A 57,127-nucleotide genomic window follows, 5' to 3' on the forward strand; every position below is an offset into this window, starting at 1 on the left:
AAAGGCTGAACATGATCCCTCCTTACCTTCCGCTCCCGCCGTCCGACCGCGTGCTCTCCCCGCGCACCGGCTGGACCCGCGCCCACTGGGAGGCCCTGGCCGACCACCTGCTGGAGGCCGTCACGCCGTACGCCTCGCCGGGGCAGGCGCAGTTCCGGCTGCCCGGCAGGGCGAGCTGGTCGGGTGTGGTGCTGGACGGTCTGGAGGGGTTCGCGCGCACGTTCCTGGCGGCGGCGTTCCGGATCGCGGGCGCGGGCGGGGACGTGCCGCACCTGGTCGAGCGGTACGCCAGAGGGCTCGCCGCCGGCACCGACCCGTCGAGCGGCGAGTCCTGGCCGGTGCTGACCGACTGCTCGCAGCAGATGGTAGAGGCCGCCTCGATCGCGATCGGCCTCCACGAGACCCGGCCGTGGTTGTGGGACCGGCTCGACGACGGCGTGCGGGAGCGGGTGGTCGAGTGGCTCGGCGGCTTCGTCGGCAAGCGGACCTGGGACAACAACTGGATGTTGTTCCAGACCGTGACGGAGGAGTTCCTGAAGTCCGTCGGCGGGCCGTACGAGCAGGGGGAGATCGAGCGGGGGCTGGAGCGGATCGAGGACTGGTACGTCGGCGACGGCTGGTACACCGACGGCGGGTCCAGGAACTTCGACTACTACTGCGGGTGGGCGCTGCACCTGTACCCGCTGCTGTGGACCCGCATGTCGGGGCACGCCGAGCGGGCCGCGCTGTACGCGGGGCGGCTGCGCGAGTTCCTGGGGACGTACCAGCACTTCTTCGGCTCCGACGGCGCGCCGGTCCACCAGGGCCGCTCGCTCACCTACCGCTTCGCCGCCGTCGCGCCCGTCTGGCTGGGCGCGCTCGCCGGCGCCACCCCGCTCACCCCCGGCCAGACCCGCAAGCTGGCCTCCTCCGTCGTGCGTCACTTCGCCGAGCGCGGCGTGCCCTCGCCCGACGGGCTGCTCTCCCTCGGCTGGTACGAGCCGTTCCTGCCCACGACGCAGGCCTACTCGGGGCCCGCGTCGCCGTACTGGGCCTCGAAGGCCTTCATCGGGCTGCTGCTGCCGCCCGATCACCCGGTGTGGACCGAGCGCGAGCAGTCGCTGCCCATCGACGAGCACGACGTGACCGCCGCCGTCCCGGCCACCGGGCTGCTCCTGCACGGCACCCGCCACGACGGGATCGTCCGGCTGCTCAACCACGGCAGCGACCACGGCGCCCCGCCCGACGACCCGCACTACGCCAAGCTCGCCTACTCCACGCGCACCGGGCCCGAGGCCGCCGAGCACGCCTGGTCCCGCGACCTCGACAACCACCTCGCCCTGATCGCGCCGGACGGGGTCCCGTCGCGCCGGGCCGCCATCCGGCCGCTGTCCTGCCACGACGCCACCGCCTCCTCCTCGTACGAGACCGGGACGGGGGCCGTGATCACGACCACCTCCGCCGTGTGCGGCCCCTGGGAGGTGCGCGTTCACGAGATCGCGGGCGGGGCGGGCAGCGCGGTGCGCGAAGGCGGGTACGCCCTCTCCGACGCCGGCCCGCCCGCCTCGGTCACCGGCGACGGCTGGGCGCTGGCCCGCCGCGCCGACGGCCTGACCTCCGCGGTGATCGGGCTGTACGGGTGGGCGCGGGCGAGCGTGTCGCGGGAGGTCGAGTCGAACGCCTTCGGCCCGCACTCGGCCGTCCCCTGCCTGCACTCCGACGCGCCCGGCCTGCACGTCTCCCTGGTGGTGCTGTCGGGCGACGAGGTGCACCCCGGCGCGCTGCGCGACGCCGTCACGGTGGACGTCTCCGGCGAGGCGGTCGTCGTCACCTTCCCCAACGGCACGTCCACGACGGTGGCTCGCGCCTGAACCCGTAGCCCGTCCTCGCCCGCCGGCCTGGCCTACCGTCCTGGCCTACCGTTCTCGCCCGCTGTCCTCGCCCGCCGCCCTCGCCCGCCGCCGCGCACGGCGAACGGTCACGCGCCCCCGGGCGCCGCACGCGCGCCCGGCCTCAGACGCTGCGCAGGACCGAGACCACGATGCCCAGCACCGCGGCCTCGTCGCCGTCGATGACGTCGTAGGCGGGGTTGCGCGGTTCGAGGAAGACGTGCCCGCCGCGCTGGCGGTACACCTTCACGGTGGCCTCGCCGTCGATCATCGCGGCGACGATCTGGCCGGAGTGCGCCTCGGGCTGTTGCCGGACCACGACGATGTCGCCGTCGCAGATCGCGGCGTCGATCATCGAGTCGCCCCGCACCCGGAGGGCGAACACGGTGCCTCGCCCGGTCAGGTCGCGGGGCAGGGTCAGCGCCTCGTCCAGGTGCTCGTCCGCGAGGATCGGGGTGCCCGCGGCGATGTCGCCGACCACGGGCACGCTCACCAGGTCACCGGCCGGCTCCGGCGCCGCGGCCCGCAGGAACGGGCGCACGTCGATCGACCTGGTCACGGCCGTGCTCCGGCGCAGGAGGCCCCTCTCCTCCAGGCTCTTCAGGTGCTTCGACACCGACGAGGCCGACCTCAGCCCGACGGCGCGGCCGAGCTCGCGGGTGCTCGGCGGGTACCCGTACCGGGCCACCCAGTCCCGGATCATGGCCAGGATCCGCTGCTGGCGCTGCGGCAGGGCCGAGAAGTCCACGTACTCGAACGCGTCATGATCGTCGTAGCTGGTCACCAGCGAAATGGTAGGCCCATCGCGGCACGCCGGGGTGACGGGCGGTTCTCGCCGCCCTCCCCAGCGGCGGCACCCGCGCACGCGCTCTTGGCCGCCGGGCGCGGTCATGTCAGCGTTACGGTCACGGACCGCGCCGACAGGAGAGACCGCCATGGCCGAAGCCTCCATCGCCCCCGTGACCGCATCCGGCCCCGCGCCCGAGACCGGCGCGTCCTTCGACGCCGTCGTGATCGGCGCCGGGTTCTCCGGCATGTACATGCTGCACCGGCTGCGCGGCCTGGGCCTGACCGCCCGGGTGTACGAGGCCGGCGACGGCGTCGGCGGCACCTGGTACTGGAACCGGTATCCGGGCGCCCGCTGCGACGTGGAGAGCGTGGAGTACTGCTACTCCTTCTCCGAGGAGCTGCGGCAGGAGTGGGACTGGACCGAGCGGTACCCGTCCCAGCCCGAGATCCTGCGCTACGCCGAGCACGTCGCCGACCGGTTCGACCTGCGCCGCGACATGCGGTTCCGGACGCGGGTCACCCGCGCCGCCTACGACGAGGCCGCGTCGCGCTGGCGGGTGGAGACCGACCGCGGTGACCGGGTGACGGGCCGCTTCCTCATCACGGCCGTGGGCTGCCTCTCGGACGCCCGCGTCCCCGACATCCCCGGCGCCGGCTCCTTCCGCGGCGACAGTCACCACACCGGGCGCTGGCCGCACGAGGAGGTGGACCTCGCGGGCAAGCGGGTCGCGGTCATCGGCACGGGTTCGTCCGGCATCCAGATCATCCCGGTCCTCGCCGAGCGGGCCGCGCAGGTGACGGTCTTCCAGCGGACGCCCAACTTCGCCATCCCGGCGTGGAACCGGCCGCTCGATCCCGGGTACGCCCGCTGGGTGAAGGACAACTACGCCGAGATCCGCCGCTCGATGCGCGACTCCCTGTTCGGCATCGCGGCGTCGTTCAACACCGGCTCGGCGCTGGCGGCGTCGGAGCAGGAGCGGCTGGCGGAGCTGGAGGCGCGCTGGGCTCACGGCGGGCCGGGCTTCCTCGGCGCCTTCGGTGACACGGCGGTGGACCCGCGGGCGAACGAGCTCGTGGCCGAGTTCGTCCGGGAGAAGATCCGCCAGACCGTCGAGGACCCGCGGGTGGCCGAGCTGCTGTCGCCCCGCGACCACCCGATCGGCACCAAGCGCCCGTGCTTCGACTCCGACTACTACGCCACCTTCAACCGGCCGAACGTGCGGCTCGTGGACGTCCGGACGACCCCGATCGAGGAGATCACGCAGACCGGGCTGCGCACCGCCGAGGCGACGTACGAGGTGGACACCATCGTCTACGCCACCGGCTACGACGCGCTGACCGGCCCGCTGCTCGCCATCGACATCACGGGGACGGGCGGCACGGCGCTGCGCGAGAAGTGGGCGGCCGGGCCCCGCACGTATCTGGGCCTGATGACCGCCGGGTTCCCCAACCTGTTCACCATCACGGGGCCGGGCAGCCCGTCGGTGCTCAGCAACATGTTCGTCTCCATCGAGCAGCACGTGGACTGGATCGCCGGCTGCCTGCAGCACCTGGCCGGGACGGGCGCGACCGTCATCGAGGCCGATCCCGGCGCCGAGGAAGCCTGGACGCGGCACGTCGGCGAGGTGGCGGCGCAGACGCTCTTCCCGCGGGCCGACTCCTGGTACTTGGGCGCGAACATCCCCGGCAAGCCCCGGGTCTTCCTGCCCTATCCCGGCGGCGTCGGCACCTACCGCGTCATCTGCGAGGAGGTCGCGGCCAAGGGGTACGAGGGCTTCGTGCTGTCACCCTGACAACCCTGGGGGGAGGCTCGCGTCGGCTTCGCATCGTGCGAAGCCGACACATCCGCGCCCCTGAATGGACACGAAGTGTCAATGTTCAAGATTTCACGGCACGTCCACGCCTAATACAGGGTTTTTCACCGTATGTCGGTTTACGCTCCCCGGCATGCGTGTTAAGTCCCGGGTCCCGGCGATCCTCGTCGCGGCCGGCGTCGCCGCCGGCTCGATCGCCGCCCTGTCCTCACCCTCCGTGGCCGCCGCGGCGCCAGGCACCGTGGTCATCAGCCAGGTCTACGGCGGGGGCGGCAACTCCGGCGCCCCCTTCTCCAACGACTTCGTCGAGCTGTTCAACCGCGGCGCCACCCCCGTGTCGCTGGACGGCTGGTCCGTGCAGTACACCAGCGCCGGCGGCACCGGGAACTTCGCCGCCAACAGGGCCGCCCTGTCCGGCACCCTGGCGCCCGGCCAGTACCACCTCGTCCAGCTCGCCGCGGGCACCACGCCCAGCGGCGCGCTGCCCCGGCCCGACAGCGCCGGCTCGATCAACATGAGCGGCACCGCGGGCAAGGTGGCGCTGGTCCGCTCGGCCGAGGGCCTGGCCTGCAACGGTTCCTCCACCCCCTGCTCCGAGGACCAGCTCGGGCAGCTCGCCGACCTCGTCGGGTACGGCACCGCGAACTTCTCCGAGGGCACCGCCGCCCCCGCGCTCACCAACGCCACCGGCGGGTTCCGCAAGAGCGGCGGCTGCGCCGACACCGACGACAACGGCGCCGACTTCGAGACCGCGGCCCCGGCGCCGCGCAACAGCGCCACCACCCCGGCCCCCTGCGGCGACGGCGAGCCGACCCCGACGCCCACGCCGACCCCGACACCGACCGAGAGCTGCGACACCCCGGCCACACACCAGATCTCCCAGGTGCAGGGCAGCGGCGACGCCAGCCCGGTCGCCGGCCAGAACGTCCGGGTCGAGGGCGTCGTGACCGGCTCCTTCCAGGGCGCCGGCGGCCTCGGCGGCTTCTACCTCCAGTCCGCCCGGCCGGACGCCGACCCGGCGACCTCCGAGGGCCTGTTCGTGTACTCCTCCTCGCCGGTCAAGGCCGGTGACAGGGTGCTCGTCTCCGGCAAGGCGATCGAGTACAACGGCCTGACCGAGATCTCGCCGGCCACCGCGGTGAACGTCTGCGGCACCGGCACGGTCAGGCGCACCGAGCTCGACCTGCCGCTCAGGAAGGACCTCACCTTCGAGCGTTACGAGGGCATGCTCGTCACCTTCGACGACGACCTCGCGATCTCCGAGACCTACAACCTGGCCCGGTTCGGCGAGCTCCTCCTCGCCGAGGACGAGCGGCTGTACCAGCCGACCGACCGCGACGGCGTGGACCCCGGCAGGGACGCGCGGCGCAGGATCCTGCTCGACGACGGCTCGAACGCGCAGAACCCGGCCACGCTGCCGTACCACACCCAGGGCTCGAACACCGTCCGCCTCGGTGACGAGGTGCGGGACCTGACCGGCATCCTCACCTACGGCTTCGACGTCTACCGCGTCCAGCCGACCGAGCCCGTGGTCTTCCGCGCGAAGAACCCGCGCCCCGCCCGCCCCGAGCGGGTCGGCGGCGACGTCCGGGTGGCCAGCCTCAACACGCTCAACTGGTTCACCACGCTCGGCTCGCGCGGCGCCACCACCGCCGAGGAGCGGGACCGCCAGCTCGCCAAGCTGGTCGCCAACATCACCACGCTCGACCCCGCCGTGGCCGGGCTGATGGAGGTCGAGCGCAACGGCGACGTGGCGCTCAACGCCCTGGTGGACGCGCTCAACGCCAAGGCCGGCGCGGGCACGTACCAGGCGATCTCGCACCCCAATCCGGGCACCGACCTCATCCAGACCGCGCTGATCTACCAGCCGGCCAAGGTCACCCCGATCGGCCCGGCGCGCTCCTCCGCCGACCCGATCTTCAACCGGCCGCCGCTGGTGCAGACGTTCGGCAAGGCCAGGGGGCACGGCAGGACGTTCACCGTGCTGGTGAACCACTTCAAGTCCAAGGGCTGCACCGACGCGGACGGCCCGGCCACCGGCGCGGACGCCGACCAGGGTGACGGGCAGAGCTGCTACAACGCCAAGCGCGTCAAGCAGGCCCAGGCCGTGCTGTCCCTGATCGGCGAGCTGAAGCTGAAGAACGCGCTCGTCCTCGGCGACATCAACGCCTACGGCGAGGAGGACCCGATCCACACCTTCGAGAACGCCGGGCTGACCAGCCTGAGCAAGAAGTACGTGGAGGAGGACGAGCGTTACAGCTACGTCTTCGAGGGCCTGTCCGGCGAGCTCGACCACGTGCTGGCCGACAAGGGCGCCCGCAAGCTGGTGACGGGCGCGACCATCTGGCACGTCAACTCCGACGAGGGCCGGTTCATGGACTACAACACCGAGTACAACCCGCCCTACCTGTACGCGCCCGACCCCTTCCGCTCCTCCGACCACGACCCGCTGCTGGTGGGTCTGCGGCTCTGAGAACACGCACACCGGCCGCGGCGGAGCTTCACTCCGCCGCGGCCGGCGCGTGTCAGACGGCCTTCGCGTTGATGGTGACCGGGATGTTGCCGCGGGTCGCCTTGGAGTACGGGCAGAGCTGGTGGGCCGCCGCGCCCAGCTCCTCGGCCGTCTGCTGGTCCACGCCGCCGAGCTCCAGGTTGAGCACGGCGCTCAGGCCGAACTCGCCGTCGTCGCCGTGGTTCAGGGTCGCCTCGACCGTGATGGCGGTGCTCTTCAGCGTGACCTTGCGCTGGGCCGCCGCCCTCCTGACCGCGCCGAGGAAGCAGGCGCCCCAGCCCGCGGCGAAGAGCTGCTCGGGGTTGGTGGCCCCGCCCGCGCCCCCGAACTCCTTCGGGATGGCGAGCGTGGTGTCGAGCATGCCGTCATCGGCCTGGACGCGCCCGCCGTTCCTGCCCTCTCCCGTGACGGTGACGACCCCGGTGTAGCTGACAGCCATGGCTGTATCCCTTCTGAGCGGGTACGCCGGGAAGCACCTTTCGCGTCACCGGCTTAACTGGTGACGATATTGGCAACCCAAGACGTCACCTGTCAAGCCGGTGACGGACCGGTCTCCAGCAGACGGCCGTCTGACAGCTCCAGCCACCGCTCGACCCCGATCTCCGCCAGGAACCGTTCGTCGTGGCTGACCACCACGAACGCCCCCTCGTACGCCGCCAGCGCGCTCTCCAGCTGGGCCACGCTGACCAGGTCGAGGTTGTTGGTCGGCTCGTCCAGCAGCAGCAACTGGGGCGCGGGCTCGGCGCACAACACGCACGCCAGCGTCGCCCGCAGGCGCTCCCCGCCGGACAGCACGCCCACGGGCAGGTGCGCCCGCGGTCCCCGGAACAGGAAGCGGGCCAGCAGGTTCATCCGCTCGGCCGAGGCCATGCCGGGAGCCGCCTGCGCCAGGTTCTCGGCCACGGTGCGGTCCAGGTCGAGCAGGTCCAGCCGCTGCGACAGGTAGGCCACCCGGCCGTCGGCCCGGCGGGTGGTGCCGCCGTCCGGCTCCAGGTCGCCGCTGATCAGCCGCAGCAGGGTGGACTTGCCGGCGCCGTTGGGGCCGGTCAGCGCGATGCGCTCGGGCCCGCGCACGGTCAGGTCCACGCCCGGCCCGGCGAACAGGCCGCGCGCCTGCAGGCGCTCACCGTGGAAGACCGTGCGCCCGGCCGGCACGTGCGTGCCGGGCAGCTCCAGCGCGATCTTCTGATCGTCGCGCAGCGCCCGCCCGGCCTCGTCGAGCCGCGCTTTGGCGTCGCTGACCCGGGAGGCGTGCAGCTGCCCGGCCCGGCCGGCCGACTCCTGCGCGCCGCGCTTCATGTTGCCGGCGAAGATGCGCGGCAGGCCGGCGTTCTTCAGGTTGCGGGCCGCGTTGCTCGCCCGGCGATCGGCCCGCTCGCGGGCCTGCTGCATCTCCCGCTTCTCGCGCTTGAGCTCCTGCTCGGCGCTGCGCACGTCACGTTCCGCGGCCTCCTGCTCGACGCGCACGGCCTCCTCGTAGGCGGTGTAGCCGCCGCCGTAGAAGCGCAGCTCGCCGCGGTCGAGCTCGGCGATGCGGTCCATCCGGTCGAGCAGGGCGCGGTCGTGGCTGACCACCAGCAGGCAACCGTTCCAGTCGCCGAGCAGGTCGTGCAGGCGGCGCCGGGCCGCCAGGTCGAGGTTGTTGGTCGGCTCGTCCAGCACCAGCACGTCGGGCCGCTTGAGCAGCTGCGCGGCCAGGCCGAGCGAGACGACCTGGCCGCCGCTCAGCGTGCCGAGCGTGCGGTCGAAGGCGAGCCCTGCCAGGCCGAGCCGGTCGAGCTGGGCGCGGGTGCGCTCCTCGATGTCCCAGTCGGTGCCGATGGTGGTGAAGTGCTCCTCGGCGGCGTCGCCGGACTCGATGGCGTCGAGCGCGGCGATCACCGGGGCGATGCCCAGCACCTCGGCCACGGTCAGGTCCTGGGTGAGGGGCAGGCTCTGCGGCAGGTAGCCGAGCACGCCCTTGACCGACACGTCGCCGCTCGACGGCCGCAGCTCGCCGGCGATCAGCTTGAGCAGCGTGCTCTTGCCGGCGCCGTTCGGCGCGACCAGACCGGTACGGCCGCCGCCCACGCTGAAGGACAGGCCGGTGAAGACGGGAGTGTCGTCGGGCCAGGAGAAGGACAGCCCGGAGCAGATGACGAATGCGTCAGACATGTGACATACCTCTGAAAGGTGACCCGGGCATGCGAGAAGAAGGCCCGGCGGGGAAACAGGAACGAGGGAACGACGACCTGGGCCACACCGGCGACGGTCTTCGCGCGTCGGCCGGGGCCGGGGTCAACCTCCGGTATCACCCGGAGATGTCGTCGTCGCCTGCCATGTCTGGTCTCCTAGCTGTCACGAATGTGCGCACTTCACCCTAGCACCCGCCGGAAACTGGTCATTCCACGTCACTCGTTTGACAGGTGACGCACCTTCTCGTCACCATCTGAACAGGTGACGAATGGAAGGCGGGCGGCTGTGGAGTACGACTACGTGGTGGTGGGCGCGGGCGCCGCGGCCGGCGTGCTGGCGGCCCGGCTCTCCCAGGACCCGGACGTGAGCGTGCTGCTCCTGGCCGCGGGCGACACCGGCGCGCCCGCGCCCCGCCCCTTCACCCGCGGGCACCGCTCCGGCTACGACGCCTGGGCGGCGCGGGGATGGAGCTTCGACGACCTCCTGCCCTACCTCAAGCGCAGCGAGCGCGCACCGGGACGCGACCCCAGATGGCGCGGCCGGAGCGGCCCGCTGAGCGTCGCCCTCGCCGCCGAGCCGAGCCCCGTGATCGCGGCCTGCGTGGCGGCCGCCGAGGAGGCCGGGCACCCCAGGGCCGCCGACGTCTCCTCCGGCCTGGAGGAGGGCTTCGGCCGGCCGGACCTGCGCCTCACCGACGGCGCCGCCGCCTACCTGGCTCCGGCCGCCGGCCGCGCCAACCTCCGCGTGGTGCCGGGCGCGCTCGTCCACCGCCTCCTGATCGAGCGCGGCCGGTGCGCGGGCGTCGTCTGGGCCGTGGACGGCGAGCAGGTCACGGCGCGGGCCGCCAGGGAGGTGGTGCTCGCGGCCGGCGCCATCGGGACGCCGCACCTGCTGATGCTGTCCGGCATCGGGCCGTCCAGGCACCTGCGCGAGACGGGCGTCGCCGTCGCGCACGACCTGCCCGGGGTCGGCTCGGACCTGCAGGACCACGTCACAGCCGGGCTGGTCTACACCCCCGCCCGCTCCCTGCTCGCCCCCAGGAACGGCCACGGGCAGGCGCTCGGCCTGCTGCGCGGCCCGCACGCGCCGGACGGGCCCGACCTGCAGATCACCTTCCTGGACGTGCCGCGCCACTCCCCCGCGCTCGGCGGCCCGCGCCAGGGTTACACGATCCGCGTGTCCCTGGTGCGCCCGCGCAGCCGCGGCACCGTACGCCTGGCCTCCTGCTCGCCCACCAGCCCGCCCGCCGTCGACCCCCGCCCCTACTCCGACCCGCGCGACCTGGCCACGATGGTCGCCGGCCTGCGGGCCGCCAGGGAGATCGGCGGGGCACGCGCCCTGGACGGCTGGCGCGGCGGCGAGGTGCTGCCCGGCCCCGACGTGCGCGACACCAGGGCCCTGCGGGCGTACCTGCGCGCGGGCCCCGACGCCTCCGGTCACCACGCCGGCACCTGCGCGATCGGCACCGTGGTGGACGAGGAGCTGCGCGTCCTCGGCCTCGACGGCCTGCGCGTGGCCGACGCCTCGGTCATGCCGTCGATCGTGTCCGGCGACCCCGCCGCCGCCGTGTACGGCATCGCGGAGCGCGCCGCCGAGCTCATCGCCTGACACGCGCCGCCTCCTCCTCGGCCCACTGGGGATGGTGCTTCCTGGCCCATCCCCACGTCACCGACCCCGAGCGCATCCCGCGCCGCGCCTCCGGGTCCCGGTAGGCCAGCCGCATGTGGCCGAGCACGACGACGGCGATCGCCAGCGCCGTCACGTCGTGCACGAAGATCGCGCTCGTCCGGGAGATCCACGGCAGCGCCCCGGTGAACCACATCAGCAGCCCCGTGAACGCCATCACCGGCACGGCCCCGGCGATCCAGCCCGCCCAGATCTTCTGCCCCGCGTTGAACTTGCCGGCCGGGCGCGGACCCGGCGTGCCCCTACGGGCCGCGCGCAGCCACTGCCGGTCGTACGGGGCCAGCCGGTTGAGCCGGCGCAGGTCCGCGCGGAACGACCGGGCGGCCAGCCCGAGCAGGAACGGCGCGGGCAGCAGCAGCCCCGACCACTCGTGCACGACGACCAGCAGATGGCGGCGGCCGACGAGCTGGGCCAGCGGCGCGAAGTAGAGGAACGCCGCCGACCCCGCGCACAGCAGCATGAGCGCGGCCGTGGCGCGGTGGACCAGGCGCTCGGCGCGGGTGAAGCGCCGCAGCCGCCCGGACGCTCCGGCCGAGCCGGAACGCCCCACCCGCCCGGACGCTTCGGCCGAGCCGGAACGCCGCGGCCCGTCAGGCGCTCCGGTCGAGCCAGCCGTCGACGTCATAGCCGTACTCCTCCCAATATCCCGGGACGACCTTCTCGGTGACGGAGATGCCGGACAGCCACTTGGCGGACTTGTAGAAGTACATCGGGGCGACGTACAGCCGCACCGGGCCACCGCGCTCGTGGGTGAGCGGCTTGTCCTGCATGTCCAGGGCCACCACCACGTCGGAGCGGCGCGCCTGGTCGAGCGTGAGGCTCTCGGTGTAGACGCCGTCGAAGCAGGTGAAGCGGAGCGCCGTGCCTTCCGGGCGCACGCCCGCCAGGTCGAGCAGGTGCGCGAGCGACACGCCGGTGAACGGGGTGCGCGGCACCCGCCAGCCGTCCGTGCACTCGACGTCGCCGACGACCCGGGTCTGCGGCATGGCGCGCAGCTCGTCCAGCGTGTACGTGATGGGCCGCTCGACGAGGCCGCCGATCCGCAGCCGGTAGTCGGCCGCGGTCTTCTCCGGCACCGAGCCCGCCACGCTGAAGTAGCGGAACCCGCCCGGGCCGGGCAGCAGCCCGGTCGGGTCGGTCGCGGCGAGCCGTTCCCAGCCGTTCTGCACGAGAGGGGCGGCGGCGAGGGCGGCGGCGCCCGCGCCGAGCATCGAGAGCATCGTCCGGCGCGCGATCGGCGGGCCGCTCTCCTTCGGGTGTCGTTGATCGGTCACGCCTGCGATTCGAGCAGCCGCGGCATGCTCCCGCGAGGAAGGACCGGTTCCGGTAATACTTCCGTCAGCCTTGCTCCGCACGGGACACCTCCTGGCGCAGGAACAGGCCTCGCTCCGCCCACAGCTCCTCGTCCAGATGGTGGTCACGCCACACCTCCGGCGGGTCGGCCAGCCAGTCGTGGCCGAAGATCGCGTACGGGTGGCCCGCGCCCGCGTGCGTCAGCTCGTACTGGCCCAGGTACTCCATCAACGGCCGCCACAGCGGCCCGTTCGCGACGATCAGGTACGAGGCCGCCAGCCCCGGCTCGTGCAGCCAGCGGCGCAGCATCCACGCCTGGAACACGTCCGTGATGGGGGACGGCTTGGCCTCGTAGGCGGGGCAGATCAGATGCCGGGCGATCCCGACGTGCCCGTCCGGGGGCAGCGCCGTGCGCCGGCTCACGTCGTGCCAGATCTCCCCGACGACGGGGTCGGCGTCCAGCTCCTCCTGCTCGGGGCGGCGCAGCGTCAGCCAGCTCATGAAGGCCCGCAGCCGGCCGCTCCCGCGGGAGCGGAGCAGGGTGAACGCCTCCGGCCTGCGGTCCAGCCAGAACCGGACGGACGCGGCCGTGACCTCGCCCTGCGACTCGCGCGCCATGGCGACGACCTCGTCGTGGTCGTCCGGGGTCACCGCGCACGCGCGCACGTCCTCCTCGCCCACCTGCGACACGTACCGGCCCAGGACTCCGCCGCGCCGGCGCAGCCGGCTGATGGTGCGCATCACCGCCACGCTCGCGTGCGGGTCGCGGGCGCCGCGCAGCAGCTCGTCCATGACGTGGTGGCGGATCGCGCGGTGCATCCGCTCGTAGCCGGCGGGGTCGCGCCAGCGCAGGTGGTGGTCGAGGGCCTCGCGCAGCACGCCGCCCACCTCCAGGCCGCGGGCGGCGGTCTCGACGTACGGCTGCGCCCTGAGCCAGTCGAACAGCTCCGCCGCCCGGCCGCCCGGCAGCACCACGGCGAGCAGGTCCTCCGTGGTGTGGCGGGCGTGCGCGCACACGTGCAGCGCCCACCGGTGCAGGTCCGATGGCACGTCGCCGGCCAGCAGCGCGAGCACGCCGTCGACCACGTGCCGGGCCGCCTCGCGGCGCGACGGCTGTCCCGTGGCCGACATGCTCCTGCCGACCTCGGCGGCCAGCGACAGGGCGAAGGGGTGGCCGGCGGCGAAGTCCGCGATGGACCCGCGCAGGCCGGGCTCGACGCCGCGGGCTTCGAGCAGCGCGGCCGACTCCGCGGCGGTGAGGGCTTCGAGATGCCTGATCACGATCGCTCCCGACCAGGCCGGATCCGTGAGCCAGGCGGCGCTCGGCCCGCTCCTGCCCGCCACCACGACGGCCGTGTCCGCGGGCAGGCGCCTGAGGTAGTCGTCGCGCAGCCACGCCTCGAGCCCGGCCAGCTCCTCGAAGGCGTCGATGAGCAGGACCGGGCCCGCGGCCCCGGCGAGCTCCTCCGCGAACCGTTCGAGGCGCTCGCGGGGTCCGGCGGACGGGCCCGAGGGACGTATCGGCCGGCCCTCGGCGGAGGCGTTCAGGCTTACCGGCCGGCCCTCGGCCGTGGCGTTCAGGCTTACCGGCCGGCCCTCGGCGCTCGGGTGCAGGTGCCGTACCTGGCGGCCCTCGGCGGTGGCGTCCTCGGCCAGCTGGTGCAGCAGCGCCGACTTGCCGATGCCGGCCGGCCCGCGGACGAAGAGCACCCCGGGGCGGCCCTGCGCCAGCAGGTCCAGGAAGGCGGCGCGTTCGGTGGCACGGCCGACGAACCGCGCCGCGGCGGGCCCCGCGGACGGCCCCCGCGGACCGGGCCGCGCCACCCACAGCACGGGTGGCGCGGGTGACACGGACGACGCCGGGGAGGGGAACGGCGCGGGCGCGGGCTCGTCGCCCGGGTCCGCCTCGGCGCGCAGGATCCTGTCGTGGACGGCACGCAGCCGGGGCCCCGGGCTGACGCCCAGCTCCTTGCCCAGCAGGTCGTAGACCATCCGGTAGACCTCGAGCGCCTCCGCCCGGCGACCGCCGCGGTACAGGGCGAGCAGGTAGATCTCGTACAGCGGCTCTTCGAGCCGGTTCCGCTCGATGAGCAGCGGCACCTCGGCCGCCACCTCGGCGTGCTCGCCGCGCTCCAGCCGCAACCGCAGCAGCTCCTGGACGGCGACCAGCCGCAGCCGCTCCAGCCGGAACCGCTCGCGTTCGGCCGCGTCGCCGGGAACCCCGGCCAGCGCCGTGCCCGTCCAGAGGGCCAGCGCCTGCTCCAGCAGCTTCACGGCCGCCGGGACCTGCCCGCCCTCGCGCTCCAGCCTGGCCGCTTCGAGCAGGTCGGCGAACTCGATGGCGTCCACCGCGAATAGCTCGGGGTCGAGCATGTAACCGCCGGACCTGGAGCTGATCACCGCGTCCAGCCCGTGCGCGGACAGCAGCCGCCTGATGCGGGAGATATACGTCCTGACGACGGCCTCGCCGGTGGCCGGCGCGTGCTCGCCCCACAGGCCGTCGATCACCTCGCCGATCCGTACGAAGCTGCCGCTGTTGGCCAGCAGCAGCATCAGGACGGCCTGCTGCTGGGGCGTGCCGAGGTCCAGGCGGGTGTCACCGCAGGCGAGGCCGGGAGGTCCGAGGATGGTGAACCTGCAGGGAGGCGGAAGCATGTCCCCGAAGGTAGGTTCGGCAGGATCCGCGCCGCGAGCGTCAGATGACTCCGTCTGTGTACGTCACGTGTACGTCCCGCAGGACCCGGCCCGCGACCGAGACCTTACAGACTGCGGACAAGCCCGGCAATATGCCAAAACCACGACGCGGCGTCAGTAGGGTCTGTCAGAGATGCCCTCCGGGGCATCGGCGACGATGCACGCGAGGCAAGAGGTGGGGGAACCTCGATGGGCGGAGTGAGTTTCGGGCTGCTGGGCCCGATCAGCGTCTGGAGCGGCGGGGAGGAGCTGGACGCGGGGTCCCCGCAACAGCGCGGGGTGCTCGCCCTGCTGCTGCTCGGCGAGGGCCGCCAGGTCTCGATCGACGAGATCGTCAGCGCGTTGTGGGCCGGCCGGGCGCCGCGCAGCGCCGTCGTGAGCACCCGCACGTACGTCTCGCGCCTGCGCCGGGTGCTGGCCGACGGCGGGGGCGCCGGGCTGGGCACCGAGGCGGAGATCAGGTCGGCGGGCGGCGGCTACCAGCTCGTCGTGGACCCCTGCGCGGTGGACGTGACGGTGTTCCGCCAGACCACCGCCGCCGCGCGCCGGGCCCGGGAGCGGGGCAACGTCGCGGAGGCCTCCCGGCTGCTGCGCGGCGCGCTGGCGCTGTGGCGCGGGCCGGCGTTCGACGGGCTGGGCGGGGCCTTCTTCGAGGGCCGGCGTACCTGGCTGGAGCAGTTGCGCGCCTCCGCCATGGAGGAGCGCTGGGCGCTCGACATCGAGCGGGGCGACGGCGGCGCGGCGATCGCCGAGCTGACGCTCGCCACGGCGGCGGAGCCCTACCGCGAGCGGTTGTGGGAGCTGCTGATGTGGGCGCTCGACCGCGACGGCCGCCCGGCGGACGCGCTGGCGGCCTACCGCCGCATCGCCCGGTTGCTGGCCGACGACCTCGGCCTTGACCCGGGCCCCGGACTGCGCAGGATGTCCGCCCGCATCAGCATGTCGGCCGGCGCCTCACTGGTCTGACCGGCGAACCCCCGCCCCACTGCTTCTTACTGCGCTTCATTCGTCCGGACGGTAGGTCCTGAGCATCCGCGCGAGATCGGCCCGGGAGCTCACCCCGAGCTTGGGGAAGATCCGGTGCAGGTGGGTGCCGACAGTGCGGTGGGACAGGTAGAGCCGCTGCCCGATCTCCCGGTTCGTCAGCCCCTCGGCGGCCAGCTGGGCGATGCTCAGCTCGTGCGGGGTGAGCCGGTCCCACGCGTCCGGGTCCCGGGTCGGGCTCGACTCGCCCGCGCCGCGCAGCTCCCGCCGTGCCCGCTCGCCCCAGGCGGCCATGCCGAGCGCGTCGAAGGCCTCCCTGGCCGTACGCAGGTGCATGCGGGACTCCACGGCCCGGCGCCGGCGGCGCAGCCACTCGCCGAACGCCAGGTGCAGCCGCGCCCGCTCGGCGGGCCACCCGGACAGGTCCGCCCGCAACGCGGCCGCGTACAGCTCCTCGGCCTCCTCGTTCGGGGCGAGCACGGCGCGCGCGTACCGCAACCCGATGTGCAGCGCGGGTGATGGAGCCGACGCGGCCAGCGGCTCCAGGCCGCGCAGCACGTCCCGCATGGCGGCGGCCCGCCCGGCCCGCAGCGCGGCTTCGGTGAGCTCGGCCAGGAAGTAGGCGCGCAGGGCGAACTGGTAGGCGGGGTCGGTGGGGTCGAGGATCCGGCTCAGGTCGGCGAACGCGTCGTCGAAGCGCCCCTCGCTCATGGCCGCGAGGCCGCGGGCGAGCTGCACGGTGGCCAGCACCGGCCGGGCGCCGGCGGGCAGCGCGACCCGCTCGGCCTCGTCGGCCAGGGCACGGGCCTGCTCGTTCTCGCCCCGCAGCGCGGCGATCTCGGCTTGGACGGCCGTCGCCAGCCCGTACATGAACGGCTGGCCGGTCTCCTCGGCGAGCCTGGCGGCCTCCTCGGCGGCGGGGACGGCCGTGGCCAGGTCGCCGAGCCTGGTCAGGCTCCACGCCTGGACGGCCAGCGCCCTGGGGAGCAGCCCCAGCCTGCCCTGGGCGCGCAGTCCTGGCGCGGCCACCGAGGAAAGGCGGCCTGCCAGGTCGAACGCCCCGATCTGGAGGGCCGCGCTGCCGAGGTAACGGTCCACCTCGGGATCGGCGCCGGCGGCTCCGGCCAGCTCGCGCAGCCCGCCGAGCACGGTGGCGCCCCGCTCGAACGGCGCCGCGTACGCGGCGATCGCGACCATGCGCGGATCGCCGGCGGGCAGCGGCAGCCCGTCGGCCACGCGCAGCACCAGGCGGCGGGCGTCCTGGCCCGGCTCGGACCAGAAGCAGCGCATGGCTGCGCCCCACAGGATCCGGGCGGCCGGCTCGACGTGCCCTTCCGCGGCAATCGACGCGGCCAGCCCGGCCAGCTCGGGCACCCGGGAGACGTCCTCGCGCACCCCGTCCTCGAAGCCGCTGAGCAGCCAGGCGGCGGTGGCGCGCCGGCGCGGGGACAGGTCCAGCTCTCGCGCGTCGCGCACCAGGCGCTCGGCCGTGGCGCGGCTGCCGGACTCGACCGCGAGCTCGGCCGCGCGCAGCAGCCTGAGCGCCTTGCCCTCGCGCTCCTCGCTCAGCCGGGCCGCCTGCTCCAGCGCCGCCACCGCGGCGGCCACCGCGCCCCGGCGCAGCGCCTGGGCGGCGGCCCGATCCAGCTCGGCCGCCACCTCCTCGTCGGGCCCGGCCGTCGCGGCGGCCCGGTGCCAGGCCCGCCGGTCGGGGTGCTCGCGGAGCGTCTCGGCCAGGGCCAGGTGGGCCCGCCCGCGCTCGGCGAGCGTCGCGGACGCGGGGATGGCCGATCGCATCAGCGGATGGCGGAACCTGACCGCGCCGGCGGCGATCTCGACCAGCCGGGCCTCGACGGCCGGCCCGAAAACCTCCAGCCCGGCCTCCAGCCCGGCCTCCTCCCCGGAGACCGGACCGGCCCCCGCCCCCGCCCCCGCCCCCGCCCGCGCCCGCGCCCGCGGCTGCGGCTGCGGCTGCGGCTGCGTGCCCACGATTGGGCCAGTGTCCTCGGTCGGGCCGGTGTCCCCCATCGTTCCCGAGCGCAGGAGCAGGCGCGTGGCTGCGAGCGTCTCCGCTGCCGACTCGCTCTCGTTGAGCGCCGCGACCAGCAGGGCGGTGCGCGTCGGCATCGGCAGGGCGGCGACCCGGGCGGTGAACGCGCGCTCTAGGCGCTCGCCCAGCGGTGCCGGCGAGTCGAGGCCGCCGCCCTGGTCCGCCGTGGCCGCGGGCAGCTCGATCAGCGCCAGCGGGTTCCCGGCGGCCTGCTCCAGGATCCGCTCCCTGAGCGCCGGGGCGAGGCCGGGGGCGGTCGAGTCGAGCAGCTCGGCGGCGGCCTCTCCGGAGAGCCTGCCGACGGTCATCGCCGGCAGCCCCGCCTCCCGCAGCGGCGAGGGCTCCCCCTCCCGCAGGGTCGCGACCATCACGATGGGCTCGGACCCGATCCGGCGCGCCACGAAGGCGAGGACGTCGGCGCTGGCGCGATCCAGCCAGTGCGCGTCCTCGGCGACGACCAGCAGCGGCCGGGCGGCGGCCACCTCGGCCAGCAGGGTCAGCGTGGCCAGCCCCACGAGGTAGACGCCGGCTCCGGCCGCACCGCCGAGGTGCGCACCCCCTCCGGGACCGTCGTCAGGGCCGGCACCCGGCCCAGCGCCACCGCCGGGGCGCGCGTCCGATCCGACCCCACCGCCGGGCTGGGGGTTCAGTCCAGTCGTGCCGCCGAGATGGGTGCTGGGTTCGGCCGGATCGCCGGGATGGGTGTCGGGTGCAGCCGGACCGCCGGGATGGGTGTCGGGTGCAGCCGGACCGCCGGGATAGGTGTCGGGTTCGGCCGGATCGCCGAGGCCCAGTGCGCTGCGCAGGGCGGCGCGCTGGCGGGCGGGCAGCGCGTCCACGCCCGCGCGGACCGGGTACAGCAACTGGTGCAACCCGGCGTAGGGGAGGTTCTGCTCGGCCGCCACGCCGGTCGTCGTGAGCACGCGCAGGCCGGCGGCCGACGCCGCCGACGCCGCGGCCGCCACCAAGGCGGACTTGCCGATGCCTGCCTCGCCCCGGATGAGGACGCCACCGCGCCCCCGGAGACCGCCGCGATCCCGCACGCCGTCACGATCCCGCACGCCGTCACGATCCCGCACGCCGTCACGATCCCGCACGCCGTCACGATCCCGCACGCCGTCGCGATCCCGCACGCCGTCACGGCCCCGGAGGCCACTGTCCCGGACGTCGTCGATGAGCCCGGCCAGGGCCTTCAGCTCGGCCTCCCGCCCGAAAAGCGGCATGGTGGTGCGACTCCTAACCTCGGCTGCGCGAGTCCTGGGGGACCATACCCGAACGGGCCCGCCACGCTGCAACAGGACGTATACATCGCAGACGGCACATCCGCCCCGCACGCCGACCGTTCGTCAACGGAGTCTTCGCCCGCCGCTCCTACGCTGCCATGACATGTCCACCAACACCGAGGCCGCGGCCGTCGTCGAGACCCGCCTCATCCACGCGTTCCACCGGCGCGCCACGACGCTGCTGTGCGAGGCCGCCGCCCGGCGCTCCGTCCCCCTCGCGGCGCTGGCCGAGCTGCGCGAGTTCCTCGTCAAGAGCCTGCGGCACCACCACGAGACCGAGGACCGCCTGCTCTGGCCGATGATCGCGGCGGTGGCGCCGGAGGTGGCGGCGCGGTTCGGCGTGCTGAGCGAGGAGCACGACGCGCTCGACGTCGCGCTCGACGCCCTCGCGGACGTGCCGATCGGCGAGGACGGCGACCGCCCCGGGTTCCAGCGGGCGGCCGAGGCCGTCCGGTTCCTGGTGCACCGGCATCTCGATCACGAGGAGCCGCTGCTGCTCCCCGCGCTGCGCACGCACGTCTCGCCCGAGGCGTGGACGGCGTTCTCGCGCGAGGTGGTGGCCACGTCGCCGACCGAGGCCGCGCACCTGATCGTCGGATTCCTCGACCAGGTCGGTACGCAGGAGGAGGTCGCGCTCGTCCTGGCCGGCCTGCCCGAGCCCGCGCGGCAGTTCGTGCCCGTGAAGCGTGAGCAGGCGCACGCCGCCCTCGCGGTCCTGGAAGGCACAGCGAACACGGCGGGCGCGGCGAACACGGCGGAAGGCTGAGGTGGGCATGAATCTCGGACTAGCGGTGCCCTTCACCGATCCGGCCGCCCTGGTGGCGTGGGCCCGGCGGGCGGACGCGGGCCCGTACGGCAGGATCGGCGTGCCGGACCGGATCCTGTACGACAATTCCCAGCCCATGGTGATGCCGGCCGCGACGACGGCGGCGACCGAGCGGATCCGGGTTCAGCCGGAGGTGGTGCTCGCGCCGGAGCTCGCCGCCCAGTCGGTACGGGCGATGGCGACCACGGCCCCCGAGATCCGGGACGCCGTGGCCGCGTACCGGGAGCTCGGCGCGCACGAGGTCATGCTGAGCTGCTGGTCCGACGACATCGCGCAGATCGACCGCCTGGCGGACCTGCTGTCATGACCGTTTCGGGGGGATCGGCGATGACGGCATCGGGGATGTCGGGCTCCTGGACACCAGGCCCGCGATCACGGGGTCCGCGATGACGGGCTCCACCACAGCCGGGTCCGCGATGGCCGGGGCGGCGATCGTGGGGCGTGACGGCGAGCGGGAGGAGCTGGCCGCGTTCCTGGCGGCCACCCAGGGGCAGGCGCTCGTCCTCAGGGGCGAGACCGGCGTCGGGAAGAGCGCCCTGCTCGGCCACGCCGCCGCCCTCGCCGCCCCCGGGCACGACGTGATCAGGGCCGCCGGGGTCGAGGCGGAGTCGGAGCTGCCCTACGCCGGCCTCCACCAGCTGCTCTACCCCCTGCTCCCCCACCTGTCCGGGCTCGACGACGGGCACCGCGCCGCCTTCGACGTCGCCTTCGGGCTGCGCGAGGGCCGGACGCCGTCGGTCATGTCCCTCGGCATCGCCGTTCTCGACCTGCTGTCCCTGGCGGCGTCGGGCAGCCCGCTGCTGCTGTTGCTCGACGACGGCCAGTGGCTGGACGCCTCCAGCATCGAGGTGTGCGGGTTCGTGGGGCGGCGGCTCGCGGGCAGCTCGGTGAAGATGCTGATCGCCGTACGGTCGGACGTCGGCTCGCGGTTCGACACGGCCGCGCTCCCCGAGCTCGCGCTGGCGCCCCTCCCCGACGAGGCCGCCGGGCGGCTGCTGGACCTGCGCCATCCCGGGCTCGGCCCGCGGACCAGGCGCCTGGTCCTGGAGCACGCCATGGGCAACCCGCTGGCCCTCGTGGAGCTCCCGCCGCACGTGGGGGGCGAGGAACTGCTCGAATTCGGCGCCGTCCCCCTGTCACGCCGCCTCCAGCACGTGTACGGCATGCGCATCGAGCGCCTCGCCGACCCCGTACGCGAGGAGCTGCTGCGCGGCGCCCTCGACGGCGTCGGCGCGGGCCAGGGCGGGAACCGCGCCCCCGGCAGGCGCTACCGCATGCGCGACACCGGCGAGGCGGTGGCGGCCGGCTTGTTGGACACCGACCCCGCCACCGGCGAGCTCGTCTTCCGCCACCCGCTGGTCCGCTCCACCGTCGTCCAGCTCGCGACGCCGAACCAGCGCCGCGCGGCGCACGCGGACCTCGCCCGGCTGCACGAGGGCGACGTCGAGCGGCGCGCCCGCCACCTGGCGGCCGCGATCGTGGACCCCGACGAGGAGGTGGCTGCCGCGCTGGAGGCCGCGGCCGAGTCGGCGACCCGGCGCGGCGGCGCGGTCGCGGCCGTGGCCTGGCTGACCCGCGCGGCCGAGCTGAGCCAGACCCCGGCCGACCGGTCCAGGCGGCTCGGCGACGCCGCGTTCATCGCCGGGCACGCCGCGCTCCTGGACCAGGCGCAGCGGCTGGTCCGCGCGGACCCGGCACCAGGTCCGGCCGGGTCCCCCGCCACCGCCATCACCGCTGCGTACGTGGCCCTGTACGAGGACGGCGACGTACGCTCCGCGCATCACCGCGTCGCGGCGGCCATCGAGAACCTGCGGGACGACAGCCCGGAGGTGCTCACCCGGCTCGTGGACCTGTTACTCGCCACCAGCCTGTACGCCGGCGACGCCGTCTCGTGGCACCGCACCGAGCAACTGCTGCGCTCGCTGGGCGACCGCGTCCACCCGCGCTCGGCCGTCTACCGCGACGCGTGGAGCGACGTCGTCCGCCACGGCAGGGGCGTGCCCGAGCGGGTCGAGCGGGCGTTCGCCGACGTGTCGGCCCTGGAGCCGTGGGACGTCTCCCGCCTGGCCGTGGCCGCCTACCACGTCGACACGCTGAACAGGTACCGCCCCCACCTGCGGCGCGCGGTGGACCGCGAGGTGGAGACCGGCGCCGTGGCCAACGGCATGACCATGCTGCACCTGATCATGCTCGACCAGCTCGCCACCGGCGAGTGGGACGACGCCGAGCGGACGGGCCGGCGCGCCCTGCGGCTGACCACCTCGCACGGGAACGCGCTGTTCACCCACCACACCCACGCCTACCTGGGGCTTCTCGCCGCCGTACGCGGCCGGACCGAGCAGGCCCGCGAGTCGCAGGCGGTCGTGGACGCCTGGGCCCGCCCGCGCGGCATCGGGTTCCTGACGCAGATCGCCGACGCCATCGGCACGGCCGCGGCCCTCAGCGAGGGCGACTACGAGGCCGCCTACCTGCACGCCATCGGCATCACGCCGCCCGGATCCTTCGAACCCTACGCGCACCAGGCCTCGCGCACGCTGCTCGACCTGGTCGAAGCCGCCGTGCACACGGGACGGCTGGAGCAGGCCCACCGGCACGCCCGGGCCGCGCTGGACGCCGGCCTGCCCGCCCTCTCCCCCCGGCTGGCCATGATCACCTACGGCGCGATGTCGATGACGACCGGCGACGAGAAGGAGGCGGCGGACATGTACGCACGCGCCGAGGCCGAGCCGGGAGCCACCGCCTTCCCGTTCGAGCTGGCCCGCATCCGCCTGGCCCACGCCATCCGGCTCCGGCACACCCAGGGGCCCAAGGCCGCACGGCCGCTGCTGGTGCGCGCCACCGAGTCGTTCGACCGGCTCGGCGCCGCCGGCTGGGCGGAGCGGGCGCAGGCCGAGCTGCGGGCCTCGGGGGCGCCCGCCGGCGCCGCGCCGTCGCACCTGGTCGAGCTGACCTGGCAGGAACGCCGGATCGCGGAGCTGGCCGCCGGCGGGCTGACGAACAAGGAGATCGGCGAGCGCATGCACCTGTCGCCGCGCACCGTCAGCTCGCATCTCTACCGGGTCTTCCCGAAGCTGGGGATCACGTCCCGGGCCGCGCTGCGCGACGCCCTGGGCAAGCTCCCCCGGTGACGCCCGTCAGGCACGGATGCCTCGTTCGGCGAGCCAGAGGAGGACGTAGTCCGCGACCGCCCGCCATCCGCTGTCGAGGACCAGCGAGTGGCCGCGGTCGGGGAACTGCTTGAGGCCGGTCACCGCCGTCGAGTCGCCGTACAGCTTGTACACCGCGCGGGTGGCGGAGTCGGGCACCAGCCGGTCCTCCTGCCCGGAGATCAGCAGCAACGGGCCGCGGGCGGTGTTGCCGGTGTCCACGTCGGCGCGGGGATGCGTGCCGTCGCCGCCCAGCTCGGCCAGCAGCCGGGGCGGCGCGGGGACGGCGTGCCGATCGAAGAGGCGCGCCGATTCCTCCTGCGTGACCGCGTTGGCGAACAGCCGGCGGAACAGCGCCGCGTCGAGTGACGCCGGCCACGGCTCGCGGGCGACCTGGTTCACGGGGACGGGGGCGATGGCGACCGCGGCGCGGCCGAGGTTCGTGCCGAGGAGGTGCTGCGCGATCAGCCCGCCCACCGAGTGGCCGACGATCACGGGCGGGGTGTCGAAGGAGCGTACGATGCCCGCGTAGTGCTCGGTGAGGGCGTCGAGCCCCAGCTCGCGGGAGCTTTCCGGCTGCCGGCGGGCCTCCGCCACCGTGGCGGGCTCCCCCGGCCGGAGCGGCGCGGAGACGGCGAAGCCGAGGCTGGAGAAGCGCTCGCCCCACGGCTTCCAGGACAGCGCGTGCAGCCACGCGCCGTGGATGAAGACGACGGGAGTGGGGTTCACGGAGCCTCCGGAAGCGCTGGACGTGGCTCAAGAATCATGCGGACGGGCCTCCTGCGCGGGCAGCGCCCGCGGCCTTCGCGGACGTGGACCGCTGCTGACGGCAGGGCCACGCCCCGAAGCCGCGCGACGTGGACCGCTGCCGTGACGGCAGGGCCACGCCCCGGGGCCGCGACGTGAACCGCTGCCGTGACGGGAGGGCCACGTCCCGGGGCCGCGCCTGGGCGCCCCGGGACGTGGACCGGTCAGTGCCGGGGCTTCGCGCACCGGTAGCTCGCCGCGTCGGCCGGGTCACCGTGGCCGGTGTAGCGGGAGACGGACGGGTAGAGGCACAGCTCGCGCGTGACCGTCTTGCCGGAGGCGTCCTTGATGGCGGCGCTCAGCGTCTGCGGGGCCTTGCCCTGCTCGACCCAGGCCGTCAGGGCGCCCAGGGCGTCGGTGGGCACGGGGCCGGTGCTGGTGACGTTGCCGCAGTGGTCGACGCCCGGCGCGAGGAACAGCCGGTAGAAGCCGTCGACGCGGTGCGAGCCGCCCATGGCGCGCTCCACCCGCTCGCGGTAGTTCACGGTGCCCTGGGTGGGGATGAGCTGGTCGGCCTGGCCGTGCCAGGTGAGGAGCTTGCCGCCGGCCTTGCGGAACGCCGACAGGTCGGGGTCGTCGGTGCCGATGACCTGGTCGTACTCGGCCTGGGACTGCGCGAACAGCTTGGCGAAACCGGCGTAGGTGATCGTCGACAGGTCGAAGGCCGGCCGGCGCTTCAGCCAGGTCGCGACCCAGGCGGCCGGGACCGGGAACGGCGCGCCCACCCGGTCGCCGTTCGGGCCGAGCCGGGTGCCGGCGAGGTCGAAGCCGGCGCCGACCGGGATGCCGGCCCACAACTTCTTGCCCGACGGCGTGCGCGGGCCGTCCCAGATCTTGCGGACCACGGTGGCGTCGGCCGCGGTGATGGTCTCCTGCTTCCCCTCGCACTCGACCGTCTCGCCGACGAGCTTGCGCGGGTCGAAGTCGCACGTGGCGGGTTCGCCGATGACCCCGTCACGGACGCCGTCGAGCGGGTCGCACGCCTTGACGGCGGCCTGGTTGAAGGCGGCGAGCTCGCAGGGGGCGGGGAAGGCGTTCTCCTCGTTCATCACCACCTGCGGCCACAGGGTGGCGACCTCGAACTCGTCCCAGTTGATGGCCGGAGCGGTGGCGAGGATGCCGTCGTAGTCGCCGGGGTGGCGCTGGGCCTCCATGTAGCCCTGGCGGCCTCCGGTCGAGCAGCCGTTCCAGTACGAGTAGGAGGCCGGCTTGCCGTACACCTCGGCGACGACCTGCTTGGCGACGACCGTCATCTCGTGCTGGGAGCGGTCGGCGAAGTTCTTCAGCAGGTCCTTGTTCACCTCGCCCGCGCTGTTCAGGGCCCAGGCGGTGTCGATGTAGGTGCTGACGCCCGCGTCGGTGGTGGCGGCGGCGTACCCGGTCTTGACCGCGCCGGCCAGCGCGGCGCCGTAGTCGCCGGCGGCGAAGGCGCTGCCGCCCACCGCCTGGAACCGGCCGTTCCAGCCCGTCTCGGGGAGCCAGACCTGCACCTTGGCGTGGTCGCCCACGCCCGGGTGGGCGAGCGTGACCGTGACCGCGCAGTGGGCCGGCACGCCGGTGACCTCGGTGCCGGGCAGCGGCGTCACCGGCGGGACGGTCACGGTGCCCGCCTCGCGGCGCTGCGCCGTCACCGATTCCACCGTGGTGCCCGCCGGCGCCTTCACGGAGATGGACGGCGAGCAGCTGAACGCCGCGGCGGTCGTGGCCGCCGCGGCGCTGGTCGGCAGGCAGATCGCCGCCGCCAGCGGCACACCGGCCGCCAGGACGGCCAGGAGTCTTTTCATGAGTTTCCCATCGCTGGATGACGCGTGTCGCTGAGCAGCAGGTCCGGCCGGTCCCTGGTGCGGTGCCTACTCTCGTCCGCCCGGCGGGGGCGGCACATCAGTCACATGACGGCCAGAACCGGCGATCCGGTCGCGTGCGCCACGCCGCGCGAGGGCGCCTCAAGGCCGCCCCGGACGCGCCTCCCGCCGCCGGACGGCCACCGAATGACCGTCAAGTGACTGATGTGGCCGAACCCGTCCGCGGCCCAGAGTGAGGACGCCCCCCTTGCATCCACCTCTTCGGAAGGAAGTCTCATGGTCAGCATCAAGCGGCGGCTCCTGCTGGGCGCCCTGTCGGCGGGTGTCGCGATCGGCGCGCTGGCGGTCACCGGGCCCGCGGGCGCCACCACGGCCGGGCGGCCCAAGCCGACCGTCGTGCTGGAGCACGGCGCCTTCGCCGACGCCTCCAGCTGGAACGGGGTGATCGAGGAGCTGCGCCGCGACGGCTATCCCGTCGTCGCCGCGGCCAACCCGCTGCGTGGCCCGGCGAACGACGCGGCCGCGCTGCGCAGCGTCCTCGACCACGTCAAGGGCCCCAAGATCCTGGTCGGGCACTCCTACGGCGGCTCGGTCATCAGCATCGCCGGCGCGAACGACCCCGAGGTCAAGGCCCTGGTGTACGTCGCCGCCTTCCTGCCTGCCCCGGGAGAGACGGCGCTGGAGCTGACGAACAAGTTCCCCGGCTCCACGCTCCCCGACGCCCTCGACCCCGCGCCGTTCACCCTGCCCGGCGGCGGCACCGGCACCGACCTCTACATCAAGGCCGACAAGTTCCGCCACCAGTTCGCCGCCGACGTGCCGGCCGGCCCGGCCGCGCTCATGGCCGCCACCCAGCGGCCCATCGCGCAGTCGGCCCTGGAGGAGAAGGCCGAGGTCGCCGCCTGGCAGGACAAGCCGAGCTGGGACATCGTCACCACCCAGGACCTCAACATCCCGGCCGCCGCGCAGCGGTTCATGGCCGAGCGCGCCGGCGCCCGCGTCACCGAGGTGCGCGCCTCCCACTCCGTGGCCGTCTCCCACCCGAAGATCGTGGCCAGGGTCATCGAGAACGCCGCGCGCGCCACGGCCCGGTAGCGGCGGGAAAAATTCTCCGGGGCGATGTCGATTCCGGCGGCGCGCGGTCGACGCATGGGTGAAACCACCTTCGACAACGCTCTGGAGATGCTATGAGCACCGTGATCATGCACAACGTCGTTTCGGTCGACGGCTTCATCGCCGACGCGCACGACCAGGTCGGCCCGCTGTTCGACTGGTACGGCAACGGCACCGCCGACCTCGGCGGCATCGGCAAGGTCTCGCAGGTCTCGGCCGACTACGTCAACCCGGTCTGGGCCCGCATCGGGTCGATGGTCATCGGGCGGCACCTGTTCGACATGACCAACGGGTGGGAGGGCAGGCCGCCCACCGGCGACCACGTGGTCGTGCTCTCGCACCGGCCCAAGCCCGAGGGGTGGCACCCCGAGGCGTCGTACCACTTCGTGGACGACGTGACGCGGGCGGTCGCGCTGGCCAGGGAGCTGGCGGGCGAGCGTGACGTCGCCGTCGCGGCGGGCGAGGCCGGCGGCCAGGCCTTCGCCCTCGGGCTGGTGGACGAGGTGGCGATGGACGTCGTGCCGGTGGTCTTCGGCTCGGGCAAGCGCTACTTCGGCTCGGTCGACGCCCAGCACCTGCTGGAGGACCCGCACGTGGTCATCCAGGGCGACCGGGTCCTCCACCTGCTCTACCGCGTCCGGCGCTAGCCCTGCCGCGCTCCGGTGCCGTCCGCTTCGAGGCGGAGCGGGAAGTGGCAGGCGACCTGGTGGGCGCCGCCCTCCAGGACGGGCTCGGTGGCGCAGACGTCCTGCGCCAGCGGGCAGCGGGTGCGGAAGCGGCAGCCGGTCGGCGGGTTGAGCGCGCTCGGCAGCTCGCCCCGGATGGTCGTGTCCGGGCTGGGCGCGTGGCCGGGGTCGGGCGAGGGCACGGCGTCCAGCAGCGCCTGCGTGTACGGGTGGCGCGGCGCGCGCACCACCTGGTGGGCGGGGCCCACCTCCACCAGCTTGCCGAGGTACATCACGCCGATGCGGTCGGCCATGTAGTCCACCACGGACAGGTCGTGGCTGATGAACACGTACGACAGGCCGAGCTCGCCCTGCAGGTCCCGCATGAGGTTGAGCACCTGCGCCTGCACCGACACGTCCAGCGCGCTGACCGGCTCGTCGGCCACGATCAGCCGGGGCCGCAGCGCCAGCGACCTGGCCAGCCCGATGCGCTGCAACTGCCCGCCGGAGAACTCGTGCGGGTAGCGCTCCAGCGCCCGCCGTGGCAGCCCGACCTGGTCGAGCAGCTCGCTCACCCGGGCGCGGCGGGCGGCGGCGTCGCCCACCTGCTGGATCTCCAGCGGCTCGGTGAGGATGGAGTCGATGCGCATGCGCGGGTTCATGGCCGCGTAGCTGTCCTGGAACATGAGCTGCACCTTGCGGTGCATGCGGTGGCGGGCGCGCCGGTCCAGGGTGGCGATGTCGGTGCCGTCCACGACGATCCGGCCGCCCGTGGGGGCTTCGAGGCCGGCGACGAGGCGGCCGACGGTGGACTTGCCGCATCCGGACTCGCCCACGATGCCGAGCGTCTCGCCGGGCTTGACCTCGAAGGACACCCCGGCCACGGCGCTGACGCGCCCGGCGGTCCTGCGCAGGCCCGCGCCGCCGGCGTCGTACTCCTTGACCAGGTCCCGCACGGTCAGGATCGGCTCGGCGGCGGCGCCGGAGGCGGCCCGGTCGTGGCCGGCCGACGCCGTGATGGCGACGGGCTCGGTGACCGGGTGCAGGCAGGCGAACGCGTGCCCGTCCCCGGTGAGGGTGACGTCGGTGGTGCGGCACTCGTCGGTGGCGAAGTGGCAGCGGGGCGCGAAGCGGCAGCCGGTCAGCGGCCGTGACAGGTCCGGCGGCAGGCCGGGGATGCTGTAGAGGCGGCCGTCGGCGGCTGACTCGGGCAGGGCGCGCATCAGCGCCTCGGTGTAGCGGTGGCGCGGCGCGCGGAACAGCTCGGCGGTCGTGGCGGTCTCGACCACGCGTCCGGCGTACATGACGGCGACCCTGTCGGCGCGGCCGGCGATCACCCCGAGGTCGTGGGTGACCAGGATGACCGCCATCTTGAACTCCTCGCGCAGGTCGTCGATGAGCTCGAGGATCTGGCGCTGGGTGGTGACGTCCAGGGCCGTGGTGGGCTCGTCGGCGATGAGCAGGCGCGGGGAGCGGATGAGCGCCATGGCGATGACGACGCGCTGGCGCATGCCGCCGGAGAGCTGGTGCGGGTAGTCGTCGACGATCTTGTCGGGGCGGGGCATGCCGACCCGGCGCAGGATCTCGACGGCCCGCTCGCGGGCCTCCGCCTTGCTCATCCCCTGATGCACGCGCAGGGGCTCGGCGACCTGGGCGCCGATGCGCATGGTGGGGTTGAGCGAGGTGAGCGGGTCCTGGAAGACCATGCCCATCTCGACGCCGCGCACCCGGCGCAGCTCGGCCGCCTCCATCTTGCGCAGGTCGCGGCCGTCGAAGAGGATCTCCCCGCCGACCACGCCGCCGCCGGAGGGCAGCAGCCCCATGACCGACAGCACGGTCATGGTCTTGCCGCTGCCCGACTCCCCCACGATGCCGAGCGTCTCGCCCTGGTTGACCTCGAGGTTGACCTGGTCGAGCGCGTGCACCGTGCCGCGCCGCAGCGCGATGTCGGTGCTGAGGTCGCGCAGCCGCAGCAGCGGCTCGCTGGGAACCTCCATGTACGAAACCTCCTGCTAGCGCCGCCGGAGGCGGACCTCGAAGACGTCCCTCAGCCCGTCGCCGATGAAGTTGAAGGCGAGCACGATGAGGATGATGGCGATGCCCGGCGGGTACAGCAGCCACCAATTGCCGCTGAAGGTGTCCGACAGGCCGTCGGACAGCATGCCGCCCCAGTTCGCCGCGGGTGGCGGCACTCCCAGGCCGAGGAACGACAGGTAGGCCACGTACAGGATCGCGTCGGCGACCTGGAACGTGGCGTTGACGATCACGGTGCCGATGGCGTTGGGGATGATGTGCCGGCGCACCGCGCGCCCGCCGGTGCCGCCCATGCCGCGCATCGCCATGACGTACTCGCGGGTGCGCAGCGTCAGGGCCTCGCCGCGGACCAGCCGGGCGGGGCCGAGCCAGGCGAAGGCGCCGATGATGACGATCAGCATCGGCACCGTGGGCGTCACGATCGAGGCCATGAGCATGAACAGGAACAGCGCCGGGATCGACATCATCGCGTCGACCACCCGCATCATGACCGCGTCGACCCAGCTCCCCGCGAACCCGGCGATGGCGCCCCAGACGGTGCCCACGACCGTGGCCAGCAGGCCGGCGGCCAGGCCCACCACGATGGACGTCTGCCCGCCGAGCATCAGCCGCCCGAGCTGGTCGTAGCCGACGCCGTCGGTGCCGAGCGGGTGCCCGTCCGTGCCCGGGGGCAGGTAGACCTTGGTCAGGTCGGTGTGCACCTGGTCGGTCTGGTAGAACAGCGGCCCGAGGAAGGAGAAGGCCGCCAGCAGCACGAACAGGCCCACGCCCACCAGGGCGAGCCGGTTCTCGCAGAAGACCTCCACACCCTGCCGCCACATCCCGCGGACGGGCTGTGCCTCTTCCTGAGTGGTCATGAGCGGCCTGCCTTGAGTCGTACGCGTGGATCGACCGCGGCGTAGAGCACGTCGGCGACCAGCGCGCCGAGCACGGTGGCCACCGAGATCAGCAGCGTGACGCCGAGCAGGATCGGATAGTCCCGCTTGAGCGCCGCCTGCCAGAACAGCAGCCCCATGCCCGGGTAGTTGAACAGCCGCTCGACCACCAGGGCGCCGCTGAACAGCGCGGGCAGGTACATGCCGAGCAGGGTGATGACGGGGAACAGGCCGTTGCGCAGCGTGTGCCCGACGATCACCCGGCCCTCCGACAGGCCCTTGCTGCGTGCTGTGCGGACGTAGTTCTCGTTCAGGTTGTCGACCATGGACGAGCGGATGTAGCGGGAGTAGACCGCGACGGTGAGGATCGCCAGCGTGAGCGTGGGCAGCACCAGCCCGGCCGGGTCGGCCAGCACCTCCGCCAGCGTGAAGCCCTGCGGGGCCTCGGGCGGCAGCACCGGCCACACCTGCGAGAACAGAATGATCATCATGAGACCCATGAAGAAGATGGGCGTGGCGTACGCCAGCAGCGACAGCCCGTTGATGGTGTAGTCGGGCCAGCGGTTACGCCGCACCGCCTGCACCACGCCCAGCGGGACGGCCACCACGACCGCCAGCAGCGTCGAGGCCAGCGACAGCAGCATGGTCTTGGGCACCCGCTGGCTGATGGCCTCGGCCACCGACTGGTTGAGCTGGAAGGAGTAGCCGAGGTCGCCCTGGACCAGCCGCTGCAGGTACATCGCGTACTGCTGCCACAGCGGCCGGTCGTACCCCATCTCGTGGTTGAAGGCGGCGATCTGCTGCAGCGTCGCTTCCTTGCCCAGGATGGCCCTGGCCGCTCCTCCCGGCAGCAGGTGCAGGATCACGAACGTGATCAGCGTCACCAGGATCACGATGACCAGGGCCTGGCCGAGGCGCGTGAGGAGGTACCGGGTCAACGGTCAGCTCTTCCAGGACCAGTCTTGGAAGTACATCAGGTTCATCGGGTCCTGCGGCTCGACGCCCTGCAGCCCCGACTTGTACGCCGAGATCTGGTAGACGGGGTTCGGCATCCACAGCACCGGCAGGTCCTTGGCCAGGAAGTCGTTGTACTCCTGCAGGGCGCCGGCGTCGGCGGAGAACTGCGCCTTCTCGATCAGCTCGTCGGCCTCGGGGTTGCTGTAGCTGCCGAGGTTGACGGGGGCGTCGGTCTGGAACAGGCGCTCGCCGGAGGCGAAGGCCGGGTAGTACCAGCTGCCCTGCGAGCCGAAGAACGACATGTCCCAGTCGCACTTGGACTCCTCCGCCTTGCAGGCCGGGGTGACCGCGACGGAGTCGGGCACCTCCTTGATGGTGAGCTGCACGCCGACCTTGGCCATCGTCGACTTGATCTCGGCGAACATCTTGGTGGTCGCGGCGAAGCCGGACTGGCTGGTGACGGTGAAGCTCAGCGGGGTGTCCTTGGCGATGCCCTCGCCGCACAGGGCGGGGTCGGCGCAGGTGGTCTGCCCGTCGGGCGTGACCTTCCAGCCGTGGCTCTCCAGCAGCTGCTTGGCCTTGGCCGGGTCGAACGGGTAGGCGCAGCCCTGGCCGGCGGGCGAGCCCTGCTTGGCGGGAACCGGGCCGCAGGTGGGCGCGGCCATGCCGGACCAGATGACCTTGCTGATCGTGGGCTGGTCGATGAGCATCTGCAGCGCCTGGCGCAGGTACGGCTGCTTGAACAGCACCCCGGTCCTGGGGTTGTTGAAGTTGAGCTGGAGGTAGGTGATCGACCACCCGTACCAGGGGGCGACCTTGTAACCCTTCGACTCCAGGTAGGCCTTCTGCGACAGGTTGGCCGGCGGGATGTAGCCGTAGTCGATCTGCCCGGCGCGCAGCACGTTGAACTCGGCGTCGTCGCCGGTGAACGGCCGCAGCACGATCTTGTTCAGCTTCGGCTTGTCGGTGCCGGAGTAGGTGTCCTGCTTGGCCAGGACGACCTCGCCGCTGGGCACGTAGCTCTGCAGCTTCCACGGGCCGCTGTTGGTCTTCCACAGCGGGTTGGTCGCGTACGACTTGGGGTCCTTCGAGGCGGCGGTCAGCTCCTCGAAGGTCTTCTTGGCATCGCCCTTGTCCCAGGCGTGCTGGGGCAGCGGGACGATCCGGTTGAGCTGGTTGCCGACGAACCAGGCCGCGTTGTACGCCTTCTTCGTGGTCAGGGAGAAGGTCTTGTCGTCCTTGACCTTGAAGCTGTCGATGTTGTCGGGGAAGCCGCCGGGCTTGTAGGACGCCCACTTGTCCTTGTTCGCGGTGACGAGGTCCCACCAGAACTGCACGTCCTTGGTGGTGATCGGCTTGCCGTCGGACCAGGTGTTGTCCTTGAGCGTGATGGTCAGCGTCTTGCCGCCGTCGCTGACGGCGGGCGGCTCGGCGAGCGAGCGCTCGGGGTCGACGTTGTCGGGGCTGGATCCGTCGAGCTTGTAGCTGTACAGCTTGCGGTACAGAGCGGTGGAGAAGATCTCGTTCTCGCCCTGGGTGAAGCCCGGTGCCGAGATCGGCAGGATCCAGTTGGGCGTGCGGAAGGCCACGGTCACGGTGTCCGTGCCCTGCGCGCCGCCGCCGCTCTGCTGCGCACTGCCGCCGGCGCCTGCGCTGCAGGCGGTCAGAGCCAGCCCGATGGCCACCACGCCGCACACGATGCGGGTTCTCGTCCCCATGATTCTCCTCGTCGAGACGTGGGCGTGCCCTCGGAGGGGCCGTTCAGCGGGAGAATGTATAGAGGTACAAGTAGTAAGTCAATGCGAAAAATCTACTTTGTTCACGACACTTAATTCGATGTAGAGTCCGCGGCGAAGGCATCTATCGGTGATCGTCTTCTTGCTCGATGATGGTCTTCCTTCCAGGGAGAGGAGAGGCATGCCGGAGGAGCCCGCCAATCTGCGTGAGCAGGCCTTGAGCCTGCTGGCCAGCGGTAAGGCCGTCTCACGCGCGGATCTGGTGGAGATCCTGCAGGTGGCTCCCTCCACGGTCTCCAGCGTGGTGCGGCGCCTGCTGGAGGACGGCACGATCCTGGAGGAGGGCGTGGGCGCCTCCACCGGCGGGCGCCGGCCCAGGATCCTGCGCCTGCGCGAGGACGGCGGCGTCTTCGCCGTCGCCGAGCTGGGCGCCCGCCACGCCCGCGTCGGCCTGTGCTCGCCCTCCGGAGCGCTGCTGACGGCCGAGGAGTTCCCCGTCGACATAGGAGCGGGCCCCGAGGCGATCTTCGAGCAGATCGCGGGAGCCTTCGACGGCATCAGGACCGCCCACGCACCCGGACGGCGGCTGCTGGCCGTCGGCATGGCGCTGCCGGGCCCGGTGGACTTCCCGCACGGGCGGCTCGTCGGCCCCGCCCGCATGCCGGGCTGGAGCGGCTACGACGTCCAGAGCGACCTGCGTGACCGCTTCCAGGTGACCGCCGTCGTCGACAACGACGCCAAGGCCGCCGCGATCGGCGAGTACGTCACCCGCCGCGACACCGGCGACATGATCTACGTCAAGGCCGGCAGCGGCATCGGCGGCTGCCTGGTCAGCGGCGCCCGGATCTACCGGGGCGGGCGCGGCCTGAGCGGGGACCTGACCCACGTGCGGGTGGCCGACAGCGGCGAGCGCGAGTGCTCCTGCGGCGGCAGCGGCTGCCTGGAGACCGTCGCCAGCGGCGCCGCGCTCGCCCGCGAGCTGGCCGGGCGCGGCCTGCCCGTGGCCGACATCCGCGACGTCATCGCCGCCACCATCAACGCCGACCCGGCCGTGGTGACCCTGGTACGCCAGGGCGGCAGGCTGCTCGGCGTCGCGCTGTCGGGGCTGGTCAACTTCCTCAACCCCGACAGCGTCGTCATCGGCGGCGCGCTGTCGAGCCTCGACGTCTACGTGGCGGCCGTCAAAGGCATGCTCTACGAGCGGTGCCTGCCGCCGCTGACCCAGTCGTTGTCCATCGAGGCGAGCATCGCCGGCCCCGACGCGGCCCTCATCGGGCTGGGCCGGCTCCTGCGGGAGACGGCCGACATCCGTCCCTCCTAGAAAGCACAGCGGTAAACGTGTCCTTGCGCATCGCCATCTGCGGCATCCACATCGAGTCCAGCACCTTCTCGCCGCACCTCAGCGGCACCGCCGACTTCGAGGTCACCCGCGGCCAGGCCCTGCTCGGCCGGTACGGCTGGCTCGGCGAGCCGTGGGCGGCCGAGGTGGAATGGGTGCCGATCGTGCACGCCCGCGCCCTGCCCGGCGGGGCGGTCGAGGCCGCCGCGTACGACGCCTGGCGGGCCGAGATCGTCCAGGGCCTGTCCGACGGCGCCTTCGACGGCGTGCTGCTGGACATCCACGGCGCGATGAGCGTCGTCGGCCGCCAGGACGCCGAGGGCGACCTGATCACCGCCGTCCGCTCCGTGATCGGCCCCGAGCCGCTGGTGTCGGCGGCGATGGACCTGCACGGCAACGTCTCGCACACCCTGTTCGCCGGCTGCGACCTGCTGACCTGCTACCGCACCGCACCCCACGTGGACGTCTGGGAGACCCGCGAGCGCGCCGCCCGCAACCTCGTCGAGGCGCTCCGCCGAGGCGGACGCCCCCACAAGGCGCTGGTGCACGTGCCGATCCTGCTGCCCGGCGAGATGACCAGCACCCGCGTCGAGCCCGCCCGCGGCCTGTACGCCCGCATCCCGGACATCGAGGCCAGGCCCGGCGTGATCGACGCGGCCGTCTGGATCGGCTTCGCCTGGGCCGACGAGCCGCGCTGCACCGGCGCGGTCGTCGCCACCGGCACCGACGCCGCCGCCACCGAGCGGGCGGCCCGCGAGCTGGGGCAGGCGTTCTGGGACGCCCGCGACGACTTCGCCTTCGTCGCCCCCACGGGCTCCATGGACGAGTGCCTGGACGCGGCGCTCAAGGAGGGCTCGGCCCGGCCGTACTTCATCAGCGACTCCGGCGACAACCCGGGCGCGGGCGGCGCCGACGACGTCACCTACGCCCTGGAGCGGATGCTGGCCAGGCCCGGGATCCGCGACGGCTCGGTGCGCGCCGTCTACGCCTCCCTGTTCGACCCGGAGGCGGTGGCGGCCATCGCGCACCTCCCGGTCGGCTCGCCCGTCAGCGTACGCGCCGGTGGCCGCGTGGACACCCGCCCGCCGGGGCCGCTGCCGCTGGAGGGCACGCTGGAGGCCGTGGCCGACGACCCCGACGGCGGGCGGGTGGTCAGCGTGCGCATCGGCGGGCTGAGCGTCTTCCTGACCTCGCGCCGGATGCAGTACCGGCTGCTGGAGTCGTACCGGCGGCTCGGGGTGGACGTGGCCGGGGTGGACGTGGTCGCGGTCAAGATCGGGTACCTGGAGCCGGAGCTGTTCGAGGCGGCGGCCGACTGGATGCTGGCGCTCACGCCGGGGGGTGTGGACCAGGACCTGCACCGGCTGCCGTACCGCAACCTGAAGCGGCCGATCTTCCCGCTGGATCGCGACGCCGCGCTCTGACCCCCGAGACCGCCTCCGCGCGGATGGCCGGCCCGTCGGCATCGAGCACCGGCGGGGCGGTGTGGTCGCGGCGGGTGGTCTCGCGCTCGCCGTCCGGGCCCGCGGTGAAGAAGCGCAGCGGCGGGCCCGGCAGGCGCAGGTGGCCGAGGGTGGCGTGCTCGACGTCCACGAGCAGCCCCTGGGACAGGGTCTGCTCCCACGCGTAGACCTCGTCCACCGTGCGCACCCTGCCGGCCGGGATGCCGGCCGCTGCCAGCCGGGCCAGCAACTCCTCGGCCGGGTGGGCGGCGAACGCGGCCTCGATCAGCTCGATCACGCGCTGCCGGCCGGCCACCCGCTCGCCGTTGGTGGCCAGCCCCGGCGCCTCGGGGTCCAGGCCGAACTCGGCGCACAGCCGGCGCCACAACGACTCGCTGCCGCACGAGAGCTGCACGGCGCCGTCCCGGCAGCGGAACAGCCCGTACGGCGCGATCGACGGGTGGTGGTTGCCCTGGGCGCGGCCGGCCTGGCCGGCGACGGTCCAGGCCGTGCCCTGGAAGGCGTGCACGCCGACGACCGAGGCGAGCAACGAGGTGCGTACCACCTGGCCGCGGCCCGTGCGCTGCCGGTCGAGCAGCGCGGCCAGCACGCCGTACGCGCCGTGGATGCCGGCCAGCAGGTCCGCGATCGGGACGCCGACGCGTTGCGGGTCGCCGGGGCCCGAGCCGGTCAGGGACATCAGCCCGGCCTCGCCCTGGGCGATCTGGTCGTAGCCCGCCCGGCCGCCCTCCGGCCCGTCGTGGCCGAAGCCGCTGATCGACAGCGTGACGAGCCGCGGGTTCAGCCCGGTCAGGACGCCGGTGCCGAGGCCGAGCCGGTCCAGCGTGCCGGGGCGGAAGTTCTCCATCAGCACGTCGGCGCGGCGCAGCAGGCGCGTGAGCACCTCGCGGTCGGCCTCGTCCTTGAGGTCGAGGGCGATCGACTCCTTGTTGCGGTTGGCCGACAGGAAGTACGTCGACTCGCGGTCACCGCTCTCCGGCTGCACGAAGGGCGGGCCCCAGCCGCGGGTGTCGTCCCCGCCCGCGGGGTTCTCCACCTTGATGACGCGGGCGCCCAGGTCGGCCAGCATCATCGCGGCGTGCGGCCCGGCGAGGGCGCGGGTCAGGTCGACGACGAGCAGGCCGTCGAGCGGTCCGGACATGGCAGCTCCGATCTCAGGCGGTGGCGACGGGCGCGGCGGCGTCGAGGCTGTTGAGAAGACCGGCGGCGAGCGCGGCGGCCTCGTTCCCCGCGCCGTAGAGGTGGAAGTCCGGCCGGACCAGGACGGCGTCCGCGGCGAGCGCGTCGAGCCAGGTGGCGTACACGCCGTCGAGGTCCTCGACGACCGTCACCCCCGCCGTGCCGGGCCCCGACAGCGCCACCAGGTCGATGCCCAGCTCCTTCAGCGCCTGGCCCGGCAGGCCGGTCAGCGAGAGCGACGATCGGGCGATCAGCGCGCCCGGCCCGCCGAACACGTCGTCGAACAGCGCCGGAGCGCCGCCGGGGACCCGTACGCGGCCCTGCCGCGCGAGGTGCCCGCCCGCGGGGCCGGTGTGCACGCCGGGGCCGAGGCGCGGGCGGGGCGGGGCGGGCGGCTTCATCCCGGCGGCCCAGTCGGCGATCATCCGGGCGTCGCGGGCGGCCGCCTCGCCGGGGTCGGAGATGCAGATGACCTTGCCCAGCTCCATGGAGAAGCGGACGAAGGCCACCACGTGCGGCAGGCGCTCGGCGTCGTAGGTGTCGAGCAGCCGCTCGGCGGCCAGGCCGCGCAGCACCGCGTCGAGCTTCCAGCCGAGGTTCATCACGTCGCGCACGCCGGCGCCGAGCCCCTGGCCCGCGAACGGCGGCATCAGGTGGGCCGCGTCCCCGGCCAGCAGCACCCGCCCGGCGCGCCAGCGGGTGGCCCACCCGGCCTGGAAGGTGTAGACGCTGTGCCGTTCCAGCTCGGCGCTGTCCGGGGTGATCCCGTACGGCGCGAGCAGCTCCCACGCCTTCTCCGTACGGTTGAGCTCCTGCTTGCTCTCGTGGGGCAGCCGCATGAACTCCCAGCGCCGCCGGCCGGGGCCGCCGGGGACCATCGTGGCGGGCCGGCGCACGTCGCAGCTCTGCGCCGCCACGTGCGGGAACGCCATCCGCGGGCTGGGCCGCACGTCCACGACGAGCCAGTCGTGGAAGTAGCCCTCGTCGTGCCAGTCGATGCCCGCCCAGCGGCGGACCTGGCTGTTGGCGCCGTCGGCGCCCACCACCCACCGGGCGGTGACGTCGAGCCGCTCCCCGGCGCCGCCGCGCAGGGCGACGGTGGCCGTGCCGGGCTCCTGGGCCAGGCCGGTGGCCTCCCAGCCGCGCATCACGCGCACCGTGGGCAGCCCTGCGGCGATCTCGTCGAGCGCCGCCTCCAGGGAGGGCTGGTGGAAGAAGTACGTGTTGTACCAGCCCGACTCCCCGTGGCCGCTCCAGTCGACCTCGACCAGCGTGCGGCCCTCGCCGTTGCGCCAGACGTACATGTCGTCGTACGGCTGGGTGATCCCCGGGATCGTGTCCGGGGCGAGCCCGGCCGACTGGAGGATCCGGGCGAAGTCCGAGCAGTGGGTCACCGCGCGGGGCAGCGGGTAGCCGGCCCGCTGGCGGTCCACGACGACGACGGCGTGGCCGCGGCGGCCGAGCTGGATGGCGAGCAGCTTGCCCACGGGGCCGAAACCGACGATCAGCACGTCGGCCGTCAGGGAGGGCGGGGCGTCGGTGGGCTTGTGCACGGCGGGTTCCGTTCTGCGTTCGCTGGCCGTCGGCGGACATCGTCGAGGGTCGGGGCGGAGGGCGTCCGGTGTCACCGGCCGCGTCCCGGTTTCCGGGACAGCGGGGGCGCGGGAAGTGAGGCCGGTCACCGCACTGTCCCGGAAACCGGGACAGTGCTGTTCCCCAGGTCACACGGTGTCCCCACCCTGTACGGCAACCACCGCGCCACCTGGGCGCCGACCCTCTGGAGCAGGCCATGCACCTGACCCCGTCCCAGCATCCCGCGGAGACGCGATCGCACCCCGCGGTCATCGCGCTCTGCATGATCATCACGGTGATCGAGGGCTTCAACCTCATCGTCTTCGGCTCCGTCGTCCCGCTGCTGCTGGAGGACGCCTCGCTCGGGGTCACCGACGAACAGACCGGGTTCATCGGCGGCCTGGTCTACATCGGGGCGATCCTCGGCGCCCTGCTCGCCCCCGTGGTGGCCGAGCGGGCCGGGCGCAAGCGCGTGCTCATCCTGGCGATCGGCCTGTTCGCGCTCGGTGCGGTGCTCACGGGGGCGTCCGTCAGCGCGTCCATGCTCGCCGTGGCCCGCTTCCTGACCGGCTTCGGGGTGGGCGGCGCCCTCACCACCGCGATGACGGTGGCCCGCAACAGCGCCTCCGCGCGGCGGGCCTCGATCGTCGTGACGATCACGATGGCGGGCATCCCGCTCGGCGGGGTGGTCGCCTCGCTGCTGGCCATCCCGATCCTGCCGGCGTTCGGCTGGCGCCCGATGTTCTTCGTCGGCGCCGGGACCGCGCTGGCCATCCTCGCGGCGGTGGTCGCGATGGCCGTCCCGGCCGACACCCCGCAGGAGGTCGCCGGCCGCGAGTGGACCGGACGGCAGAAGCTGGTCACGCTGTTCGGTGGCCGGGGCGCGGTCGTGGCGCTGGTCGTGGCCGTGTGCGCGATCGCCAACATGGTCGCCTGGCAGGGCCTGAACGTCTGGGCGACCCAGTCCATGGTCTCCCTGGGCTACTCGCTCAGCGCGGCGCTGCTGCTCTCCTTCACCCTCACCGGCGCCGCCGTGCTCGGCTCCTTCGCCTCCGGATGGGCGGCCGACCGGCACGGCTCGGCGCGGCTGGCGGTCGTCACGAGCGCGTGCACGCTGCTCGGCATGGCGGGCATGCTGGTGCTGCCCGTCTCCGTGCCGGTGACCGTGGTCTGCGTCGCGCTCATGGGGATCGGCGGGCACTCCACGATGAACCTGGTGCACACGACGGCCGCGGACATCTACCCGCTGCCGGTCCGTGCCGCCGCGCTCGGCTGGTCCAACGGCACCTCCTTCGTCGGCGCCTTCCTCGGGCCGACGCTCGGCGGCGCGGCGATCGCCTCGGGCGGGGCGCACGGTCTGTTCACCGCGTACGGGGTCGCGGCGGCGGTCTGCCTCGTGGCCGTGTTCTCGCTCTTCGTCGCCGACCGCGCCTCCAGCCACACCACCTTCCGCCGGCCGGCCACCGAACCCGCCACAGAGCCCGCCACCTAGCCCGTCGCAGCGCCCACCGCAGCCCCCACCGCAGCCCCCACCGCAGCGCCCGCCGCCGAGCCCGCCGCCGAGCCCGCCACTGCGGCGGGCCGGTGAGCACGGGCGACGGCGATCGGTCAGCCCAGCCCGTGCTGCTCGATCGCCAGGTCGGCGTCCACCAGCCGGTTGACCAGCCGCAGGCTCTCGACCGCGAGCGCGGCCTTGGCCCTGAACCGGCGGGTCGGCATGACCACCGCCACCGCCTGCAGCGCGCCCGTCGGGCCTGACATGCCGGTGGCGACCGCGCAGATCCCGACGTCGTGCTCCTCGACATCCACGGCCACGTGCGAGCGCCGGATCCCGGCGAGCTCGGCCATCAACGCGCCGTGGTCGGTGACGGTGTTCGGGGTGAAACGTTCGAGCCGGCCGGGCAGCAGCTCGGCGACCCGCGCGTCGGGGAGCTGCGCGAGCAGCGCCATGCCGATGCAGCTCGCGTGCAGCGAGAAGCTCCTGCCGACCTTGGTCACGCCCTTCAGCCGCTCCGGCGAGGCGATCTGGTCCACCACGACCACCTCGCGGCCGCTGAAGATGGCCAGCTCCACGTTCTCGCTGACCTCCCTGGCCAGCGAGGCCAGCCGGGCGCGGTTGGCCGCCAGCAGCCGCAGGTGCGCGTTCATGCCGAACTTCAGCAGGCCAGGGCCCAGCACGTAGCCGGGGCGCTCGGGCACCCGCACGACGTACAGCTCGCCTTCCAGCGCCTGGATCACCCGGTGCACGGTGGAGCGGGGCAGCCGCGTGCGCGCGGACAGCTCGGTCAGCGTCAGGGGCCCCGCGCTCTCGGCGATCGCGTCGAGGACGATGGTGGCCCGGCCGATGTCCGTCACGGTCCTAGATTGTGGTCCACGTCCTGGTCACTGTCAGCTCTGTGACCAGCCAGTCTTCCTCTTGGACCACCATCGTGTACTCGCCGAGCGTGTGCAGCACCGGCGCGGGGTCGAACACCCAGCGGGTGTAGTGGGCGCGGGCCGTCCACGTTCGTGGCAGGCCGCCGGGGGTCACGACGAGGTTGGAGACGTCGTGCCGGTGCGGCAGCGGCGAGGCCCACAGGCCGGTGAAGAACTCCGCCGCCCGGCCCGGCCTGTCGAAGCCGCCCGCGGGGAACGTGACGCGGGCGGAGCCGAGCAGCGCCACCGCGGCCTCGACGTCCTTGCGGTCGGCGATGTCGGTGTAGGTGTGCAGCACGTTGGCGATGTGGTGCCTCGCCTCCGCGCTCATCAGGCCCGCTCCTGCCACTGACGGACCCACGCGCGGCCGTAGTCGTTGCCGTGCGGGGTGCGCAGCACGGTGTGGACGTGGAACGGCTTGGGCGTGTCGTAGTCGAGGAAAACCCCGCAGTGGTGGTCGAGCTCGGCGATGAGCACCGGCGACTGCAGCCGGTAGTAGAAGACGTCGCCGGGCTGGTGCCCGCCGATCCAGCAGAACCAGGTCTCGTCGAGGTGCTCGGCGATCTCCCGCATCCGGGCGGCGCGCGGCCCTTCCGGCAGCAGCCGGACGAACGACCCGGCGATGGCCAGCGCGTGCTCCCGCGCCTCGGCCGGCACGTCGGTGAGGCGCACACCCTCGACCGGGATGATCCGGTTGTCCTGGAACGCCCCGGCCAGGTGCCGCTCGTCGCCCGGATGCACCCGGCCCTCCGGCATCGCCGGATCGACCATCCGCTCGTACACGACGGCCTGCCTCCGCCGCTCCTCCGGCAGGGCGGCCATCAGCCGCAGCCCGAGTTCCACCCGGTCGGCGAACAGGTCGTGGAGGCCGGCGTGCGGGCCGGCGTCGATCTCGTCGGGCTCGGCGCCGAGGAACACCGGCGACAGCGCCATGCGCCCCTCGACGACCAGGCAGTTGAGCGCGCAGTGGTGGCCGTAGAGCTGCCATCCCCACGGGGCCCGCAGGTCGGGGGTGCCGTAGAGGGCGAGGTTGTAGCTGTACTCGTTGAGTATGGTCTCCAGGCCGACGACCTCGCCGAGGAAGCCGTTGACCAGCATCATCGCGTGCGCCAGCCGGAAACCCTCCGGCGAGAGCGAGGCGCGCACCAGGGCCAGCGCCCGCTCGCGCACGGCCTCCGGCTGCAGGTCCAGCCGCAGGCCGGTGTCGAACTGCATGAACTCCGGGTTGGCCCAGGTCTGCCACTCCACGGCGTCCACGGCGTACGAGATCCGCTCGCGCCCCTCGCCGTCCAGGGCGGCGAGCAGGTCGTTCGCGGCGCTCACCATGGCCTCGACCGGCGCCTCCTCCCCCGGCTCCGCGGGCTTGAGCGGGTAGAGGCCCGCGCGCAGGACGCCGTCCTCGGTGACGCCGTGGAAGTCGTTCCTGTAGAGCGGCGTCCAGCCCTCGACCAGGCCGCCGGTGAACGTGCCCGGCTTCCTGGCGAACTCGCGGTAGGCGTACGGGTCGAGGCCCCGCACCTCGGCCAGCCTCGGGTGATCGTGCGGGAACAGGTACTGGCGGTACTCACCGGGCATGAGTGGCCCCTTCTTACGTGGTGGTGTTGTGCCGGGCGACGGCGGCGCGGACCGCGGCCTCGTCGCCGCCGGCGATCGCCTCGACCAGGTCGGCGTGGACCTGGTAACGCTCGGCGCGGTAGCCGGCGGCGGCGGCCGGGTCGTCGTCGAAGCGGGAGGACGCGGCGCCCAGGTGGCCGAGGGTCCCGGTGTAGACCGCCCGCGCCATCGCGTTGGGGCTGATCGCGGCGATCCGCTCGTGCAGCGCCCAGTTGGCGCGCATGAAGCCGTTCCAGTCGGGCGCGGCGCGGAGCTGCCGGAGCAGGCCGCGCAGGTCGGCGACGTCCTGGTCGGTGCGGTGCCGGGCGGCGCCGACGTCGATCAGCTCCTCCAGGTGGTCGCGCAGCTCGATGGCGTCGGCGACCGTACCGGGCTCCTCCTCGACGCTCAACAGCGTGTGCCGCAGCCGTACCACCGGCCCGCGCTCGGCGACGAACAGCCCGCCGCCGCGCCCCGGCCGGATCTCCAGCACGCCCCGGTCGCGCAGCAGCCGGACGGCCTCGCTGACCGTGGCGTAGGCGAGGCCGGTCTCCGCGCGCAGCGACTCCAGCGTCCCGACCGGCTCTCCCGGGGCCAGCCCGCGCGTGCGGATCCGGTCGTCGAGCAGGGCGGCCAGTTGCTCGGCACGCGTACGCGCGCCCTGTCCCAGGCCGGTCAGGGCTTGTCCGGGGGAGGAACTCTGCGGCATAGTCCTTATCTAAGCACAAACCTTCGAACCTTTAGAAGGGTTCGTACCTTCCGTCCCAGGAGAGGTGACCGATGAGGATCGTGGGGATCTGCCGGAACGGCGGCCCGGTCGAGGTGGCGTCGTTGTCGGCCGACGGCACCGAGGTCGCGGTGCTGGCGCCGCTGGAGCGGTTCTGGGCCGACGCGCAGGGCTTCCTGTCCAGGGAGCCGGCCGGTGAGACGGTTCCGGCCCCGGAGGTCACGTTCGTGCCGCCGGTGCTGCCCGGCGCCCGGGTGATCTGCATCGGGCTGAACTACCTCAAGCACGTCGAAGAAGGCTCCTTCGCCGGCAAGGACCTGCCGCCGCACCCGACGCTGTTCGCCCGGTGGACGCAGTCGCTGACCGTGGACGGCGCCCCGGTGCCGGTCCCGGCGAACGAGGACGGCCTCGACTGGGAGGGCGAGGTCGTCGCGTACGTCGGCGCGCCGCTGGTGGACGCCGGCCCCGAGCAGGCGCTGGCCGCCGTCGTCGGCTACTCGGCCTTCAACGACCTCACCTCGCGCAGGGCGCAGAAGCTGACCAGCCAGTGGATCCTCGGCAAGAACGGCGACAGCTCCGGCCCGCTCGGCCCCATGGTGCCCGCGGCCGAGGTCGGCGACCTGCGCGACGGCCTGCGCGTGCGCACCCGGGTCAACGGCGAGGTCGTGCAGGACGGCAGCACCGACGAGATGGTCTACACCGTCGGCGACACGCTCTCGCTCATCTCGCGCACGTTCACCCTGCGCCCCGGCGACCTGCTCGCCACCGGCACGCCCGCCGGGGTCGGCTACGCCCGCACTCCCCCGTGGCTGCTGCAGCCGGGCGACGTGGTCGAGGTCGAGGTCGAGCGCCTCGGCACGCTGCGCAACCCGATCGTCGGCAACGACGCCCGGCTGCGCCCCGCATGAGCAGGCCGTCCGCCCGCGCCCTGATCGAGGCCACGGTCGATCCCGGCAGCTTCCGCTCCTGGGACGAGCCGATCGAGCGGGCCGCGTACGAACCCGGCTATCTCGCCGTGCTCCGGCGCGCGGAGGAGCGGGCCGGCACCGACGAGGCGGTGCTCACCGGGCAGGCGTCGATCCGCGGGCACGCGGCGGCGCTCGTCGTCAGCGAGTTCGGCTTCCTCGGCGGCTCCATCGGCGTGGCCACGGCGGAGCGCATCGTCGCCGCCGTCCGGCGGGCCACGCGCGAGCGGCTGCCGCTGATCGCCGCGCCGGCCTCGGGCGGGACCCGCATGCAGGAAGGCACGCCGGCGTTCGTCCGGATGGTCGAGATCAGCCGGGCCGTCGTCGCGCACAAGGCCGCCGGGCTGCCGTACCTCGTCTACCTGCGCCATCCCACGACCGGCGGCGTGTTCGCCTCCTGGGGATCGCTCGGGCACGTCGCGGTCGCCGAGCCGGGGGCGCTCATCGGCTTCCTCGGGCCGCTCGTCTACCGGACCCTGCGCGGCGAGCCGTTCCCGGAGGGGGTCCAGGTGGCCGAGAACCTGGTCGACAAGGGCATCCTGGACGCGGTGGTCCCGACGGGCGAGCTGGCCGACCTCGCCGCCCGCGCCCTCGCCCTCCTCTCCGGCACCCCCCGCCCGGCCGCACCCCTCCCCGGCACCCTTCACTCGAACGCGCCCCTCCCCGACACTTCCCGCCCGGCCGCGCCCCTTCCGGATGGGGAGGCTCCGGTCGCCGGAGGTGACGCGTGGTCCTCGATCGCCCTCACGCGTCGCCCCGACCGGCCCGGCGTGCGGGAGCTGCTCCGGCACGCCGCCGACGACGTCCTGCCGCTGCACGGCACCCAGCTCGGCGAGACCGACGACGCGCTCCTGCTGGCGCTCACCTCGTTCTCCGGCACCGCCTGCGTCCTCGTCGGGCAGGACCGCCGCACCCAGTCCCAGCACCGCCCCCTGGGCCCGGCCGCGCTGCGCGGCGCCCGCCGCGGCATGCGCATCGCCCAGGAGCTGCGCCTGCCGCTGATCTGCGTCATCGACACCCCGGGGGCGGACCTCTCGGCGGCGGCCGAGGAGGGCGCGCTGGCCGGCGAGATCGCCCGCTGCCTGGCCGAGATGGTGGAGCTCACCGTCCCCACCGTCTCGGTGCTGCTGGGCGAGGGCACCGGCGGCGGCGCGCTGGCGCTGCTGCCGTCCCGCCGGGTGATCGCGGCGAGCAACGCGTGGTTGTCACCGCTCCCGCCGGAGGGCGCGAGCGCGATCCTGCACGGCGGCCCCGACCAGGCGCCCGCAGTGGCCAGGCTGCAGCGGGTACGCGCCGCCGACCTGCTCGCCGCGGGCATCGTGCACGCCGTCGTGCCCGAGCACGTGCCCGCCCACGAGGACCCGGCCGGCTTCGCCCGCCGCATCGCCGACGAGTGCGTCCGCCAGATCGCCCTCCAACGCTGAAGCGGACGCCCCGGCCCTCCGAACGCTGAAGCGCGCACTCGCCCTCCACCGCTGAAGCGGGCGCACCCGTCCGCCGGCGTCGAGGGGGCCGCCGGTTCAGGCCGGTCGTTGCAGCAGCTCGCCGATCCGGGCCAGCTCCGCCGCGCTCAGCGGCCCGTGCCGGAGCGCGCCCGCGTTCTCCTCGGCCTGGGCCACCGTCCTGATCCCGGGGATCGGCACCGTACGGTCGCTGCGGCCCAGCAGCCAGCCCAGCGCGCCCTGCGCGAGGGTACGGCCGCCGGAGGTCAGGATGTCGCGGATCGCCTCCATCATGGCGAGGAACTCCGGGGCGGGCCGGCCGTCGCGGAAGAGCGTCATCCACGCCGGCGAGTCCCCGCGCACGTCGTTCATCGGCAGCCGGGACTGCGGGCCGTACTTGCCGGACAGCAGCCCCATCGCCAGCGGCCCCCGGTTGACGGACGCGAGCTCGTGCGTCTCGCACACGGCCAGCATCGCCGGGGCGTCACGCAGGACGCTGAGCTCGTGCTGCACCGCCGCGCAGTGCGGGCCCTTGGCGAAGGCCGCCGCCCGTTCGGGGTCGTCGGTGCTCCACCCGTAGGCGCGGATCAGCCCGTCGTCGACGAGCTCCTCCAGCGTGGCGACCAGGTCGTCCACCTGCTCCAGCGGCGCGTCGCCGATGTGCAGCTGGTAGAGGTCGATGCGGTCGGTGCCCAGCCGGTCCAGCGACGCCCGGCAGGCCTGACGGATGTAGCCGGGTGAGAGGTCGCGGCCGGTGACGGTGCGGGCGCCCGCGTCGAAGACGTTGCCGAACTTGGTGGCGATGACCACCTCGTCCCGCCGTCCCGCCAGCGCCCTGCTGAGGACGCGCTCGCTGTGGCCGGTGCCGTAGACGTCGGCGGTGTCGAAGAAGGTGATCCCGAGGTCGAGCGCGCGGCGCACCGCCGCGACGGACTCCTCGTCGTCCACCTCCCCCCATCCCGCGGGCTTGCCGCCGGACGTGAACGGCCCGCCGATGGCCCAGGCGCCGAACCCGATGGCGCTCACCTGGATGCCGCTCCGTCCAAGCTGCCGAAATGTCATGTCAGGCTCCCTCGTGCCATGGACGCTGCCGAGGACGACGTTGCCACCTGGACCAGGGTCCAGGTCAAGAAGCACTGGCGCCCGATATGTCATCGGGCGGAGCATTCAGGTCATGACCACCCGCGATGACGCCATCCTGGTCGGGACTCCCGACTTCAAGGCCGACGCCCACGCCCGCTACGCCGAGCTGCGGGAACGGGGCCCGATCCACCGCGTGCGCTCCGCCGACGGCTCGACCGTCTGGCTGGTCGTCGGGTACGAGCTGGGCCGGGAGGCGCTGGCTCACCCGAAGCTGAGCAAGGACCCCGAGCCGTTCGCCCAGCGGCTGCGCGCCGCCGGGCAGCACATCATGCTCGCCGGCTCCGGCTTCGGCGGCAACATGCTGACCGCCGATCCCCCCGAGCACACCAGGCTGCGCCGCCTGGCCTCCAAGGCGTTCACCGCGGGCGCCGCCGAACGGCTCGCCCCGCGCATCGAGCAGCTCTCCCATCAGCTCGTGGACGCTTTCGCCCCCGCCGGCCAGGCCGACCTGGTCGCCTCGTTCACCAGGCCGCTGCCCATGGCGGTCATCTGCGAGCTGCTCGGCGTCCCCGAGGAGCGCCGCGCCGACCTGCAACGCTGGACCCGCGAGGGCATGAGCAACCCCTCGGAGAGGCAGCGGGCCGCCCTGCTGGCGCTCAACTCCTACCTGCGCGGCCTCCTCGACGACAAGCGCCGCGCCCCCGCCGGGGACCTGCTCTCCCAGCTCATCCGCGTGCATGACGACGACCACGGCCGCCTGTCCGACACAGAGCTGCTCGGCACCGCCGTCCTGCTGGTCGTGGCCGGCCACGAGACCACCGTGAACCTGCTGGGCAACGCCCTGGCCGCCCTCCTCGACCACCCGGAGCAGGCCGCGCGGCTCAGGGCGCGGCCGGATCTCGTCCCGGCGGCGGTGGAGGAGTTCCTGCGCTTCGACGCTCCCGTCGAGACCACGCCCGCCCGCTTCGCCACCGAGGACCTCACCCTCGGCGGGCAGCACATCCGCGCCGGTCAGGCCGTCGCGGTCGCCCTCACCTCGGCCGGCCGCGACGCCCTCCCGCCGGACGAGGCCGCCCGCCTCGACGTGACCCGCCCCGAGCCGCGGCACCTGGCCTTCGGTCACGGCATCCACTACTGCCTGGGCGCCCCGCTGGCGCGCGTCGAGGCCGCCGTCGGGCTGCGCGTGCTGCTGGCCCGGCTGCCCGGGCTGGCCTGGGCCGACCCGTCGGCGGGGGTGCGCTGGCTGCCCGCCGGCATCACCCGCGGCCCCGTCGCCCTGCCCGTGCGGTTCGCCGCCTCCGTCATCCGGAAGGCCGTACCGGACGAAGGAGGGACAAACGGCTGACGCCGCACACATATCAGGTGGTGGTCCCGGTGCGCGGGGTGGCCGGGATCCACCACCCGGGGGACGCGCCGGGGGCGGTGCGCGCAAGGGCGATGGATGAACTTCACTACGAACCGGGGGAAAGCGCACGTGCTCGGCCCGAACCGAGGGAAGGCGCGCGTGCTCACCCCGAAGCGGGGAAGGGCGCGCGTGCTCGCCACGGCCGCCTTGGCGCTGGCGGTCACCGGAACGGGCGTCGGAACGGGCATTGGAACGATCCAAGCGGCGGCCTTACCCGGCACCCCTGCCTGCGGGCCTGCCACGTGCGCGGCGGACGGCAGGCCCGGCCGCTACACCCTCACGCTGCGGCGCGGGCTCGACACCTACCGGACGTGGGCCACGTTCCTGGCGCTGGGGCCGGGCGTCGCCGCGCACCCGTCCGTCCTGCGCGGGACGTCCGTACTGCGCGGGACCGTCGCCGGTCTGGCCGAGCCGCTGGGCCGCCCGAAGAGCTCCTCGTTCAGCAAGCCGCTGACCCGGGCGATCGACCAGTACCTCGGCGCCGTCCCCGGCCAGGTGGCGGTGTCGGTGCGGGACCTGTCGACCGGCCTGTCCTACTCCTACAACCCCGGGCTCAGGACGGCCACGGCCAGCATCGTCAAGGTGGACATCGTGATGGCGCTGCTGCTCAAGGCCCAGCGCCAGCGGCGCGGCCTGACCGCCGGGGAGCAGCGGGCCGCCGCACGGGCCATCCGGGTCAGCGACAACGCCGCCGCCTCGGCGCTGTGGTCGGCGATCGGCGGCGCGTCCGGGCTGGCCGCCGCGAACCGGCGGTTCGGCCTGCGCGAGACGAGGCCCGACCCGAGCGGGGCGTGGGGCTCGACCACCACCAGCGCCGCCGACCAGGTCCGGCTGCTGGCCGCGCTCACCTCGCCGCGGAGCCCGCTGTCCGCGAAGAACCGCCGGTACGTGCTGGGTCTCATGGGAGGTGTGACACCCGGGCAGGCGTGGGGTGTGAGCGCGGCCGGGCGCCAGGGGGCGGACGTCGCGCTCAAGAACGGCTGGCTGCCGCGTCCCCGGCACGGCGGGCGGTGGACGGTCAACAGCATCGGGCGGGTACGGACGCGGGGGCACACGTACCTGATCGCCGTCATCTCCCACCGGCACGGCTCGATGGGCGCGGGCGTGCAGGCGGTGGGCAAGGTGAGCCGGCTCGTCACCGACACCCTGTCCCAGCAGGGCTGAGGTGCCGTGAGACCGTCTCCGGCCCGGCGCAGCCGAGGCGCCGTGTGACCTGGAGCGGCAATCTTTCGGTCAGCCGCCCGTCGACGCGAAGATCTGCCCCACGTCCGGCCTGGCCTTGAGGAACCCGAAGCCGTGCATGAGGTCGGCCAGCTTCTGCACGCCGGCCCTGTCGGCCTCCATCGTGAACTCGCCGACCCGCATGGCCGCCGCCACGTCCCCAGGGATCTGCGTGTACGTCGGCACGACCTCGTCGATGGCCTTGCGGTCGGCCCCGGCGATCTGCTGCCCCTTGGCCAGCGCCCGGTGCAGGGCTGCGGCCGTCTTCGGGTACCTGGCCAGCCACTGCTCCGTGACGCCCCACCCGTCGATCGGCACGCCCGCCGTGGGCCCGCCGATGGTGTCGACGATCTGGACGGCGCCGTCCTTCCTGGCCGCGCTCAGGAACGGCTCCGCCAGCCAGGCCGCGTCCACCTTCCCCGAGGACAGCGCGCCGAGCTGGTCGGCGAAGGGCACGGCGACGAACTTGACGTCGTCCGGCTTGAGCCCGGCCTGCTGCAGGTGGGCGTTGACCACCGTGTGCCCGAGCGTCTTGAGGACGTTGACCGCGATGGTCTTGCCCTTCAGGTCGGCCACGGTCCTGATCGGCGACCCCTCGGCCACGACCACCGCGCAGAATCCCGGAGCGCCTCCCATCGTGTGCTGGAACAGCTTGAGCTTGGCGGCACCCGAGTCGTTGATCGTCATGAGCGAGACGTAGCTCGTCAGGAACGCGTCCATGCTGCCGTTGACGATCTTCGGCATGACGGCGGTGGGCGCCTGGATGATCTCGGTCTTGACGGTCAGCCCCTCCTCCTTGAAGAAGCCGCGCTTCTCGGCGATGAACAGCGACGCGGCCGACGCGACCGGCACCACGCCGATCAGCAGCTCGCTCTTCTCCAGCCCGCCGGAGGACGCGCCCCTCTGTCCCCCGCCCCCACCGCCACCGCACGCGCCGAGCGCCAGCGCCACTGCCATACCCGCGACAACGATCCTGGTCAGTCGCATCGCCACTGCCTTTCCGAGTCCGGTGGTGCAAGTGGAACGCGCCTGCCGGAGGCCCTGCCCAGCAGGCGGTTTGCACAGGATCTTGACTGCCTTGACAGCGTACGCCGGGGTTGTTTCACACCGCATTCAGCCGCGAAAAGGCGATGTATGACTCGTATTTCTTCTGTACGCTTGGCGGCGTGACGATCGAGAGCACACGCGCGGCGGTGACCTGGCCGCGAAGGCTCGCCTGGGGAGCGCTCGCGCTGTTCCTGGCCGCCTTCGCGGTCTTCGAGAGCGCCAAGTACGGGCTGCCCACCACGTCGGCCGCGCTGGCCTTCTTCGTCCTTCCCGACGCGGCCCGGCTCGCCGGAGCCCGCCTGCCGGGCCCGCTCCACCAAGCCGTGCACCGGGTGTGGATCCCGCTGGTGGTGCTGGTCGGCTACTCCTTCGGCCCGATCGTGTGGCCTCCGCTCTTCACCGCCGGCCTGAGCTGGCTCACCCGCATCGCCATCGATCGCACCTTCGGACGCAGGCCCCCTCCGTCCCGACCTGGCCGGGAAGCTTCTCACGACCTGGGCGGAACCGTCTCATGAACGTGGGCGGGCAGCTTCTCATGAAGGCCCGGGCGGACGGCTTCTCGTGAAGGACGTGGACGGGAAGCTCGCCGATCAGCCGTCCTCACAACCGCAGCTACGCCTCCTGACCAGGGCCGCGCTCGGCGAGTACGGCGGAGACGCGCTGTCGAGCAACAGGTCGACGGCCTGCCGCGCCATCGCTGCGAGAGGCTGCCCGGTGGCGGTCAGCGACGGTGCGGTGTAGGCGCTGTCGGGGGTGCCGTCCAGGCTGATGACGGCCATCCCTCCGGGGACGGGCAGGCCGGTGGCGCAGGCCCCGGACAGCAGCCCGATGGCCTGCTCGTCCGTGGCCGCGATCACCGCTCTCGGCACCTCGCCCGTCGCCGCCAGCTGCCGGATCAGCGCATCGGCCTCGGCACGGGCGTAGCCGGAGCGCAGCAGCACGCCCCGCCCTCCGGTGGCCGCCTGCCAGACCTCCCGCCGCCGGCCCACCGGGCCGGTGTCCTGCGGGCCCGCCAGGAAGGCGATGTCTTGGTGACCGTGTTCACGCAGGTGGGCGACCGCTTCCCGGACCGCTTGCCCGTTGTCGGCCGTGACCAGGGGCGTGTCACCCGTGGCCGGCCCGTTGTGCAGGTAGACGGCGGGCACGCCGGCCGCCCGGGCGTGCATGGCCACGTCGTCGCCCGCGTCGGCGGAGGCGATCACCAGGCCGTCGACCCGGGCGTCGAGGAAACGTTCGACGAGATGCCGCTGGCGCTCGGCCGAGTAGCCCGCGTTGCCGATGAGCATGAGCCGGCCGTGCCCCGCGAGCGCCTGCTCGACGTGCCCGGCCAGTGCGCCGAAGTACGGGTTGAGCGCGTCCGCCAGCACCAGGCCCACCACGCCGGTGGTGCGTGAGCGCAGCGCGCGGGCGATGCGGTTGGGGCGGTAGCCGAGCTCTTCGGCCGCGGCCAGCACGCGTTCGCGGGTCGCTGCGGCGACCGGGCGGGGGCCGTTGTTCATGACGTAGCTGACGACCGCCGTCGAGGTGCCGGCCCGGCGGGCCACGTCGGCCACGGTGATCTGCCTGCTCATGGGCTTTACATTCTCGCATCTATTCGATTAGATACTGCATCCGTGATCTAATCGATTAGACGAGGTAGCGCGTGCCGGGACTTCCCCTCCTCATCGACACCGACACCGGCTCGGACGACGCGGTGGCCCTACTGCTGGCGGTCGCCGTCGGCGACGTACTCACGACCGGCGGCAGCGGCGTGCCCGCAGCCGGCGACGGTGACCTGCCCACGGCCGGTGGCGACAACGTGCCCGGGGCCGGTGGCGACAACGCCCCCGCGGTCGGTGGTGATGTCCGCGCTGTGACCACCGTGGCGGGCAACGTGCCGCTGGCCACGGCCACCCGCAACGCCCTGATCACGCTGGGGCTGGCCGGGCGCGCCGATGTCCCCGTCCACCCTGGCTGCGACCGGCCGTTGACGCGCCCGCCGTCCACCGCCCAGCACGTTCACGGGCGCGACGGCATGGGCGACACCGGCCTGCCCGATCCGGCGCGCGGCCCCGCGGACGGCCATGCGGTGGACGTCCTGCTGTCCCTCCCCCACCGCCACCCCGGCGAGCTGACGCTCGTCACCCTGGGCCCGCTCACCAACCTCGCCGCCGCCCTGCTCCGCGACCGCGACCTGCTGACCCGGTTCCGCCACGTCTACTGCATGGCGGGCGCGGCGGACCTGCGCGGCAACATCTCCCCCACCGCGGAGTTCAACGTCTGGGCCGACCCCGAGGCCGCACGCATAGTGCTGCGGGCGGCCACGCCCGAACGGGTCACCTGGATCGGCTGGGACGTCTCGCGCAAGTACGCCGTCATGACCCCCGACGACCAGCGCCGCCTGGAAGGCCTCGGCACTCCCCTGGCCGCCTTCGCCCACCGGATCAACCGGACGGTCGCCGACTGGGCCCGCGACGTCACGGGTCTGGCCGGCTACGACCTCCCCGACCCCGTCGCGATGGCGGTGGCCCTGCGCCCCGAGCTGGTCCTCGGCAGCGAGCAGGCCCACGTGGACGTGGCGGTCGGCGACGAGACCCGCGGCCAGCTCGTCATCGACCGCCGGCGCGCGGCGCCCCCGCCCAACCTGACCCTGATCCGCCGGGTCGACGAGCCGGGCTTCAAACGGCTGCTCTTCGACGCCCTCACCACCACACCCCCGGACGCCTGCACCCCCGCGCCCCTGGACACCTGCACCCCCGCGCCGCTGGACGCCTGCACTCCCGCGCCGCTGACGGAAGGACCCGCATGACCGGCCGCCACGACCTGCACTGCCACCTCGACGGCTCCGTACGCCCCGCCACGATCGCCGAGCTGGCCCGCGAGCAGGGCATCGCCGTGGACCGTCCGGTGGCGGAGCTGGTCACCGCGCCTCCCGTCTGCGGCAGCCTGACCCGGTACCTCACCTACCTCGACCTGCCGCTGCGAGTCCTGCAGACCCCCGAGGCGTTGCGCCGGGCAGCGCGCGAGCTGGTCGAGGACTGGGGCGCCGACGGCGTCGTCCACGGCGAGGCGAGGTTCGCGCCGCAGCAGCACGGACGGCTGGGCATGACGCCGGACGAAGCGGTGTCGGCGGTCGCCGCGGGGCTGGCGGAGGGACGCGCCGCGACAGGCGTGCGGACGGCGCTGCTGCTGTGCTGCCTGCGCCACCAGAGCCCGGAGGAGAGCCTCGCCGTCGCCGACCTCGCCGTACGGCGCCGCGACGTGGTCAGCGGGCTCGACCTGGCCGGCGACGAGCGGCTGTATCCCGGCGCGCCGCACCGGCCCGCCTTCGACCTGGCGCACCGGGCGGGGCTGCCGTGCACCGTGCACGCGGGCGAGGCGGCGGGGGCCGAGAGCGTGTGGGAGGCGATCGAGGTGCTCGGCGCCCGCCGGATCGGCCACGGCGTGCGCTGTGCCGAGGACGGCGCGCTGCTCGAACGCCTGCGCCGTGACCGGATCACGCTGGAGACGTGCCCGGTCAGCAACGTGCAGACCGGCGCCGTCCCCAGCCTGGCCGTCCATCCCGCCACCCGGCTGCTGGCGGCGGGCCTCGCCGTCACCGTCGGTACGGACGCGCGCACCACGTCCGCCACCTCGCTGACGCGGGAGTTCGCCGCCCTGCGCGAGGCGGCCGGCTGGACCGGGGAGCAGGAGCGGCTGGTACAGGAGCACGCCGCCGCCGGCGCTTTCAGCTGACGGCCGACCCGATGACCGACGGCCCGGCGACCGCTGAGCTGGTGACGACCGACCCGGTGATGGCCGGCCCGACCACGGCCGGCCCGATGACTGCCGGCCCGATGACTGCCGGCCCGGTCACCGTCCCAGGTCCGCGCGGCGGCGGTAGACGCCGTAGAGCCCGCCGGCCAGGGAGATGCCCATGATGGCGAGCAGCCGGACCCCGTCGGAGCCCCCGGTCACGTTGAGCTCGCCGACTGGATGGGTGAGGAAGCCGGTGGCCAGCGTCCAGGTCAGGACCCCCGTCACCACAGCGGCCCACAGGTCGGCCGCGACCACCGCGTACAGGCACGCGGCCACCCCCATGACGGCGAACCGCGCCTCGACCTGGGTGTCGGGAACCAGCAGGGCGGTGATCGCGCACGCGGCGACCGCCACGAAGAACCCGATACCGATCAGGAGTTCGGTGGGGCGCCGGCTGAAGGGCTTGGGGCTGCGGAGGAACATAAGTCCCCATTCAAGGGGGGCACGGGGGTTCGAGCAACCTGCCTACCGGTGAGGGGGCCGGGTTGCGCCCCGGCCCCCGGGTGTCACTGGAACGAGATGGAGTCGATGGTGATGGTGCTGTTGCCGCCGTGCCAGAAGCTCATCGCGAGCTGCCCGGGTGACGAGCGGTTGATGCCGTTGGCCGCCATCGGGAGCTTGATGTCCTGGTACGCGGTGGTGATGGCCGGGTGGCCGCCACCGTCGAGGGTGAAGTCGCCGAAAGCCTTGGTCACGCCGCCGAGGCCGAGGTGGAAGTGGCTCTGCTCGCCTCCTGCCGCTCCCTTGATCCGGATGACGAGATGGGTGTACGCGGACAGGCTGGTGTTGACGTCGCTGCCGAACCAGCCGCAGTTGTCGTAGCGCAGGCCGAGCGCCCCGCCGGACACGGCGCCCGAGCCGCCGCCGTTGAGGAAGCAGTTGCCGCCGGTCCACTTGCCCAGGTCGTTGCGCGCGGCCGACGGGTAGGCCGGGTTGCCGTCGAAGTCGTCGAGCACCAGGCCCGCGGTCGGCGACGGGAGGGTGGTGACGGTGACGGGCGCCGACGCGGCCGAGGTGTTGCCCGCCGCGTCGTACGCCTTGACGGTGTAGGTGTAGGAGGTCGCGGGGCTCAGCCCGGTGTCGGTGAACGAGGTCGTCGCCGAGGTGCCGGCCTCGGTGGAGCCGCGGTAGACGCGGTATCCGGCCACGCCGACGTTGTCCGTGGACGCCGTCCAGGACAGGGCGACCGAGCCGGTGGTGCGGGACGGGGAGGTCAGCCCGGCGGGCGCGGTGGGCGCGGTGGTGTCGGTGCCGCCGCCGGAGCCGACGGTGACCGGGCCGAGGCCGAGCCAGCCGTCCGCGCCCTGGGTGGCGTTGGCGAAGCGGAGCTTCTTGGCGTTCGCCGAGACGGCTTCCAGCGGGTTCTTCACCCGCAGGACCCACTGGTAGCTCCCGCTGGGTACGCCGGAGAGGTTCACGCCGGTCTGGAAGTACTGCGGGTAGCCGTAGTCCAGGTAGGCCGGGTCGGAGCCGGCGCCCCAGTCGGGGAACGCGCGGATCTTGAGCGGCATGACCGTGCGCAGGTCCCACGGCGTGTCGAACGTCTTGACCACGGTCCCGGCGCTGTTCTTCAGCCCGAGGGTGAGCGTCCACGGGTAGTAGAACGGGGCCACGCCGTTGTTGCTGATCCGCACGCCGACGTTCGTGGTGCCGCTCGCGGTGTTCTTGAAGTAGGCGTTGTCGACGGTGAGGTTGTAGCCCATGAGCCGGACGGCGGCCGCGACGTTCGGGTCGCCGGCCGGGTAGTTCATGCTCTGCTCGTTGATCTTCCAGGTGGTGTGCTCCAGCTCGATGCACGCCTTCATGTTGTCGACCTGGCCGGAGCCGCCGGGCCAGGACGCGAACGCCGACGTCTGGATCTCGGGCCTGACCTCGCCGCCCATCGACGCGGTGATCCACTTGTTCTCGGCGCCCACGTTGAGCGCCCGCTGGAGCTGGGCCCAGCCGGCGCCGCCGAGCGACTGCGGCAGCGTGACGCCGGCCAGCGGCGAGCCTTCCCGGTAGCAGAAGGAGTCGTCGTGGTAGCCGATGTCGAGGTTCGTCGCCGCGCCCGCCGCCGAGTCGGGGTAGCGCAGCTCCAGCTTGGTCTTGTCGAAGGCGTCGTCGTAGGCCCGCAGGATCTGCGCGGCGTGCGCGTCGGTCGGCATGAAGTTCGGGTACGAGTCGCCGCCGGTGTCGGTGTCGTACGGCCAGGTGTGCCACTCGCCCCAGAGCCCGATGAGGCCCAGGTGGATGAACCCGATGCGCGGGTCGCCGTCGTAGCGGGCGCCGAAGGCCGCGATGAAGTCGCCGAGCGCGTCGAGCAGGTACGGGTTGTCGTAGTCGGGGCTGGTGGTGCTCCAGTAGGTGTTGGTCCGGTACGTGACGTGACCGTCGAAGCAGCGCGGGATGGCGTTGGCCGGGTGGCTGCCGCTGCCGCCGGGATACTCCAGGTAGAAGCGCACGGCGGCCTGGTTGCCGTACGAGGCGATCTCGTTCAGCGCGCTGTCGAGCAGGGACCAGTTGATCTTCGAGCAGTCGGCCGGGTCGGTCATCACCTCTGACAGGCCGAAGTAGCTCCACGTGAGGGAGTGCGGGTAGCCGGTGTTCTGGTCGCTGCCCGGCCAGTAGAAGCGGGCGAAGCCCTTGAGCGGGTTGTCCAGCGGCGCGGGCGCGGCCGTCAGCGGGTGTGCCTGGAGCGACGGGTCGGGCGACGCGGGGGCCTGCGGCCGGGGCGGGACCCCGCCGGGGACCGGCGCGAGCGCCCACGCCTGGGCGGCCGGGAACAGGGCCAGCGCGACGGCGGCCAGG

General features: G+C 73.5%; 45 protein-coding genes (2 of these 45 only partly in view). 21 read left to right on the forward strand and 24 right to left on the reverse strand.

All coding sequences use genetic code 11. From position 1 onward, the window contains the following. Positions 1-9 carry the 3' portion of a polysaccharide lyase 8 family protein gene (locus AB0I79_RS27195; RefSeq protein WP_357878045.1) on the forward strand. It extends 2,313 nt beyond the left edge of the window, so 9 of the gene's 2,322 nt are visible here — the last part of the coding sequence; its start codon lies beyond the left edge, outside the window; its stop codon occupies positions 7-9. A 2-nt stretch (positions 10-11) separates the two neighbouring features. Next, positions 12-1,850, forward strand: a complete 1,839-nt coding sequence (locus AB0I79_RS27200) for a DUF2264 domain-containing protein (RefSeq protein ID WP_357878048.1) — start codon at positions 12-14, stop codon at positions 1,848-1,850. A gap of 142 nt (positions 1,851-1,992) precedes the next feature. Here AB0I79_RS27200 and lexA read toward each other — a convergent pair whose 3' ends face one another. Beyond that, positions 1,993-2,652 (reverse strand): transcriptional repressor LexA, encoded by a 660-nt coding sequence (gene lexA, locus AB0I79_RS27205; RefSeq protein WP_357878051.1) that lies wholly within the window; start codon positions 2,650-2,652, stop codon positions 1,993-1,995. A 151-nt stretch (positions 2,653-2,803) separates the two neighbouring features. Here lexA and AB0I79_RS27210 point away from each other — a divergent pair, with 151 nt between their 5' ends. Continuing rightward, positions 2,804-4,450 (forward strand): NAD(P)/FAD-dependent oxidoreductase, encoded by a 1,647-nt coding sequence (locus tag AB0I79_RS27210; protein ID WP_357878053.1) that lies wholly within the window; start codon positions 2,804-2,806, stop codon positions 4,448-4,450. A 154-nt stretch (positions 4,451-4,604) separates the two neighbouring features. Next, complete coding sequence (locus AB0I79_RS27215; RefSeq protein WP_357878056.1) at positions 4,605-6,944, forward strand: ExeM/NucH family extracellular endonuclease; 2,340 nt, start codon at positions 4,605-4,607, stop codon at positions 6,942-6,944. 52 nt (positions 6,945-6,996) lie between these two features. Here AB0I79_RS27215 and AB0I79_RS27220 read toward each other — a convergent pair whose 3' ends face one another. Both AB0I79_RS27220 and AB0I79_RS27225 read right to left on the reverse strand, forming a co-directional pair. Continuing rightward, positions 6,997-7,422, reverse strand: a complete 426-nt coding sequence (locus AB0I79_RS27220) for an organic hydroperoxide resistance protein (protein WP_357878059.1) — start codon at positions 7,420-7,422, stop codon at positions 6,997-6,999. 92 nt (positions 7,423-7,514) lie between these two features. After that, positions 7,515-9,137, reverse strand: a complete 1,623-nt coding sequence (locus AB0I79_RS27225; RefSeq protein ID WP_357878062.1) for an ABC-F family ATP-binding cassette domain-containing protein — start codon at positions 9,135-9,137, stop codon at positions 7,515-7,517. A 306-nt stretch (positions 9,138-9,443) separates the two neighbouring features. Here AB0I79_RS27225 and AB0I79_RS27230 point away from each other — a divergent pair, with 306 nt between their 5' ends. Next, a complete protein-coding gene (locus AB0I79_RS27230) occupies positions 9,444-10,766 on the forward strand; it encodes a GMC oxidoreductase (protein WP_357878065.1) in 1,323 nt (440 codons plus the stop codon). Here the strand turns inward: AB0I79_RS27230 and AB0I79_RS27235 are convergent. From AB0I79_RS27235 to AB0I79_RS27245, 3 genes are all read right to left on the reverse strand, one after another. After that, positions 10,756-11,469 (reverse strand): cytochrome b/b6 domain-containing protein, encoded by a 714-nt coding sequence (locus AB0I79_RS27235; RefSeq protein ID WP_357878068.1) that lies wholly within the window; start codon positions 11,467-11,469, stop codon positions 10,756-10,758. The genes AB0I79_RS27230 and AB0I79_RS27235 overlap by 11 nt on opposite strands. Further along, the gene (locus tag AB0I79_RS27240; RefSeq protein ID WP_357878071.1) at positions 11,435-12,118 is read right to left on the reverse strand and encodes a molybdopterin-dependent oxidoreductase; all 684 of its coding nucleotides are present in this window, start codon (positions 12,116-12,118) and stop codon (positions 11,435-11,437) included. The genes AB0I79_RS27235 and AB0I79_RS27240 overlap by 35 nt, the downstream gene beginning before the upstream one ends. 64 nt (positions 12,119-12,182) lie before the next feature. Further along, entirely contained in the window at positions 12,183-14,792 is a 2,610-nt protein-coding gene (locus AB0I79_RS27245) for a BTAD domain-containing putative transcriptional regulator (protein ID WP_357878074.1), read from the reverse strand. Between the two features lie 228 nt (positions 14,793-15,020). On the opposite strand from AB0I79_RS27245, the gene AB0I79_RS27250 reads away from it, so the two are divergent. Beyond that, positions 15,021-15,797: an AfsR/SARP family transcriptional regulator gene (locus tag AB0I79_RS27250; RefSeq protein WP_357878077.1), complete on the forward strand. Its 777-nt coding sequence runs from the start codon at positions 15,021-15,023 to the stop codon at positions 15,795-15,797. 36 nt (positions 15,798-15,833) lie between these two features. Here the strand turns inward: AB0I79_RS27250 and AB0I79_RS27255 are convergent, their stop codons facing one another. Further along, positions 15,834-19,088, reverse strand: coding sequence for a LuxR C-terminal-related transcriptional regulator (locus AB0I79_RS27255; protein ID WP_357878080.1), 3,255 nt, complete (start codon positions 19,086-19,088; stop codon positions 15,834-15,836). A gap of 163 nt (positions 19,089-19,251) precedes the next feature. Here AB0I79_RS27255 and AB0I79_RS27260 point away from each other — a divergent pair, with 163 nt between their 5' ends. The 3 genes from AB0I79_RS27260 (at position 19,252) to AB0I79_RS27270 (ending at position 23,102) form a co-directional block, all read left to right on the forward strand. After that, positions 19,252-19,914, forward strand: coding sequence for a hemerythrin domain-containing protein (locus AB0I79_RS27260; RefSeq protein WP_357878083.1), 663 nt, complete (start codon positions 19,252-19,254; stop codon positions 19,912-19,914). 7 nt (positions 19,915-19,921) lie between these two features. Next, complete coding sequence (locus AB0I79_RS27265; RefSeq protein ID WP_357878086.1) at positions 19,922-20,281, forward strand: hypothetical protein; 360 nt, start codon at positions 19,922-19,924, stop codon at positions 20,279-20,281. 79 nt (positions 20,282-20,360) lie between these two features. After that, on the forward strand, positions 20,361-23,102 hold the full coding sequence (locus AB0I79_RS27270; protein WP_357878089.1) for an AAA family ATPase: 2,742 nt from the start codon (positions 20,361-20,363) through the stop codon (positions 23,100-23,102). 6 nt (positions 23,103-23,108) lie between these two features. Here the strand turns inward: AB0I79_RS27270 and AB0I79_RS27275 are convergent, their stop codons facing one another. Further along, a complete protein-coding gene (locus AB0I79_RS27275; protein ID WP_357878092.1) occupies positions 23,109-23,849 on the reverse strand; it encodes an alpha/beta fold hydrolase in 741 nt (246 codons plus the stop codon). 242 nt (positions 23,850-24,091) lie between these two features. Further along, positions 24,092-25,711 carry a DUF6351 family protein gene (locus AB0I79_RS27280; protein WP_357878095.1) on the reverse strand — a complete coding sequence of 540 codons (1,620 nt, stop codon included), beginning with the start codon at positions 25,709-25,711 and terminating at the stop codon, positions 24,092-24,094. A gap of 294 nt (positions 25,712-26,005) precedes the next feature. Here AB0I79_RS27280 and AB0I79_RS27285 point away from each other — a divergent pair, with 294 nt between their 5' ends. Beyond that, entirely contained in the window at positions 26,006-26,824 is an 819-nt protein-coding gene (locus AB0I79_RS27285) for an alpha/beta hydrolase (protein ID WP_357878098.1), read from the forward strand. Between the two features lie 92 nt (positions 26,825-26,916). Then, positions 26,917-27,489 (forward strand): dihydrofolate reductase, encoded by a 573-nt coding sequence (locus AB0I79_RS27290; RefSeq protein ID WP_357878101.1) that lies wholly within the window; start codon positions 26,917-26,919, stop codon positions 27,487-27,489. Here AB0I79_RS27290 and AB0I79_RS27295 read toward each other — a convergent pair. Genes AB0I79_RS27295 through AB0I79_RS27310 form a run of 4 tightly spaced genes read right to left on the reverse strand, consistent with a single transcriptional unit; the run spans position 27,486 to position 33,091 of the window. Further along, the gene (locus AB0I79_RS27295) at positions 27,486-29,504 is read right to left on the reverse strand and encodes an ABC transporter ATP-binding protein (RefSeq protein ID WP_357878104.1); all 2,019 of its coding nucleotides are present in this window, start codon (positions 29,502-29,504) and stop codon (positions 27,486-27,488) included. The two genes, AB0I79_RS27290 and AB0I79_RS27295, sit on opposite strands and share 4 nt — an antisense overlap. Positions 29,505-29,519: 15 nt before the next feature. After that, positions 29,520-30,398 (reverse strand): ABC transporter permease, encoded by an 879-nt coding sequence (locus AB0I79_RS27300; protein WP_357878107.1) that lies wholly within the window; start codon positions 30,396-30,398, stop codon positions 29,520-29,522. Beyond that, the gene (locus AB0I79_RS27305; RefSeq protein ID WP_357878110.1) at positions 30,395-31,354 is read right to left on the reverse strand and encodes an ABC transporter permease; all 960 of its coding nucleotides are present in this window, start codon (positions 31,352-31,354) and stop codon (positions 30,395-30,397) included. Before AB0I79_RS27305 ends, AB0I79_RS27300 begins: the two co-directional genes overlap by 4 nt. 3 nt (positions 31,355-31,357) lie before the next feature. Next, complete coding sequence (locus AB0I79_RS27310) at positions 31,358-33,091, reverse strand: peptide ABC transporter substrate-binding protein (protein WP_357878113.1); 1,734 nt, start codon at positions 33,089-33,091, stop codon at positions 31,358-31,360. Between the two features lie 199 nt (positions 33,092-33,290). Here AB0I79_RS27310 and AB0I79_RS27315 point away from each other — a divergent pair, with 199 nt between their 5' ends. Continuing rightward, positions 33,291-34,430, forward strand: coding sequence for an ROK family transcriptional regulator (locus AB0I79_RS27315; protein ID WP_357878116.1), 1,140 nt, complete (start codon positions 33,291-33,293; stop codon positions 34,428-34,430). Between the two features lie 17 nt (positions 34,431-34,447). Further along, positions 34,448-35,872: a M81 family metallopeptidase gene (locus tag AB0I79_RS27320; protein WP_357878119.1), complete on the forward strand. Its 1,425-nt coding sequence runs from the start codon at positions 34,448-34,450 to the stop codon at positions 35,870-35,872. On the opposite strand, the gene AB0I79_RS27325 is transcribed toward AB0I79_RS27320, so the two are convergent. Both AB0I79_RS27325 and AB0I79_RS27330 read right to left on the reverse strand, forming a co-directional pair. Continuing rightward, the gene (locus AB0I79_RS27325) at positions 35,778-37,052 is read right to left on the reverse strand and encodes a CoA transferase (RefSeq protein ID WP_357878122.1); all 1,275 of its coding nucleotides are present in this window, start codon (positions 37,050-37,052) and stop codon (positions 35,778-35,780) included. The genes AB0I79_RS27320 and AB0I79_RS27325 overlap by 95 nt on opposite strands. 13 nt (positions 37,053-37,065) lie before the next feature. Continuing rightward, positions 37,066-38,643 (reverse strand): bifunctional 3-(3-hydroxy-phenyl)propionate/3-hydroxycinnamic acid hydroxylase, encoded by a 1,578-nt coding sequence (locus AB0I79_RS27330; RefSeq protein ID WP_357878125.1) that lies wholly within the window; start codon positions 38,641-38,643, stop codon positions 37,066-37,068. A 236-nt stretch (positions 38,644-38,879) separates the two neighbouring features. Between AB0I79_RS27330 and AB0I79_RS27335 the strand changes: the two genes are divergently transcribed. Next, a complete protein-coding gene (locus tag AB0I79_RS27335; RefSeq protein ID WP_357878128.1) occupies positions 38,880-40,154 on the forward strand; it encodes an MFS transporter in 1,275 nt (424 codons plus the stop codon). A 116-nt stretch (positions 40,155-40,270) separates the two neighbouring features. Here the strand turns inward: AB0I79_RS27335 and AB0I79_RS27340 are convergent, their stop codons facing one another. The 4 genes from AB0I79_RS27340 to AB0I79_RS27355 are packed head-to-tail and all read right to left on the reverse strand — an operon-like array spanning position 40,271 to position 43,379. Next, positions 40,271-41,017 carry an IclR family transcriptional regulator gene (locus AB0I79_RS27340; RefSeq protein WP_357878131.1) on the reverse strand — a complete coding sequence of 249 codons (747 nt, stop codon included), beginning with the start codon at positions 41,015-41,017 and terminating at the stop codon, positions 40,271-40,273. Between the two features lie 4 nt (positions 41,018-41,021). Beyond that, entirely contained in the window at positions 41,022-41,408 is a 387-nt protein-coding gene (locus AB0I79_RS27345) for a nuclear transport factor 2 family protein (RefSeq protein WP_357878134.1), read from the reverse strand. After that, positions 41,408-42,652 (reverse strand): DUF3500 domain-containing protein, encoded by a 1,245-nt coding sequence (locus AB0I79_RS27350; protein WP_357878137.1) that lies wholly within the window; start codon positions 42,650-42,652, stop codon positions 41,408-41,410. Before AB0I79_RS27350 ends, AB0I79_RS27345 begins: the two co-directional genes overlap by 1 nt. Positions 42,653-42,665: 13 nt before the next feature. Continuing rightward, the gene (locus AB0I79_RS27355) at positions 42,666-43,379 is read right to left on the reverse strand and encodes an FCD domain-containing protein (RefSeq protein ID WP_357878140.1); all 714 of its coding nucleotides are present in this window, start codon (positions 43,377-43,379) and stop codon (positions 42,666-42,668) included. A 71-nt stretch (positions 43,380-43,450) separates the two neighbouring features. On the opposite strand from AB0I79_RS27355, the gene AB0I79_RS27360 reads away from it, so the two are divergent. Together AB0I79_RS27360 and AB0I79_RS27365 are read left to right on the forward strand one after the other, a co-directional pair. Then, complete coding sequence (locus AB0I79_RS27360) at positions 43,451-44,305, forward strand: fumarylacetoacetate hydrolase family protein (RefSeq protein ID WP_357878143.1); 855 nt, start codon at positions 43,451-43,453, stop codon at positions 44,303-44,305. After that, positions 44,302-45,786, forward strand: a complete 1,485-nt coding sequence (locus tag AB0I79_RS27365; RefSeq protein WP_357878146.1) for a carboxyl transferase domain-containing protein — start codon at positions 44,302-44,304, stop codon at positions 45,784-45,786. Before AB0I79_RS27360 ends, AB0I79_RS27365 begins: the two co-directional genes overlap by 4 nt. Positions 45,787-45,882: 96 nt before the next feature. Here the strand turns inward: AB0I79_RS27365 and AB0I79_RS27370 are convergent, their stop codons facing one another. Next, complete coding sequence (locus AB0I79_RS27370) at positions 45,883-46,866, reverse strand: aldo/keto reductase (protein WP_357878149.1); 984 nt, start codon at positions 46,864-46,866, stop codon at positions 45,883-45,885. Between the two features lie 112 nt (positions 46,867-46,978). Between AB0I79_RS27370 and AB0I79_RS27375 the strand changes: the two genes are divergently transcribed. Both AB0I79_RS27375 and AB0I79_RS27380 read left to right on the forward strand, forming a co-directional pair. Further along, the gene (locus AB0I79_RS27375; protein WP_357878152.1) at positions 46,979-48,232 is read left to right on the forward strand and encodes a cytochrome P450; all 1,254 of its coding nucleotides are present in this window, start codon (positions 46,979-46,981) and stop codon (positions 48,230-48,232) included. 159 nt (positions 48,233-48,391) lie between these two features. After that, complete coding sequence (locus AB0I79_RS27380) at positions 48,392-49,456, forward strand: serine hydrolase (RefSeq protein ID WP_357878155.1); 1,065 nt, start codon at positions 48,392-48,394, stop codon at positions 49,454-49,456. Positions 49,457-49,525: 69 nt separating this feature from the next. Here the strand turns inward: AB0I79_RS27380 and AB0I79_RS27385 are convergent, their stop codons facing one another. Next, the gene (locus AB0I79_RS27385; RefSeq protein ID WP_357878158.1) at positions 49,526-50,470 is read right to left on the reverse strand and encodes an ABC transporter substrate-binding protein; all 945 of its coding nucleotides are present in this window, start codon (positions 50,468-50,470) and stop codon (positions 49,526-49,528) included. A gap of 209 nt (positions 50,471-50,679) precedes the next feature. On the opposite strand from AB0I79_RS27385, the gene AB0I79_RS27390 reads away from it, so the two are divergent. Then, complete coding sequence (locus AB0I79_RS27390; protein WP_357878161.1) at positions 50,680-51,075, forward strand: hypothetical protein; 396 nt, start codon at positions 50,680-50,682, stop codon at positions 51,073-51,075. Positions 51,076-51,150: 75 nt separating this feature from the next. Here AB0I79_RS27390 and AB0I79_RS27395 read toward each other — a convergent pair whose 3' ends face one another. Beyond that, the gene (locus AB0I79_RS27395; RefSeq protein ID WP_357878164.1) at positions 51,151-52,131 is read right to left on the reverse strand and encodes a LacI family DNA-binding transcriptional regulator; all 981 of its coding nucleotides are present in this window, start codon (positions 52,129-52,131) and stop codon (positions 51,151-51,153) included. Between the two features lie 71 nt (positions 52,132-52,202). Here AB0I79_RS27395 and AB0I79_RS27400 point away from each other — a divergent pair, with 71 nt between their 5' ends. Next, entirely contained in the window at positions 52,203-53,348 is a 1,146-nt protein-coding gene (locus AB0I79_RS27400) for a nucleoside hydrolase (protein WP_357878167.1), read from the forward strand. After that, the gene (gene add, locus AB0I79_RS27405; RefSeq protein WP_357878170.1) at positions 53,345-54,274 is read left to right on the forward strand and encodes an adenosine deaminase; all 930 of its coding nucleotides are present in this window, start codon (positions 53,345-53,347) and stop codon (positions 54,272-54,274) included. Before AB0I79_RS27400 ends, add begins: the two co-directional genes overlap by 4 nt. 117 nt (positions 54,275-54,391) lie before the next feature. Here the strand turns inward: add and AB0I79_RS27410 are convergent, their stop codons facing one another. Beyond that, on the reverse strand, positions 54,392-54,760 hold the full coding sequence (locus AB0I79_RS27410; protein ID WP_357878173.1) for a hypothetical protein: 369 nt from the start codon (positions 54,758-54,760) through the stop codon (positions 54,392-54,394). A gap of 83 nt (positions 54,761-54,843) precedes the next feature. After that, positions 54,844-57,127, reverse strand: partial view of a DUF4832 domain-containing protein gene (locus tag AB0I79_RS27415; RefSeq protein WP_357878176.1) — the 3' portion only. 53 nt of this gene lie beyond the right edge of the window; the window shows 2,284 of its 2,337 coding nt (coding positions 54-2,337); its start codon lies off the right edge, out of view — the gene reads right to left on this strand; the stop codon is at positions 54,844-54,846.

The organism is Nonomuraea sp. NPDC050202 (assembly GCF_040656115.1).
In the GTDB taxonomy this organism is placed as follows: Bacteria; Actinomycetota; Actinomycetes; order Streptosporangiales; family Streptosporangiaceae; genus Nonomuraea.

Coding starts and splice junctions, on each gene's coding strand:
- AB0I79_RS27250 (WP_357878077.1), top strand. CDS start 15,021: ATGGGCGGAGTGAGTTTCGGGCTGCTGGGCCCGATCAGCGTCTGGAGC.
- AB0I79_RS27245 (WP_357878074.1), bottom strand. CDS start 14,792: ATGCTTCCGCCTCCCTGCAGGTTCACCATCCTCGGACCTCCCGGCCTC.
- AB0I79_RS27235 (WP_357878068.1), bottom strand. CDS start 11,469: ATGACGTCGACGGCTGGCTCGACCGGAGCGCCTGACGGGCCGCGGCGT.
- AB0I79_RS27360 (WP_357878143.1), top strand. CDS start 43,451: ATGAGGATCGTGGGGATCTGCCGGAACGGCGGCCCGGTCGAGGTGGCG.
- AB0I79_RS27410 (WP_357878173.1), bottom strand. CDS start 54,760: ATGTTCCTCCGCAGCCCCAAGCCCTTCAGCCGGCGCCCCACCGAACTC.
- AB0I79_RS27220 (WP_357878059.1), bottom strand. CDS start 7,422: ATGGCTGTCAGCTACACCGGGGTCGTCACCGTCACGGGAGAGGGCAGG.
- AB0I79_RS27310 (WP_357878113.1), bottom strand. CDS start 33,091: ATGGGGACGAGAACCCGCATCGTGTGCGGCGTGGTGGCCATCGGGCTG.
- AB0I79_RS27385 (WP_357878158.1), bottom strand. CDS start 50,470: ATGGCAGTGGCGCTGGCGCTCGGCGCGTGCGGTGGCGGTGGGGGCGGG.
- AB0I79_RS27280 (WP_357878095.1), bottom strand. CDS start 25,711: ATGAAAAGACTCCTGGCCGTCCTGGCGGCCGGTGTGCCGCTGGCGGCG.
- AB0I79_RS27295 (WP_357878104.1), bottom strand. CDS start 29,504: ATGGAGGTTCCCAGCGAGCCGCTGCTGCGGCTGCGCGACCTCAGCACC.
- add (WP_357878170.1), top strand. CDS start 53,345: ATGACCGGCCGCCACGACCTGCACTGCCACCTCGACGGCTCCGTACGC.
- AB0I79_RS27270 (WP_357878089.1), top strand. CDS start 20,361: ATGACGGGCTCCACCACAGCCGGGTCCGCGATGGCCGGGGCGGCGATC.
- AB0I79_RS27300 (WP_357878107.1), bottom strand. CDS start 30,398: ATGACCACTCAGGAAGAGGCACAGCCCGTCCGCGGGATGTGGCGGCAG.
- AB0I79_RS27355 (WP_357878140.1), bottom strand. CDS start 43,379: ATGCCGCAGAGTTCCTCCCCCGGACAAGCCCTGACCGGCCTGGGACAG.
- AB0I79_RS27255 (WP_357878080.1), bottom strand. CDS start 19,088: ATGCCGCTTTTCGGGCGGGAGGCCGAGCTGAAGGCCCTGGCCGGGCTC.
- AB0I79_RS27315 (WP_357878116.1), top strand. CDS start 33,291: ATGCCGGAGGAGCCCGCCAATCTGCGTGAGCAGGCCTTGAGCCTGCTG.
- AB0I79_RS27350 (WP_357878137.1), bottom strand. CDS start 42,652: ATGCCCGGTGAGTACCGCCAGTACCTGTTCCCGCACGATCACCCGAGG.
- AB0I79_RS27210 (WP_357878053.1), top strand. CDS start 2,804: ATGGCCGAAGCCTCCATCGCCCCCGTGACCGCATCCGGCCCCGCGCCC.
- AB0I79_RS27370 (WP_357878149.1), bottom strand. CDS start 46,866: ATGACATTTCGGCAGCTTGGACGGAGCGGCATCCAGGTGAGCGCCATC.
- AB0I79_RS27375 (WP_357878152.1), top strand. CDS start 46,979: ATGACCACCCGCGATGACGCCATCCTGGTCGGGACTCCCGACTTCAAG.
- AB0I79_RS27225 (WP_357878062.1), bottom strand. CDS start 9,137: ATGTCTGACGCATTCGTCATCTGCTCCGGGCTGTCCTTCTCCTGGCCC.
- AB0I79_RS27290 (WP_357878101.1), top strand. CDS start 26,917: ATGAGCACCGTGATCATGCACAACGTCGTTTCGGTCGACGGCTTCATC.
- AB0I79_RS27265 (WP_357878086.1), top strand. CDS start 19,922: ATGAATCTCGGACTAGCGGTGCCCTTCACCGATCCGGCCGCCCTGGTG.
- AB0I79_RS27365 (WP_357878146.1), top strand. CDS start 44,302: ATGAGCAGGCCGTCCGCCCGCGCCCTGATCGAGGCCACGGTCGATCCC.
- AB0I79_RS27335 (WP_357878128.1), top strand. CDS start 38,880: ATGCACCTGACCCCGTCCCAGCATCCCGCGGAGACGCGATCGCACCCC.
- AB0I79_RS27395 (WP_357878164.1), bottom strand. CDS start 52,131: ATGAGCAGGCAGATCACCGTGGCCGACGTGGCCCGCCGGGCCGGCACC.
- AB0I79_RS27325 (WP_357878122.1), bottom strand. CDS start 37,052: ATGTCCGGACCGCTCGACGGCCTGCTCGTCGTCGACCTGACCCGCGCC.
- AB0I79_RS27260 (WP_357878083.1), top strand. CDS start 19,252: ATGTCCACCAACACCGAGGCCGCGGCCGTCGTCGAGACCCGCCTCATC.
- AB0I79_RS27200 (WP_357878048.1), top strand. CDS start 12: ATGATCCCTCCTTACCTTCCGCTCCCGCCGTCCGACCGCGTGCTCTCC.
- AB0I79_RS27285 (WP_357878098.1), top strand. CDS start 26,006: ATGGTCAGCATCAAGCGGCGGCTCCTGCTGGGCGCCCTGTCGGCGGGT.
- AB0I79_RS27215 (WP_357878056.1), top strand. CDS start 4,605: ATGCGTGTTAAGTCCCGGGTCCCGGCGATCCTCGTCGCGGCCGGCGTC.
- AB0I79_RS27345 (WP_357878134.1), bottom strand. CDS start 41,408: ATGAGCGCGGAGGCGAGGCACCACATCGCCAACGTGCTGCACACCTAC.